The organism is Mycolicibacterium pulveris, from assembly GCF_010725725.1.
GTDB classification, from domain to species: Bacteria; Actinomycetota; Actinomycetes; order Mycobacteriales; family Mycobacteriaceae; genus Mycobacterium; species Mycobacterium pulveris.
The window spans coordinates 2,894,885-2,950,193 of sequence record NZ_AP022599.1; the positions used below are offsets into that span (position 1 = coordinate 2,894,885).

Annotated in this window: 59 protein-coding genes (2 of these 59 cut by a window edge); 24 read left to right on the forward strand and 35 right to left on the reverse strand. The window is 68.6% G+C overall.

Going from position 1 to position 55,309, the window contains the following annotated elements; translation table 11 throughout:
- A protein-coding gene (locus G6N28_RS13980) for a GlxA family transcriptional regulator (RefSeq protein WP_163901176.1) crosses the window boundary here: on the forward strand, positions 1-423 show its end. Its footprint begins 552 nt before the window's first position; only the last 423 of its 975 coding nucleotides appear in the window; its start codon lies off the left edge, out of view; the stop codon is at positions 421-423.
- A 74-nt stretch (positions 424-497) separates the two neighbouring features.
- On the opposite strand, the gene G6N28_RS13985 is transcribed toward G6N28_RS13980, so the two are convergent.
- Positions 498-1,370, reverse strand: coding sequence for an HhH-GPD family protein (locus G6N28_RS13985; RefSeq protein ID WP_163901178.1), 873 nt, complete (start codon positions 1,368-1,370; stop codon positions 498-500).
- Between G6N28_RS13985 and G6N28_RS13990 the strand changes: the two genes are divergently transcribed.
- The gene (locus tag G6N28_RS13990; RefSeq protein ID WP_163901180.1) at positions 1,369-1,989 is read left to right on the forward strand and encodes a carbonic anhydrase; all 621 of its coding nucleotides are present in this window, start codon (positions 1,369-1,371) and stop codon (positions 1,987-1,989) included. The two genes, G6N28_RS13985 and G6N28_RS13990, sit on opposite strands and share 2 nt — an antisense overlap.
- A gap of 59 nt (positions 1,990-2,048) precedes the next feature.
- Complete coding sequence (locus G6N28_RS13995) at positions 2,049-2,813, forward strand: hypothetical protein (protein ID WP_163901182.1); 765 nt, start codon at positions 2,049-2,051, stop codon at positions 2,811-2,813.
- Between the two features lie 97 nt (positions 2,814-2,910).
- On the opposite strand, the gene disA is transcribed toward G6N28_RS13995, so the two are convergent.
- The 3 genes from disA to G6N28_RS14010 all read right to left on the reverse strand — a co-directional run bounded on the left by disA (position 2,911) and on the right by G6N28_RS14010 (position 6,076).
- Positions 2,911-4,029 carry a DNA integrity scanning diadenylate cyclase DisA gene (disA, locus tag G6N28_RS14000; protein WP_163901184.1) on the reverse strand — a complete coding sequence of 373 codons (1,119 nt, stop codon included), beginning with the start codon at positions 4,027-4,029 and terminating at the stop codon, positions 2,911-2,913.
- A 25-nt stretch (positions 4,030-4,054) separates the two neighbouring features.
- Entirely contained in the window at positions 4,055-5,434 is a 1,380-nt protein-coding gene (gene radA / locus G6N28_RS14005; protein ID WP_163901186.1) for a DNA repair protein RadA, read from the reverse strand.
- Between the two features lie 66 nt (positions 5,435-5,500).
- Positions 5,501-6,076, reverse strand: a complete 576-nt coding sequence (locus tag G6N28_RS14010) for a copper chaperone PCu(A)C domain-containing protein (RefSeq protein WP_163901188.1) — start codon at positions 6,074-6,076, stop codon at positions 5,501-5,503.
- 292 nt (positions 6,077-6,368) lie between these two features.
- On the opposite strand from G6N28_RS14010, the gene carD reads away from it, so the two are divergent.
- The 4 genes from carD to rlmB are packed head-to-tail and all read left to right on the forward strand — an operon-like array spanning position 6,369 to position 9,749.
- Positions 6,369-6,857 (forward strand): RNA polymerase-binding transcription factor CarD, encoded by a 489-nt coding sequence (gene carD / locus G6N28_RS14015; RefSeq protein WP_046752935.1) that lies wholly within the window; start codon positions 6,369-6,371, stop codon positions 6,855-6,857.
- Between the two features lie 5 nt (positions 6,858-6,862).
- On the forward strand, positions 6,863-7,378 hold the full coding sequence (gene ispF / locus G6N28_RS14020; RefSeq protein WP_163901190.1) for a 2-C-methyl-D-erythritol 2,4-cyclodiphosphate synthase: 516 nt from the start codon (positions 6,863-6,865) through the stop codon (positions 7,376-7,378).
- A gap of 46 nt (positions 7,379-7,424) precedes the next feature.
- Positions 7,425-8,816, forward strand: a complete 1,392-nt coding sequence (gene cysS, locus G6N28_RS14025) for a cysteine--tRNA ligase (RefSeq protein ID WP_163906246.1) — start codon at positions 7,425-7,427, stop codon at positions 8,814-8,816.
- Complete coding sequence (rlmB, locus tag G6N28_RS14030) at positions 8,817-9,749, forward strand: 23S rRNA (guanosine(2251)-2'-O)-methyltransferase RlmB (protein ID WP_163901192.1); 933 nt, start codon at positions 8,817-8,819, stop codon at positions 9,747-9,749.
- Between the two features lie 16 nt (positions 9,750-9,765).
- On the opposite strand, the gene G6N28_RS14035 is transcribed toward rlmB, so the two are convergent.
- Complete coding sequence (locus G6N28_RS14035) at positions 9,766-11,001, reverse strand: SLC13 family permease (protein WP_163901194.1); 1,236 nt, start codon at positions 10,999-11,001, stop codon at positions 9,766-9,768.
- Positions 10,992-11,912, reverse strand: a complete 921-nt coding sequence (locus G6N28_RS14040; protein WP_163901196.1) for an MBL fold metallo-hydrolase — start codon at positions 11,910-11,912, stop codon at positions 10,992-10,994. The genes G6N28_RS14035 and G6N28_RS14040 overlap by 10 nt, the downstream gene beginning before the upstream one ends.
- Before the next feature lie 83 nt (positions 11,913-11,995).
- Between G6N28_RS14040 and G6N28_RS14045 the strand changes: the two genes are divergently transcribed.
- Entirely contained in the window at positions 11,996-12,283 is a 288-nt protein-coding gene (locus G6N28_RS14045; protein ID WP_163901198.1) for a WhiB family transcriptional regulator, read from the forward strand.
- On the opposite strand, the gene G6N28_RS14050 is transcribed toward G6N28_RS14045, so the two are convergent.
- Together G6N28_RS14050 and bluB are read right to left on the reverse strand one after the other, a co-directional pair.
- Complete coding sequence (locus G6N28_RS14050; RefSeq protein WP_163901200.1) at positions 12,249-13,022, reverse strand: LamB/YcsF family protein; 774 nt, start codon at positions 13,020-13,022, stop codon at positions 12,249-12,251. The two genes, G6N28_RS14045 and G6N28_RS14050, sit on opposite strands and share 35 nt — an antisense overlap.
- Entirely contained in the window at positions 13,015-13,686 is a 672-nt protein-coding gene (gene bluB / locus G6N28_RS14055) for a 5,6-dimethylbenzimidazole synthase (RefSeq protein ID WP_163901202.1), read from the reverse strand. Before bluB ends, G6N28_RS14050 begins: the two co-directional genes overlap by 8 nt.
- 29 nt (positions 13,687-13,715) lie before the next feature.
- Between bluB and G6N28_RS14060 the strand changes: the two genes are divergently transcribed.
- Positions 13,716-14,537: a sulfurtransferase gene (locus G6N28_RS14060; RefSeq protein ID WP_235674567.1), complete on the forward strand. Its 822-nt coding sequence runs from the start codon at positions 13,716-13,718 to the stop codon at positions 14,535-14,537.
- Here G6N28_RS14060 and G6N28_RS14065 read toward each other — a convergent pair.
- The 3 genes from G6N28_RS14065 to G6N28_RS14075 are packed head-to-tail and all read right to left on the reverse strand — an operon-like array spanning position 14,534 to position 17,120.
- Entirely contained in the window at positions 14,534-15,403 is an 870-nt protein-coding gene (locus G6N28_RS14065; protein WP_163901204.1) for a metal ABC transporter permease, read from the reverse strand. The genes G6N28_RS14060 and G6N28_RS14065 overlap by 4 nt on opposite strands.
- Positions 15,396-16,208 carry a metal ABC transporter ATP-binding protein gene (locus G6N28_RS14070; RefSeq protein ID WP_163901206.1) on the reverse strand — a complete coding sequence of 271 codons (813 nt, stop codon included), beginning with the start codon at positions 16,206-16,208 and terminating at the stop codon, positions 15,396-15,398. The genes G6N28_RS14065 and G6N28_RS14070 overlap by 8 nt, the downstream gene beginning before the upstream one ends.
- A 3-nt stretch (positions 16,209-16,211) precedes the next feature.
- Positions 16,212-17,120, reverse strand: a complete 909-nt coding sequence (locus tag G6N28_RS14075) for a metal ABC transporter solute-binding protein, Zn/Mn family (RefSeq protein WP_163901209.1) — start codon at positions 17,118-17,120, stop codon at positions 16,212-16,214.
- A gap of 100 nt (positions 17,121-17,220) precedes the next feature.
- Between G6N28_RS14075 and G6N28_RS14080 the strand changes: the two genes are divergently transcribed.
- Complete coding sequence (locus G6N28_RS14080; RefSeq protein ID WP_163901211.1) at positions 17,221-18,321, forward strand: Rv3575c family transcriptional regulator; 1,101 nt, start codon at positions 17,221-17,223, stop codon at positions 18,319-18,321.
- Here the strand turns inward: G6N28_RS14080 and G6N28_RS14085 are convergent.
- The 3 genes from G6N28_RS14085 to kstR all read right to left on the reverse strand — a co-directional run bounded on the left by G6N28_RS14085 (position 18,318) and on the right by kstR (position 20,836).
- Complete coding sequence (locus G6N28_RS14085; protein WP_163901213.1) at positions 18,318-19,256, reverse strand: aminoglycoside phosphotransferase/kinase family protein; 939 nt, start codon at positions 19,254-19,256, stop codon at positions 18,318-18,320. The genes G6N28_RS14080 and G6N28_RS14085 overlap by 4 nt on opposite strands.
- Before the next feature lie 138 nt (positions 19,257-19,394).
- Positions 19,395-20,153, reverse strand: a complete 759-nt coding sequence (otsB, locus tag G6N28_RS14090) for a trehalose-phosphatase (protein WP_163901215.1) — start codon at positions 20,151-20,153, stop codon at positions 19,395-19,397.
- A gap of 2 nt (positions 20,154-20,155) precedes the next feature.
- Positions 20,156-20,836 carry a cholesterol catabolism transcriptional regulator KstR gene (kstR, locus tag G6N28_RS14095; RefSeq protein ID WP_163901218.1) on the reverse strand — a complete coding sequence of 227 codons (681 nt, stop codon included), beginning with the start codon at positions 20,834-20,836 and terminating at the stop codon, positions 20,156-20,158.
- Between the two features lie 197 nt (positions 20,837-21,033).
- Here kstR and G6N28_RS14100 point away from each other — a divergent pair, with 197 nt between their 5' ends.
- Positions 21,034-23,181: an acyl-CoA dehydrogenase family protein gene (locus G6N28_RS14100; RefSeq protein ID WP_163901220.1), complete on the forward strand. Its 2,148-nt coding sequence runs from the start codon at positions 21,034-21,036 to the stop codon at positions 23,179-23,181.
- Positions 23,182-23,260: 79 nt separating this feature from the next.
- Here G6N28_RS14100 and G6N28_RS14105 read toward each other — a convergent pair whose 3' ends face one another.
- From G6N28_RS14105 to G6N28_RS14115, 3 genes are read right to left on the reverse strand one after another with little or no spacing between them, the layout of a single operon-like run.
- Positions 23,261-23,602 carry a hypothetical protein gene (locus G6N28_RS14105; protein ID WP_163901221.1) on the reverse strand — a complete coding sequence of 114 codons (342 nt, stop codon included), beginning with the start codon at positions 23,600-23,602 and terminating at the stop codon, positions 23,261-23,263.
- 53 nt (positions 23,603-23,655) lie between these two features.
- Entirely contained in the window at positions 23,656-25,023 is a 1,368-nt protein-coding gene (locus G6N28_RS14110; RefSeq protein WP_220097459.1) for a hypothetical protein, read from the reverse strand.
- Positions 25,024-25,028: 5 nt separating this feature from the next.
- Positions 25,029-25,712 carry an OsmC family protein gene (locus tag G6N28_RS14115; RefSeq protein ID WP_163901225.1) on the reverse strand — a complete coding sequence of 228 codons (684 nt, stop codon included), beginning with the start codon at positions 25,710-25,712 and terminating at the stop codon, positions 25,029-25,031.
- 86 nt (positions 25,713-25,798) lie between these two features.
- On the opposite strand from G6N28_RS14115, the gene G6N28_RS14120 reads away from it, so the two are divergent.
- Positions 25,799-26,416 (forward strand): TetR/AcrR family transcriptional regulator, encoded by a 618-nt coding sequence (locus tag G6N28_RS14120; RefSeq protein WP_235674568.1) that lies wholly within the window; start codon positions 25,799-25,801, stop codon positions 26,414-26,416.
- On the opposite strand, the gene G6N28_RS14125 is transcribed toward G6N28_RS14120, so the two are convergent.
- Positions 26,409-26,957: a hypothetical protein gene (locus G6N28_RS14125; RefSeq protein WP_407665014.1), complete on the reverse strand. Its 549-nt coding sequence runs from the start codon at positions 26,955-26,957 to the stop codon at positions 26,409-26,411. The two genes, G6N28_RS14120 and G6N28_RS14125, sit on opposite strands and share 8 nt — an antisense overlap.
- 34 nt (positions 26,958-26,991) lie before the next feature.
- Positions 26,992-28,059, reverse strand: a complete 1,068-nt coding sequence (locus tag G6N28_RS14130) for a ferredoxin--NADP reductase (protein WP_163901229.1) — start codon at positions 28,057-28,059, stop codon at positions 26,992-26,994.
- Positions 28,060-28,247: 188 nt separating this feature from the next.
- On the opposite strand from G6N28_RS14130, the gene hsaA reads away from it, so the two are divergent.
- The 4 genes from hsaA to hsaB are packed head-to-tail and all read left to right on the forward strand — an operon-like array spanning position 28,248 to position 31,796.
- Entirely contained in the window at positions 28,248-29,432 is a 1,185-nt protein-coding gene (hsaA, locus tag G6N28_RS14135) for a 3-hydroxy-9,10-secoandrosta-1,3,5(10)-triene-9,17-dione monooxygenase oxygenase subunit (RefSeq protein WP_163901231.1), read from the forward strand.
- The gene (gene hsaD / locus G6N28_RS14140) at positions 29,432-30,331 is read left to right on the forward strand and encodes a 4,5:9,10-diseco-3-hydroxy-5,9,17-trioxoandrosta-1(10),2-diene-4-oate hydrolase (RefSeq protein WP_163901233.1); all 900 of its coding nucleotides are present in this window, start codon (positions 29,432-29,434) and stop codon (positions 30,329-30,331) included. The genes hsaA and hsaD overlap by 1 nt, the downstream gene beginning before the upstream one ends.
- Complete coding sequence (gene hsaC / locus G6N28_RS14145) at positions 30,328-31,230, forward strand: iron-dependent extradiol dioxygenase HsaC (protein ID WP_163901235.1); 903 nt, start codon at positions 30,328-30,330, stop codon at positions 31,228-31,230. Before hsaD ends, hsaC begins: the two co-directional genes overlap by 4 nt.
- Positions 31,230-31,796, forward strand: coding sequence for a 3-hydroxy-9,10-secoandrosta-1,3,5(10)-triene-9,17-dione monooxygenase reductase subunit (hsaB, locus tag G6N28_RS14150; protein WP_163901237.1), 567 nt, complete (start codon positions 31,230-31,232; stop codon positions 31,794-31,796). The genes hsaC and hsaB overlap by 1 nt, the downstream gene beginning before the upstream one ends.
- On the opposite strand, the gene G6N28_RS14155 is transcribed toward hsaB, so the two are convergent.
- From G6N28_RS14155 to G6N28_RS14165, 3 genes are read right to left on the reverse strand one after another with little or no spacing between them, the layout of a single operon-like run.
- Complete coding sequence (locus G6N28_RS14155) at positions 31,793-32,044, reverse strand: fibronectin-binding protein (RefSeq protein WP_235674569.1); 252 nt, start codon at positions 32,042-32,044, stop codon at positions 31,793-31,795. The genes hsaB and G6N28_RS14155 overlap by 4 nt on opposite strands.
- A gap of 4 nt (positions 32,045-32,048) precedes the next feature.
- A complete protein-coding gene (locus tag G6N28_RS14160) occupies positions 32,049-32,822 on the reverse strand; it encodes an alpha/beta fold hydrolase (protein WP_163901239.1) in 774 nt (257 codons plus the stop codon).
- A 48-nt stretch (positions 32,823-32,870) separates the two neighbouring features.
- Positions 32,871-33,782: a LysR family transcriptional regulator gene (locus G6N28_RS14165; RefSeq protein WP_163901241.1), complete on the reverse strand. Its 912-nt coding sequence runs from the start codon at positions 33,780-33,782 to the stop codon at positions 32,871-32,873.
- 111 nt (positions 33,783-33,893) lie between these two features.
- Between G6N28_RS14165 and G6N28_RS14170 the strand changes: the two genes are divergently transcribed.
- From G6N28_RS14170 to G6N28_RS14180, 3 genes are read left to right on the forward strand one after another with little or no spacing between them, the layout of a single operon-like run.
- A complete protein-coding gene (locus G6N28_RS14170; RefSeq protein ID WP_163901243.1) occupies positions 33,894-35,270 on the forward strand; it encodes an MFS transporter in 1,377 nt (458 codons plus the stop codon).
- Positions 35,267-36,013, forward strand: coding sequence for a 3-hydroxybutyrate dehydrogenase (locus tag G6N28_RS14175; RefSeq protein ID WP_163901244.1), 747 nt, complete (start codon positions 35,267-35,269; stop codon positions 36,011-36,013). The genes G6N28_RS14170 and G6N28_RS14175 overlap by 4 nt, the downstream gene beginning before the upstream one ends.
- The gene (locus G6N28_RS14180) at positions 36,010-37,914 is read left to right on the forward strand and encodes an acetoacetate--CoA ligase (protein ID WP_163901245.1); all 1,905 of its coding nucleotides are present in this window, start codon (positions 36,010-36,012) and stop codon (positions 37,912-37,914) included. The genes G6N28_RS14175 and G6N28_RS14180 overlap by 4 nt, the downstream gene beginning before the upstream one ends.
- Before the next feature lie 617 nt (positions 37,915-38,531).
- Here the strand turns inward: G6N28_RS14180 and G6N28_RS14185 are convergent.
- From G6N28_RS14185 to fadD3, 5 genes are read right to left on the reverse strand one after another with little or no spacing between them, the layout of a single operon-like run.
- On the reverse strand, positions 38,532-39,686 hold the full coding sequence (locus G6N28_RS14185; protein ID WP_163901246.1) for a pyridoxal phosphate-dependent aminotransferase: 1,155 nt from the start codon (positions 39,684-39,686) through the stop codon (positions 38,532-38,534).
- 10 nt (positions 39,687-39,696) lie between these two features.
- A complete protein-coding gene (gene ipdE2 / locus G6N28_RS14190) occupies positions 39,697-40,638 on the reverse strand; it encodes an acyl-CoA dehydrogenase IpdE2 (protein WP_163901247.1) in 942 nt (313 codons plus the stop codon).
- On the reverse strand, positions 40,635-41,588 hold the full coding sequence (locus tag G6N28_RS14195) for an acyl-CoA dehydrogenase family protein (protein ID WP_163901248.1): 954 nt from the start codon (positions 41,586-41,588) through the stop codon (positions 40,635-40,637). The genes ipdE2 and G6N28_RS14195 overlap by 4 nt, the downstream gene beginning before the upstream one ends.
- Positions 41,589-41,592: 4 nt before the next feature.
- Positions 41,593-42,717 carry an acyl-CoA dehydrogenase family protein gene (locus G6N28_RS14200; RefSeq protein WP_163901249.1) on the reverse strand — a complete coding sequence of 375 codons (1,125 nt, stop codon included), beginning with the start codon at positions 42,715-42,717 and terminating at the stop codon, positions 41,593-41,595.
- Positions 42,717-44,255: a 3-((3aS,4S,7aS)-7a-methyl-1,5-dioxo-octahydro-1H-inden-4-yl)propanoate--CoA ligase FadD3 gene (gene fadD3 / locus G6N28_RS14205; protein ID WP_163901250.1), complete on the reverse strand. Its 1,539-nt coding sequence runs from the start codon at positions 44,253-44,255 to the stop codon at positions 42,717-42,719. Before fadD3 ends, G6N28_RS14200 begins: the two co-directional genes overlap by 1 nt.
- Before the next feature lie 47 nt (positions 44,256-44,302).
- Between fadD3 and ipdE1 the strand changes: the two genes are divergently transcribed.
- The 4 genes from ipdE1 to fadA6 are packed head-to-tail and all read left to right on the forward strand — an operon-like array spanning position 44,303 to position 47,995.
- Positions 44,303-45,451 carry an acyl-CoA dehydrogenase IpdE1 gene (gene ipdE1, locus G6N28_RS14210; protein WP_163901251.1) on the forward strand — a complete coding sequence of 383 codons (1,149 nt, stop codon included), beginning with the start codon at positions 44,303-44,305 and terminating at the stop codon, positions 45,449-45,451.
- Positions 45,448-46,242: a (5R,7aS)-5-hydroxy-7a-methyl-1-oxo-2,3,5,6,7,7a-hexahydro-1H-indene-carboxyl-CoA reductase gene (ipdF, locus tag G6N28_RS14215; RefSeq protein ID WP_163901252.1), complete on the forward strand. Its 795-nt coding sequence runs from the start codon at positions 45,448-45,450 to the stop codon at positions 46,240-46,242. Before ipdE1 ends, ipdF begins: the two co-directional genes overlap by 4 nt.
- The gene (gene kstR2 / locus G6N28_RS14220) at positions 46,239-46,844 is read left to right on the forward strand and encodes a TetR family transcriptional regulator KstR2 (protein WP_163901253.1); all 606 of its coding nucleotides are present in this window, start codon (positions 46,239-46,241) and stop codon (positions 46,842-46,844) included. The genes ipdF and kstR2 overlap by 4 nt, the downstream gene beginning before the upstream one ends.
- Positions 46,845-46,846: 2 nt before the next feature.
- Entirely contained in the window at positions 46,847-47,995 is a 1,149-nt protein-coding gene (gene fadA6 / locus G6N28_RS14225; protein ID WP_163901254.1) for a steroid 3-ketoacyl-CoA thiolase FadA6, read from the forward strand.
- Here the strand turns inward: fadA6 and G6N28_RS14230 are convergent.
- Genes G6N28_RS14230 through echA20 form a run of 8 tightly spaced genes read right to left on the reverse strand, consistent with a single transcriptional unit; the run spans position 47,979 to position 54,948 of the window.
- The gene (locus G6N28_RS14230) at positions 47,979-48,899 is read right to left on the reverse strand and encodes a hypothetical protein (RefSeq protein WP_163901255.1); all 921 of its coding nucleotides are present in this window, start codon (positions 48,897-48,899) and stop codon (positions 47,979-47,981) included. The genes fadA6 and G6N28_RS14230 overlap by 17 nt on opposite strands.
- On the reverse strand, positions 48,896-50,011 hold the full coding sequence (locus tag G6N28_RS14235) for an NDMA-dependent alcohol dehydrogenase (protein ID WP_163901256.1): 1,116 nt from the start codon (positions 50,009-50,011) through the stop codon (positions 48,896-48,898). The genes G6N28_RS14230 and G6N28_RS14235 overlap by 4 nt, the downstream gene beginning before the upstream one ends.
- Before the next feature lie 45 nt (positions 50,012-50,056).
- Positions 50,057-50,806: a hypothetical protein gene (locus tag G6N28_RS14240; protein ID WP_163901257.1), complete on the reverse strand. Its 750-nt coding sequence runs from the start codon at positions 50,804-50,806 to the stop codon at positions 50,057-50,059.
- Positions 50,803-51,453 carry a SatD family protein gene (locus tag G6N28_RS14245; RefSeq protein WP_163901258.1) on the reverse strand — a complete coding sequence of 217 codons (651 nt, stop codon included), beginning with the start codon at positions 51,451-51,453 and terminating at the stop codon, positions 50,803-50,805. Before G6N28_RS14245 ends, G6N28_RS14240 begins: the two co-directional genes overlap by 4 nt.
- 54 nt (positions 51,454-51,507) lie before the next feature.
- A complete protein-coding gene (gene ipdC, locus G6N28_RS14250; RefSeq protein WP_163901259.1) occupies positions 51,508-52,581 on the reverse strand; it encodes a (3aS,4S,5R,7aS)-5-hydroxy-7a-methyl-1-oxo-octahydro-1H-indene-4-carboxyl-CoA dehydrogenase in 1,074 nt (357 codons plus the stop codon).
- A complete protein-coding gene (ipdB, locus tag G6N28_RS14255; protein WP_276001139.1) occupies positions 52,578-53,321 on the reverse strand; it encodes a cholesterol ring-cleaving hydrolase subunit IpdB in 744 nt (247 codons plus the stop codon). The genes ipdC and ipdB overlap by 4 nt, the downstream gene beginning before the upstream one ends.
- The gene (gene ipdA, locus G6N28_RS14260; protein WP_163901261.1) at positions 53,321-54,196 is read right to left on the reverse strand and encodes a cholesterol ring-cleaving hydrolase subunit IpdA; all 876 of its coding nucleotides are present in this window, start codon (positions 54,194-54,196) and stop codon (positions 53,321-53,323) included. The genes ipdB and ipdA overlap by 1 nt, the downstream gene beginning before the upstream one ends.
- On the reverse strand, positions 54,193-54,948 hold the full coding sequence (echA20, locus tag G6N28_RS14265; protein WP_163901262.1) for a (7aS)-7a-methyl-1,5-dioxo-2,3,5,6,7,7a-hexahydro-1H-indene-carboxyl-CoA hydrolase: 756 nt from the start codon (positions 54,946-54,948) through the stop codon (positions 54,193-54,195). The genes ipdA and echA20 overlap by 4 nt, the downstream gene beginning before the upstream one ends.
- Before the next feature lie 70 nt (positions 54,949-55,018).
- Between echA20 and G6N28_RS14270 the strand changes: the two genes are divergently transcribed.
- On the forward strand, positions 55,019-55,309 hold the beginning of the coding sequence (locus G6N28_RS14270) for an SDR family oxidoreductase (RefSeq protein WP_179962200.1). Its footprint extends 468 nt past the window's final position; 291 of the gene's 759 nt are visible here — the first part of the coding sequence; it begins with the start codon at positions 55,019-55,021; its stop codon lies off the right edge, out of view.

Sequence of the window (55,309 nt, forward strand, 5' to 3'; positions counted from 1 at the left end):
CGCCGCATGGTGGTGGCGCCCCAGCGCGACGGTGGTCAGCGGCAGTACATCGACCAGCCGATCCCGGTGCGGTGTTCGGAACGCTTCGCGCCGCACCTTGATTGGATTCTGGGCAACCTCGACCAGCCACACACGGTCGCCACGTTGGCGGCCCGCGCGCACATGTCCGTTCGCACGTTCGCCCGCCGCTTCGTCGAGGAGACCGGGCGCACCCCCATGCAGTGGGTGACCGACCAGCGGGTGTTGTATGCGCGCCGCCTGCTCGAGGAGACCGACCTCGACGTCGACCGGATCGCCGAGCGTTCGGGTTTCGGCACCGCGACGCTGCTGCGCCATCACTTCCGCCGGATCATCGGCGTGACGCCGTCGGACTACCGGCGCCGGTTCGCCTGCGCCTCAGACGGGGCCGCGGCCACCGCCTGAACTCTCCGGGCGCGAACGTGGGTTACCCGCACGCCCAGACGCGGATCCGCGTGACGCAACCCCACACTCGGCGGTCACGGGTTGCCCTCACCGGCGAGCGCGTAACGACCGTCGTCGGTCTGCTCCACCAGCCCGTCGACCAGAAGCGAATCCAGGGCGCGGTCGCGCTGTGCGGTGTCGGTCTGCCACGCGACGTCGAGCTCCGCCCGGGTGACGGGAGAGTCTTTGCCGCGCAACACATCCAGCAGCCGGCCACGGGCCTGCCGGTCGGTTCCCGCGTAGCGCTGCGGCCGTCGCGCAGGGGTGGCCGAGGCCGGATATCCGCGTGCACGCCATGCGCACACGCTGAGCGGGCACCCGCCGCAGCGTGGCGCACGGGCGGTGCACACCGTGGCGCCGAGCTCCATGAGCGCAACCGAAAACCTCGGCGCGTCATCGCTTTCCGGAAGCAACGCTGCCACGTCGGTGAGATCGCGTGCCGAGGGGGCGGCGTCCGCGCGGCCGTGGACCACCCTCGCCACGACGCGGCGGACGTTGGTGTCGACGACGGGAACCCGCTGCTGGAAGGCGAAGCAGGCCACGGCACGCGCGGTGTAGGCCCCGATTCCGGGCAGTGTCAACAGCGTGTCGACATCGGCGGGCACCACGTCGTCGTACCGGGTGGCGATCACCGTCGCGCACTCGTGCAGCCGTTTGGCGCGACGCGGATAGCCGAGCTTGCCCCAGGCGCGCAGCACGTCGGCGGCGCCGGCCGCGGCGGTGGCAGACGGCGTCGGCCAGCGCGCCACCCACGCTTCCCATATCGGCTGCACCCGCGCGACAGGCGTCTGTTGCAGCATGAACTCGCTGACCACGACCTGCCACGGCGTCACACCGGGGCGCCGCCACGGCAGGTCGCGGCGTGCGCCGTCGTACCAGTCGAGCAGCTGGGGCACAATGTCAGTCATGCCGCATACCAGCCCGGTAACCGCTTGGAAAGCACTCAAAGAAGGTAACGAGCGGTTCGTCGCGGGCAAACCGCTGCATCCAAGCCAGGGAGTCGAGCACCGGGCCGGCCTCGCCGAGTCCCAGACGCCGACGGCGGTGGTGTTCGGATGTGGCGACAGCCGGGTGGCCGCCGAGTTGATCTTCGACCAGGGGCTCGGCGACATGTTCGTGGTGCGCACCGCCGGACACGTCATCGACGCCGCGGTGCTCGGCTCGGTCGAGTACGCCGTCGCGGTGCTCGACGTGCCGCTGATCGTGGTGCTGGGCCACGACAGTTGCGGGGCGGTCAAGGCGACGCTGTCGGCGCTCGACGAGGGCGTGGTGCCCGGCGGCTATGTGCGCGACATCGTCGAACGGGTCATCCCGTCGATCCTGCTGGGTCGCCGCGACGGCCTGACCAGGGTCGACGAGTTCGAGGCCCGCCACGTCATCGAGACCGGCGTGCAACTGATGGCGCGCTCGACGACCATCTCCGACGGGGTGGAGGCGGGCACGCTGGCGATCGTCGGCGCCACCTACCACCTGGCCGACGGCCGCGTAGGGTTGCGGGCCCACCTGGGCGACATCGGCGAAGCCTGACACGCGACACGCCGAGGCGCCTCGGACAACTGGGCGTGACCTGGGCTTATCGTGGCCCTGTGCTGGATCTGGAACCGCAAGGCCCGCTACCTCCGCAGATTTACTGGCGGCGCAGGGCACTGGCGCTGGGCTTGGCGGTACTGGTCATCGGCGTGATTTCGGCGATCGTGGTCGCGATCGTGGCCAACACCGGGTCGGCCGAAACCACCAACGCCGAGCAGGCGGTCCCGAGCCCGGAAGCCGCGCCGACACCACTGCCCGGAGAAAACCCCGAGGTCAAGTCGCCCGTCATGCCGCCGCCGGAGGCGGCCCCGCCGGCGACGCCGACCCCGACCGCGGCGGTCACCCCGCCGCCGGTGCTCAAGGAGGGCGACGACTGCCCGGACTCGACGCTCGCGGTCAAGGGCATCACCAACCAACCGCAGTACGTGGTGGGCGATCAGCCGAAGTTCACCATGGTGGTCACCAACATCGGCCTGGTCTCGTGCAAGCGTGACGTCGGAGCCGCCGTGCTGGCCGCCTACGTGTACGGGTTGGACAACAACCGGTTGTGGTCGAACCTGGACTGCGCACCGTCGAACGAGACGCTGGTCAAGACGTTCCAGCCGGGCGAGCAGGTGACCACGGAGGTGACCTGGACGGGGATGGGTTCGGCGCCGGGATGTCCGCTGCCGCGTGAGCCCATCGGTCCCGGTACGTACAACCTCGTGGTGCAGCTGGGCAATCTACGTTCGGCGACGGTGCCGTTCATCCTGGCCGAGCAGGCGCAGGTGCCCCATGCCGAGGGGGCGCCGCTGCCGGGTCCCGCCCCCGCCGCGGGCTGACACCCCGCTCTCGAACTTCGCCCAAAGGGACATTTGGGCGGGAAAGTGCGAGTAAATCCCGCCAAAACGTCGATCTCGACGGGGTGCGAAAACGCGGTCAGGCCAGCCGGTCGGCGATCGTGGATTCGGCCAGCTGCGAGAGGCCCTCACGGATATGGCGCGCCCACATCGAACCGATGCCTTCCACCGACTGCAGATCGCCCGCGCTGGCCGCCAGCAACCCCTGCAGCGACCCGAACGAGCGCACCAACAGGTCGACGTGGGCGAACTGCAGCCGCGGAATGCCGGCCATCGCGCGGTAGCCACGCGAACTCATCGCCGAATCCTGCGCCTCCATCGTGGACGGATACCCGAAAACCCTTGCCAGCGCGGTGAAGTCGAGCAGCTCGTTGTCAGACAGCGCATCGAGCTCGTCAAGCGTGGTCCTCACCTGTTCAGCGGTGGGCGGATCAGGGTTGGCGTGATAGTCGCGCACGATCAGCTCGCGGGCGGTGTCGTTGTCGCCGACCAGTTCCTCGACCTGAAGCTTGAGCTGCCGTCCGTCCGTACCCAGTTCGACCACGTCGGCGTCGATCTCCAGACTGATCCGGCGCACCATCTCGAGTCGCTGCACCACGGTCATCACGTCGCGCAACGTCACGAAGTCCTCGATCTCGGCCGTCGACAGCTGCCTGCTCACCTCGTCGAGGCGGGTCTTGTAGCGCTCAAGGGTGTCGATGGTCTGGTTGGCCCGCGACAGGATGGTCGCCGAATCGGGAACCACGTGGCGCTCGCCGGCGACATAGACCGTCACGATGCTCATCGAATGGCTCACCGAGATCACCGGATAACCGGTCTGGATCGCGGTGCGCTCGGCTGACCGGTGCCGGGTACCGGATTCCTCGGTCGGGATCGACGGGTCGGGCACCAGCTGCACATTGGCCCGCAGGATGCGGCTGCCGTCGCTGGAGAGCACCACCGCGCCGTCCATCTTCGAAAGTTCGCGCAGCCGGGTCGGCGCGTAGCGGATGTCGAGTTCGAAACCACCGTCGCAGATGGCTTCGACGCTGTCGTCGTACCCGATCACGATCAGCGCCCCGGTGCGGCCGCGCAGGATGCGCTCCAGACCGTCGCGCAAGGCGGTGCCCGGGGCGAGGCGTGCAAGCGTCTCGCGCATCGTGGGCCGGGCCAACTGCACCACTTTGCGCCCGGCTCGGCCGCCCGCCTTCACGGCCATCGCCCCCTCCTAAGATCGGTCGGAGTTATCGGTCATCTTTGCTGATCTCTTGCAGAACCCGCAATGCCGCGCCGATGTTGTCGGCCGCGATCGCGCGCAGACCCGCAGGCACCGATGCCACGCCCGGCGGCACCACGGCACGGCTGAAGCCCAGCCGCGCGGCCTCGGCGAGACGCCGATCCATCCCGGTGACGCGCCGCAGATCACCGGCCAGCCCGACCTCCCCGATCGCGACGACGGCGGCCGGTACCGGCAGGTTCATCCGGGACGACGCGATGGCGACCGCCACCGCCAAGTCCGCCGACGGGTCGGTCAACCGCATGCCGCCGACGGTGGACAAGTAGATGTCGTGACCGCTGATGCCAAGCTGCGCGTGCTTGTCGAGCACGGCCGTGATCATCGCGGCCCGGGCCGAGTCGATGCCGCTGACCGCGCGCCGCGCCGGACCGTTTGCTGCCGGGCCGATGAGCGCCTGCACTTCGCCGATCAGCGGTCGCTTGCCGTCCAGCGTCACGGTGATCGCGGTGCCCGCCACCGGTTTGGGCCGCAGGTCGCGGAACAATCCCGACGGATCGGCGACGCCTTCGATTCCGTTGTCGTGCAACAGGAAACAACCGACCTCGTCGGCCGCGCCGAACCGGTTCTTGACGCCGCGGACCATCCGCAGCGACGACGCGCGGTCACCCTCGAAGTGCAAGACGACGTCGACCAGATGCTCCAGTGACCGCGGACCCGCGATGGCGCCGTCCTTGGTGACGTGGCCGACGAGGATCAGCGCGACGCCCGAGGTCTTGGCGGCCATCGTGAGGGCGGTGGTGACCGCGCGCACCTGGGTGACGCCGCCGGTGACGCCGTCGGCCTCGGAGGTCGACATGGTCTGCACGGAGTCGACGACCACGAGGCTGGGCTGCACTTCCTCGATGTGGCCGAGCGCCGTGGACAGATCCGATTCGGCGGCGAGGTACACCTCGTCGTGCGTGCATCCGGTGCGTTCGGCCCGCATCCGGATCTGGCCCGCCGACTCTTCGCCCGACAGGTACAGCGCCCGCTTACCCGCCTTGGCCCACTGGTGCGCGACCTCGAGCAGCAGCGTCGACTTGCCGACGCCGGGATCGCCCGCCAACAACGTCACCGAGCCCGGCACCAGCCCGCCGCCGAGCACCCGGTCGAGCTCGTCGACGCCGGTGCGGAAGTGCTTGGTGCGGCCTGGGTCGATCGAGCTGATGGGCACGGCCGGCGATGCGGGTGCGACGGCGCGCCTTGCGGGTGCGCCGTGGACGGCGGCCAGCATCGTCACCTCGTCGACGGTGCCCCAGGTTCCGCAGTCCGGGCAGCGGCCGACCCACTTGGGGGTGAGGTGGTGGCATTCCGAGCAGCGGTACTGCGAACGCTGAGCTTTGGCCACGCTGTGACCGTAGTCCCGTAGACCGACAGAACCGCCGCGGCGAGCTGCCGTGTCGCCGATCAGCGGTCAGTGACCGCCCGAGTGACCGCCCGCCCCGCCGGTGTTCTGCACGGCTTCGCGGCGCGGGGCCTCACCGGCCGACAGCGGCACCTGCACCTTGCCTTCGCCGGCCTTCTCGAAGGTGAAGGTGAACTCGTAGGTCAGGCCGTTGGTGATCGGCTTGGTCAGCGAAACCTTGGCCTCGGCGGCCTCGGCGGCCTCCACGCTCTCCAGCGGCGTGATCTGGCCGTCGGGAGCGCCGACGATCAGGACCCCACCGGCGGGCAGCGTGGTGTCACCGGTCAGGGTCACCGAGCCGACCTCGGAGTCGATCGACACCAGCTTGTCGTCGTTCTCCCGCGACTGGTTGGACGCCTGGAACATCAGCTCGACGTCGGTGCCGGGCTGGACGAAGTCCGATGACTGGATGACCTGCAGGTGGATGTTGCGCAGGGCAACGTCGCCGATGTTTGCGCTGGTGCCGTTGACTCCGGGCTCCTGCATCGCGGTCTGGGACACCTGCCCCGCTCCGCAGCCACTCAACGCTCCACCGACTAGGACGGCGGCGGCCAGCCCGCAAGCGGCCATTTTGAAGCGGTCCACACGTGCCTCCTGCTCGACCGTCAGCGACCGGACGCGGTCGCGGGATTTCGACTATGCACAGTAGTAGGTGCGTCGCGCAGGCGGTAGCAGAGGTGGCACCCAAACCTGCCCAGCCACTGCAAAGCCCGCGCCGAGAAGGTCTGTCGGGCAGCTGTTCCGGGTCCGCGCCTTGCACGTATTCATCGCTCTGTCAAGCCCCGTTCATCTGCTGCGGTGCCCCTGACCTGCACAGTTGGTGCCCGCGTGTCTTGGCCCCGTGCTAACATTGGGATGTGAAAGGGGCTCGAAACTGATGATTTTTAAGGTCGGAGACACCGTTGTTTACCCCCACCACGGTGCTGCGTTGATCGAGGCGATTGAAACCCGAACCATCAAAGGCGAACAGAAGGAATATCTCGTCTTGAAGGTTGCCCAAGGGGACCTCACGGTTCGAGTGCCTGCCGAGAACGCAGAGTATGTCGGGGTGCGCGACGTGGTCGGCCAGGAGGGTCTGGACAAAGTCTTCCAGGTGCTCCGTGCTCCGCATACCGAGGAACCGACCAACTGGTCGCGCCGGTACAAGGCCAATCTCGAGAAGCTGGCCTCCGGTGACGTCAACAAGGTCGCCGAGGTGGTTCGCGACCTGTGGCGTCGGGACCAGGAACGCGGTCTGTCTGCAGGCGAGAAGCGGATGCTGGCCAAGGCTCGGCAGATTCTGGTCGGTGAGCTCGCGCTGGCCGAGAACACCGACGACGCCAAGGCTTCGAGCATCCTCGACGAGGTGCTGGCCGCCGCCTCCTGACGGCCATGACGGGCCTGCCACGGATCGGGCTCGGCACCGACGTTCACCCCATTGAGGCCGGACGGCCGTGCTGGCTGCTGTGCCTGTTGTTCGACGACGCCGACGGCTGCGCAGGCCACTCCGACGGGGATGTGGCTGCGCATGCATTGTGCGACGCGCTGCTGTCGGCCGCCGGACTCGGCGATCTCGGTGAGGTGTTCGGCACCGGCAGGCCCGAATGGCGCGACGCGAGCGGCGCGGACATGCTGCGCCATGTGCGCGAGCTGGTTGAGGCCGCGGGCTTGCGGATCGGCAATGCGGCGGTCCAGGTGATCGGAAACCAACCCAGGGTTGGGCCGCGGCGCACGGAGGCCCAGAAGCTGCTCTCGGAGCTGCTGGACGCCCCGGTTTCGGTGTCGGCGACGACGACCGACGGCCTCGGGCTCACCGGCCGCGGTGAGGGCTTGGCCGCGATCGCCACCGCCCTGGTTGTCGCCGCCGCCGACGGGCCGGCGCAGCCGGTGCGGGATATGCACAAATAGGCCGGTAAGCTGGCGCGTCGTGACCAATCGCGACGGAGCTCCCGCCATGCGGCTCCACGACACCATGAGCGGTGCCGTACGCGATTTCGTGCCGGTCAAACCCGGGCATGTGTCGATCTACCTGTGCGGGGCGACCGTTCAGGGGCTGCCGCACATCGGCCATGTCCGCAGCGGGGTGGCGTTCGACGTGCTGCGGCGGTGGCTGATGGCCAAGGGCTACGACGTCGCGTTCATCCGCAACGTCACCGACATCGACGACAAGATCCTCGCCAAGGCCGCCGACGCCGGCCGGCCATGGTGGGAGTGGGCCGCCACCTACGAACGCGCGTTCACGGACGCCTACAACGCGCTGGGCGTGCTTCCGCCGTCCGCTGAGCCGCGGGCCACCGGCCACATCACCCAGATGGTCGAGCTGATCGAGCGGCTGATCGAACGCGGCCACGCCTACGCCAGCGGCGGCGACGTGTACTTCGACGTGCTCAGCCTGCCCGGCTACGGCAAGTTGTCCGGCCACAAGATCGCCGACGTGCACCAGGGCGAGGGAGTGGCCACCGGCAAGCGCGACCAGCGCGACTTCACGCTGTGGAAAGGCGCCAAACCCGGCGAACCGTCCTGGCCGACGCCGTGGGGGCGGGGCAGGCCCGGCTGGCACACCGAGTGCGTGGCGATGTGCGAGGGCTACCTCGGCGCCGAGTTCGACATCCACGCCGGCGGCATGGATCTGGTGTTCCCGCATCACGAGAACGAGATCGCGCAGGCCGAGGGCGCAGGCGACCGCTTCGCGCGGTTCTGGCTGCACAACGGCTGGGTCACCATGGGCGGCGAGAAGATGAGCAAATCGCTGGGCAATGTGTTGGCGATTCCGGCTGTGCTGCAACGGGTCCGGGCGGCCGAGCTGCGGTACTACCTGGGCAGCGCCCATTACCGCTCGATGCTCGAGTTCACCGAGACCGCGTTGGCCGACGCCGCGCGGGCCTACAGCGGTATCGAGGACTTCCTGCACCGGGTGCGCAGCCGCGTCGGCGCGGTCGTGCCCGGACAGTGGACACCGAAGTTCGCCGCGGCGCTCGATGACGATCTGGCGGTGCCCGCGGCGTTGGCCGAAGTGCACGCCGCGCGCGCCGAAGGTAACCGGGCGCTGGACGCGGGCGATCACGAAACCGCCCTCGCGCAGGCGATGTCGATCCGGGCGATGATGGGCATCCTCGGCGCCGACCCGCTCGACGAGCGCTGGGAGTCCAGGGACGAGACGCGGGCCGCGCTGCGGGCCGTCGAGGTGTTGGTCACCGCCGAGCTGCAGCGCCGGGAGGACGCCAGGGCCCGGCGGGACTGGGCGGAGGCCGACGCGATCCGTGATCGGCTCAAGGAGGCCGGAATCGAGGTCACCGACACCGCCGACGGGCCACAGTGGACGCTGCTCGACGGGTATACGAAGTAGATGGCTGGCAATTCACGACGCCGGGGCGCGGTGCGCAAGCCGGGGACCAAGAAGGGCCCGAAGGTCGGCTCGGGTGGGGTGCGCAGGCGCGGCCTGGAAGGCCGCGGCCCGACCCCGCCCGCACACATGCGACCGAACCATCCCGCCGCCAAGCGCGCCGCCAAGGGTCAGCGGCGCCCTGCCCGCAAGACCGACGACACCGAGATCGTGCTGGGTCGCAACCCGGTGCTGGAGTGCCTGCGCGCCGGGGTCCCGGCCACCGCGTTGTACGTGGCGCTCGGCGCGGAGGCCGACGAGCGGTTGACCGAATCCGTTCGCATTGCGGCAGATTCGGGCATCTCCATCCTCGAGGTGCCCCGTCACGACCTCGACCGCATCGCCGCCAACGGCCTGCATCAGGGTGTGGCGCTGCAGGTGCCGCCCTACACCTACGCGCACCCCGACGATCTGCTGGCGGCCGCCACCGCCTCGGGCTCGCCGGCGCTGCTGGTGGCGTTGGACAACATCTCCGATCCCCGCAACCTCGGTGCGATCGTGCGTTCGGTCGCCGCGTTCGGCGGCCACGGCGTGCTGATCCCGCAGCGACGGTCGGCCTCGGTGACCGCGGTGGCGTGGCGCACCAGCGCCGGGGCCGCCGCCCGCCTGCCGGTGGCCAGGGCGACGAATCTGACGCGGACGCTGAAGAGTTGGGCCGACGCCGGGCTCCAGGTGGTCGGTCTGGACGCGGGGGGAGACACCCCGCTCGACGAGCTCGACGGCTCCGGGCCGATCGTCGTCGTGGTCGGCTCCGAGGGCAAGGGGTTGTCGCGGCTGGTGCGGGAGAACTGCGACATGGTGGTGTCCATTCCGATGGCGGGGCCGACCGAGTCGCTGAACGCGTCGGTGGCCGCGGGCGTGGTGCTGGCCGAGATCGCCCGTCAGCGCCGCGGCTGAGTCTGCTGAGCGGCGATCAGACGCCGAACAGCTTCATGCTCAGCCACAAGGCGAGCACCGCGACCACGAGGGTGAGTGGAACCGTGCACAGCCCGACGCGGCTGAACTCCCCGGCGCGCACCGAGATCTCGCGACGGACCACCCCTCGCCACAACAAGTTGGCCAGCGATCCGATGTAGGTGAGGTTGGGGCCGATGTTCACGCCGATCAACACGGCCAGCACGGCCCCGGGCGACGACACCAGCGGCAGCAGCACGAGCACGGCAGGCAGGTTGTTGACCACGTTGGACAACACGGCTGCCACCACGGCAAGCCCCAACAGGGCAGCCAGGCCGTGACCGGTGGGCAGCACATCGCGCACCGCGGCACCGAGGCCGTTGGTGATCACGGCGGCGACCACCACCCCAAGGCACAGCACAAACACCAGGAACGGAACATCCGCGGCCGCCACCATGCCGCGCACGCTGCTGGTGCGCCGCACCAGTCCGCGGGCCCCGAGCACGACCACCCCGGCGAGCGCTGCCCACGCCGGGGAGAACCCCAGCATCGACACCACACCGAAGCCAAGCAGCGTCAGCCCCAACACCACCAGTGGCACCACAGGTATGTGCACGGGTTCGCCGGACGGTCGAGGTGGCGCAGCGGCCGAAAGCTCGCCGGCGAAAACCCAACGCAACACCACGAATTCGACGGCGATCGCGGCCATCCAGGGCAAGGCCATGACGGCGGTGAAGTGGAAAAACGAGATTCCGGCCGCGGTGAAGGCCAAGAGGTTCGTCAGATTCGACACCGGAAGAAGCAGTGAGGCGCTGTTGGCCAGGTGCACCGTGGCGTAGGCGTGTGCCTTGGGTGGAACGGCAAGCATCCTTGCCGTCGCCAACACCACCGGCGTGAGCAGGACCACGGTCGCGTCCAGGCTCAATACCGCGGTTGTCACGGCTGCTGCGAGGAAAACCCTTGAGTAGAACCTACTTTGACTACCGACACTCGTGCGGGCCATGGCCGCCCCGACGGCGCGGAACACCCCTTCGTCGTCGCACAACCGGGCAAGTACCAGGACTGCCGCGAGAAAGCCGACCACCGGTGACAACCGGTTGACCTCGGCCATGGCGTCGGGCACGGAGATCACCCCGAAACCGATGAGCATGCCCGCGGCCGGCACCGCGACGACGGCCTCTGGCCACCGGTGGGGGCGAACGGCGGCGAAGAACACCACGACGGCCAGCGCGACCAGCGCCAGCGTCAGGCCCACGGATCGGTGCGCTGCCAGAGCGTGGGCAGATGCAACGCCACGCCGTCTTCGACGGCCAGCCGGGACAGCACCCGCATCGAGACGTCCAGATCGTCGGTCGCGTACGGCAGGGCCCGCAGCGGCTTGTGCAGCGGGCGGAAGAAGTCGTCCCAGTGGATGAGCAGCACGCGTCGGGCGCCGACCGCACGCACGGTCTCGGTCCAGTACTCGACGAGGTAGCTCTCCGGCTGCAGGCCCAGTTGTCCGACGCCCAGGCACGCCACCTCGGCCCGCTGTCCCGCCAGCGCTCCCCGTACGTAGCCGGCGCTGCCCTGGATCAGCAGGCGTCGTCCCGAGGCACGGTGGTGCAGCAGCGTCGACCACGCTTCGCCGCACCGGTACGCCGACACCCTCGCCGGCGGCACGACCGGTTCGGAGATGACGCCGGGGAACCGGTCGGGCGGGCTGTGTCGGCTCTCGATCAGGGTGACGTCGTAGCCGCCGGCGGTCACCGTCTGACCGGAATTCACCACCATCAGGCGGTCCTCCGGTAGGCCGCCACCGCGGCCGACGTGGGCCGCCGACGTGCCGCCGACCAGCCTGGCGCCGGTGCGCTCGGCCACCACCGCGCTGTCCATGGCGTGGTCGTAGTGGGTGTGCACGGGCAGGACGGCGTCGAGCCGGTCGACACCCAGGCGCGCCAGGTACCCGGCGATGCGCGACGTCGACGGCGACAACGTACGCAGGCCCAACTCGACCAGCCCGGGCCGGGAGAAGAAGCCGTCGGTCATCACCGCGGACCGGCCGTCGTCGACGAGCAGGGTGGCGACTCCCGCCCAGGTGACGGTCAACGCGGAGTCGGCGCACGCGACCGGCGCGTCGAAGTAGGACTGGTAGTCCGCCAATTTCGGGCGTCCGGGCTTCAACCGCACGAGTGCACTCTATGCGCCGCCCACGGATCACGCGGCCATGCTTTAATGAAAACGATAATCATTTGCATCACCGAAGGAGGCGGATGGCCGCGCGCTCTCATGTATGCACAGCGCAGGATCTTCAGTGGCAGCTTCGTGCCCGCTGTCGCGGGATGCCCACCGAGATCTTCTTCGTCGGCGACGGCGAGCGGGGTAAGCGCAAGACCGCACGCGAGGAATACGCGAAGCGCATCTGCCGGGCATGCCTGGTTCGTCGGGACTGTCTGCGATATGCCGTGGCTGCCGAGGAACCCCACGGTGTCTGGGGTGCGACGACCCCCACGGAGCGGGACCGGTTCACACGAACGGTCGAAGCTCGACACCCTCTTTGAGCAACCGGGTCCGGACCGCGTTCGCGATGTGCACCGCGCCCGGCGAATCGCCGTGGATACACACCGATTCCACCGTGACCGGGATCCTCGACCCGTCGACGGCGTGCACCCGGCCCGTCGCCACCATCGTCACCACCCGCTCGGCGATCTCGTCCACGTCGTGCAGCACCGCGTTGCGTTCCCGCCGCGAGACGAGTTGTCCGTCAGGGCGATACGCGCGGTCGGCGAACGCCTCGGACACCGTTCGCAGTCCCAGCTGCTGCGCCTCGGCGAAGAACGCCGAACCGGCCAGCCCGAGCACCGGCAGCTCACGGTCCACGGTGTAGACGGCCTGCGCGACCGCCCGCGCCTGGGCCCGGTTGGTGACGATCGCGTTGTACAGGGCGCCGTGCGGCTTGACGTAGCGGACCGTCGATCCCGCGGCCTGTGCCAGCGCCTGCAGGGCGCCGATCTGGTAGATGATGTCGGCGGTCAGCTCATCGGGTGGCACGTCGATGAAGCGGCGACCGAACCCCGCGAGGTCCTGGTAGCCGACTTGCGCGCCGATGGCCACGCCGCGCTCCACGGCCGCCCGGCAGGTGCGCGCCAGCGTCGCCGCGTCCCCGGCATGAAAGCCGCACGCGACGTTGGCGCTGGTGACCGTGTCGAGCATGGCGGTGTCGTCACCGAACTGCCACGGGCCGAAACTCTCGCCCAGGTCGGCGTTCAGATCGATGTGCGAAGCACCGGCGTCAGCCATGCCCCCAGCCTAGTGCGACTGGTCGCCACCGGTTCTCGGAGACGAACTCGGCCAGCGGCCGAGCATGCGCCCAGTCATCGAGTTCGAGCGCGGGCCGGTCCGGAAACTCCGGGACCGGGCCCAGGCACAGGATCGCCACCGGTTCGGCGCCTTCCGGGATGCCGAGCAGTTCGGCCAGCGACGCGGGCTCGAAGATCGACACCCAGCCCATGCCGAGCCCTTCGGCGCGCGCCGCCAGCCACATGTTCTGGATCGCGCACGACACCGAAGCCAGGTCCATCTGCGGCAGCGTGCGCCTGCCGAACACGTGCGCCTCGCGGCCGTCGCCGAGGGCCACCACGAAAAGCTCGGCGCATTCCAGGATTCCCTCGACCTTGAGGGCCAGGAATTCCTCGCCGCGCGGCCCCAACGCACGCGCGGTGCGCAACCTCTCCTCGTCGACCAGGCTGTGAATCTGCTTGCGCAGCCGCGGATCGGTGATGCGGATGAACCGCCACGGCTGCATGAGGCCGACGCTGGGCGCGGCGTGCGCGGCCCGCAGCAGCCGGGCCAGCACGTCCTCGCCGACGGTGCTGTTGGGCACGAAGCGGCGCATGTCGCGGCGCTCGGCGATGGCGCGGTAGACAGCGCGCCGCTCGGCGGAACTGAACGCGTGTCTGCTCACCGGCCCAGCTTAAGTGGCACGATCGTCGGGTGACCCGTGACCATGTGCTGATCAGCGCGCGCACGCTCGCCCGCCGCCTCGACGCGGGTGAGCGGCCGACGATCCTCGACGTCCGTTGGCAGCTGGGCGAACCCGACGGGCGCGGCGCATACGAGCGCGGCCACATTCCCGGCGCCGTCTACGTGTCGCTGGAAGACGAACTGTCCGATCACGCGGTGACCGGGCAGGGCCGACATCCGCTGCCTTCGGGCCGTTCCGTGGAGGCCGCGGCGCGACGCTGGGGCGTGCGGGCGGCGACGCCGGTGGTGGTGTACGACGACTGGAACCGGGCGGGCTCGGCGCGGGCGTGGTGGGTGCTGACCGCGGCGGGCATCGCCGACGTGCGCATTCTCGACGGCGGTCTCGCGGCGTGGACGGCGGCAGGCGGGGCGCTGGAAACCGGCGTCGTCGCACCCGAACCGGGCGACGTCGCCGTCGCACATGACGACCTGTACTCCGGTGCCCGCCGCACGCTGACCGCCGAGCAGGCAGCGCGCGTGCCGCTGCTGGACGCGCGGGCACCCGAACGGTTCCGCGGCGACGTCGAACCGATCGACCCTGTCGCAGGGCATATTCCGGGGGCACGAAACCTGCCCAGCACCAGCCTGCTGGCCGACGACGGCACGTTTCTGCCCGACGCGCAACTCGTGCGGCTGGCTGGTGACGACGTCGCCGGCGCGTACTGCGGATCCGGCATCACCGCGTCGGTGGTCGTCGCCGCGCTTGCCGCGGCAGGCCGCGACATCGCGCTGTATCCAGGCTCGTGGTCGCAATGGTGTTGTGACCCGGCACGTCCCGTCGAACGCGGCTAGCCGGCCGACGACGGACGGGTCCGGCGGCGGCCCGCCACCCAGCACACCAGGAAGATGGCGAACGAGATCGTGGTGACGAACACCGACACCGGCACACCTGGGGCGAGGGACAGCAGAATGCCGCCCACCGCGGAGATCTCGGCGAAGACCACCGACGCCGCGATGGTCGCGCCGGGGGAGACGAACACCCGCGCGGCGGCGGCCGCCGGGGTGATCAACAACGACATCACCAGCAGGGCGCCGACGATCTGTACACCTTGCGCGGCCGTCACTCCGACCAGCGCGGCGAATACAATCCCCAACGCGCGCACCGGAACTCCGCGCCCAGCGGCTACTTCGGGATCGACGGTGGCGAACAGCAGCGGCCGGTAGGACACCACGAGCACCGCGACTACGGCCACCGAAACCGCGGCCAGCAGCGTCAGTCCCGAGTACCCGACGCCGACGATCTGGCCGGTCAGCAGCGCGAAGCTGGTGCCGGTGCGGCCCGGATACAGGTGGATGAACAGCACCGCCAGGCCGAGTCCGAACGCCAGCACCACCCCGATCGCCGAATCCCGTTCGCGGGCACGCTGACCCAAGAAGCCGAACAGCACGGCGGCCAGCGCGCACCCGACCAGCGCCCCCACTCCGACGTTGAATCCCGCCAGCAGCGCGAAAGCCGCTCCGGTGAGCGACAACTCGCTGGAGCCGTGCACCGCGAACGACATCTGCCGCATCACGATGAACGGTCCGATCAGCCCCGACACCAGTGCCAGCAACGCGGCGGCGAGCAGCGCCTGCTGAACGAAGTCGCGGTGCAGCAGGTCCGCGGTCACCTCGAAGGACAGCAGGTTGTTGAGCAGATCGCGGAGCCGGTCAGTCATGGACGTGTCCGCTCGCATGGCCGGAGTGGTCGATGTGCTCGCCGAGCACGACGTAGCGGTTACGCACCTTCACCACGTCGATGTCGGCCCGGTACAACTCCGACAGCGTGGCCGAGGTCATCACCTCTTCCACGGTGCCGATGCGAAATCTGCCGCCGACCAGGTAGAGCACCCTGTCCACATACGGCACAACGGGATTGACTTCGTGGGTGACGAAAAGTACGGCGGTGTCGGCTTCACGTCGCCTGGTGTCGATCAGCCTCGACACCAACCGGGCGTTGGCCGGGTCCAGGTTGAGCAACGGCTCGTCGCACAGCAGCAGTTCCGGATCGGTCGTCAGCGCCTGGGCGATCCGCAGCCGCTGTAGCTCGCCGCCGGACATCACCCCGACCGGCGCCCGGGCCAGCGCCTGCCCGTTGACCTGTCCGAGGGCTTTTTCGACGGCCGCGCGTTTGGCGGCGCGGTGCCGCAGTGTCGTGATCCCCCAGCGGTGCCCGTCGTATCCGAGCCCGACCAGATCGTAGCCTCGTAACGTGAGCCCCTGGTCGACCGATCGGTGTTGGGGCACGTAACCGATTCGGGCGCTGCCCTTTTCGACCGCGCTTCCGCAGACCTTCACCGATCCGGCGGTCAGCGGCAGCTGCCCCAGCAACACCTTGAGCAGCGATGTCTTCCCGGTGCCGTTGGGTCCGAGGACGGCGAGGAATTCACCGGCGCGCACGGTGAGATCGAGCTGATCCCACAGCACGCGGTCGCCGAACGCCAGGCGTGCGCCGGTGAGTTCGGCGACGACGTCCACGGCCACGGGCTATCGGCCCGCCTTTGCGGCGGTATCCAGTTGGGCGGCGAGCTGTTCGGCGGTCTGACGCTGCCAGCTCAGGTAGTCGGTGCCCTCGGGGAGGGTTTCGGTGACCGTGACGACAGGAACCCCGGCGCGGGTCGCCGCCTCGCGCAGCTGCCTGGTCACCCCGGTCTCGGTCTGCGGATTGAACAGCACCGCCGAGACTTCGCGGTCCTCGATCAGGTCGAGCATCATCGCCAGGTCGGCCGGTGACGGGTCGGCGTCCTCCTCGACCGCGTTGGTGAACCCCCCGGGGGTGTTGTCGGTGATGCCCGCGTTGGCGAGCAGGTAATGCGCGACGGGCTCGGTGGCCACCACTGCCGCTCCCGGGTGGGCCTGGGCGATGGCTCGCTCGATCGCAAGGACTTCGTCGGCGCCGGCGCCGAACGTGGCGGCGTTGGCGCGGTAGGCATCGGCGTGGTCGGGGTCGGCCTCGGCCAACCGGTCGGCGATCTCCGCGGCGACGGCCTTGGCGGTGGCGGGATCGTAGAAGACGTGTTCGTTCGCCGAGCCCTGCGGATCGGGGCGCAGCGAGTACGCGTCGACGGCCGCCACGTCGGGATGGTTGGCCAGCACGTCCTGCACCCACTGGTCGTAGTGGCCGCCGTTGTAGACCACCAGCGATGCATCGGTGATCGCGGCGGCGTCGGCGGGGGTGGCCTGAAACGAGTGCGGGTCGGCGACGGTGCCGTTGACGATGGAGGTGACCGACGCGTGGTCGCCGACGACGGCGTCGGCGACGCTGCCCCACACGTCGGTGGAGGCCACGACGGTCACGGCGCCGTCGTGCTCATGGGGAGATGCGCTTTGCTGGCTGCATCCGACCAGCCCGGCCGTCGCCGCCACCGCCACGACGGCGGCCCAACCTGCACGCATGCGCACTCCCCTTGCAGCTAGATAACAATGAAAACCGTTTCCAAAAACTCTAATGCACGGTAGCCCGGTACGCGCAAGTCGATGGGCTAACGTCCAGAAGATGTCGAGGAGTCCCACGCCCAGGCGGCGTGCGACCCTGGCCTCGCTGGCCGCCGAGCTCAAGGTCTCGCGCACCACGATCTCCAACGCCTACAACCGCCCTGACCAGCTGTCGGCGGACCTGCGCGAGCGGGTGCTCGCCACGGCCAAGCGGATGGGCTATCCCGGCCCGGACCCGGTGGCGCGGTCCTTGCGGACCCGCAAGGCCGGCGCCGTCGGCCTGATGATCACCGAGCCGCTCAACTACTCGTTCAGCGATCCCGCCGCGCTGGACTTCGTCGCGGGGCTCGCGGAGTCCTGCGAGGAGGCCGGGCAGGGTTTGCTGTTGGTGGCGATCGGACCGAATCGCACCGTCAGCGAAGGGTCGGCGGGGGTGCTGGCCGCGGGCGTCGACGGCTTCGTGGTGTACTCGGCGTCCGACGACGACCCGTACTTGCCCGTCGTGCAGCAACGGCACCTGCCGGTGGTGGTGGTGGATCAGCCCAAGGATGTGCCCGGCTTGTCGCGGGTCGGTATCGACGACCGCGACGCAATGCGTCGGCTCGCCGAATACATTGTGGGCCTTGGCCATACCGAGATCGCGTTGTTGACGATGCGGCTGGACCGGGACTGGCCGTATGCCGGCCCACGGCCGACGGTGGCCGACCCGGCGCGGCTGGGGATGCCGCACTTCCACGTCCAGCGGGAGCGCATCCAGGGGGTGTACGACGCGATGGCCGCGGCCGGGCTGGACCCGGCGTCGCTGACGGTGGTGGAGAGCTATGAGCACCTGCCGACGTCGGGCGGGGCGGCCGCGGAGGTGGCGCTGGAGGCCAACCCGCGGGTGACCGCGCTGATGTGCACGGCCGATGTGCTGGCGCTTTCGGCGATGGACTACTTGCGGGCCAACGGCGTCTACGTGCCGGGCCAGATGACCGTGACCGGTTTCGACGGGGTGCCGGAGGCGCTGCGGCGGGGCCTGACGACCGTGGTGCAGCCCAGCCTCGAGAAGGGCCGGCGTGCCGGGCAGCTGCTACACCGTCCGCCGCGGTCGGGGCTGCCGGTCGTCGAGCTGCTCGACACCGAGGTGGTGCGGGGCCGCACCAGCGGACCGCCCGCCTAAAGTTCGTGCAGTTCCGGGGTGGTGCGCAGCGTCTCGATCATCGGCGCCACGGCGTCCTGCAGCGGCGGCAGTTCCGGCGCCATCGCCAGGGCGGCGACGACGGCCAACCGCGCTCCCGCCTCGGTGACCCGAAACACCCGCTGGTCGACCGGGCGCAAGCCGAGCGCGGTGACGGCCTCGTTGTAGGTGGCGACGTCGTCGGGTCCGAGCAGCGCCAGATCGGATTCGACGGCGCCCACCGTGACCATCTCGAAGTCCGACCACAGCTCGCCGCGGCTGGTGGTGAGCATGTTGTAGTAGGGCGCGTCACCGTGGATGACCTGTAGCTCGACGTCGGGAAAATGGGCTTCGAATGCCCCGCGTGACGTGAGCACCGGCGCGATCACCGTCCATTCCCGTTGGGCGCGAGCCAGATCCGACGCCGGCAGCAGGTCGTCGCGGCCCTGCAGCGCCGCCAGCCCGTCGGGGATGTTGGCGAAGGGGGCCCAGAATCGGAGGTCGCTGCTGTCGTAGTCGCGCAGCGCCGCGTGCAGCCGGGCGGTCTGTTCGAGGCGTTCGGACATGCTCGGTTCGGCGTCGGACACCGTTTCGACGAACTGCCAGAACGTCATCGAAAAGCCGTCGCGGCGAACGGGTTCGGCGGGCAGGAGCGGGCTGGGCGGGACCACCGGATGACCTTGTTCGGCGAGCCGGCTCGCCACCGCGAGTTCGGCGCGCTGCTGGGCCGCCTGGACGTCCGGTGTGTTCTGGTACGACGGCGGCAGCACGGTCGGCACCCGTGCCACCACCGGCGCCGGCGCCAGGTGCACGACGACGGAGAACATGTCGTGCAGCACGCGGGCGTCGTCGACTTGCAGTCCCAACTCGGCGCCGGCCGCTGTGGCGGCCGACACCGCCCGAGCGGTGCGTGCGGAGAGGTCGTCGGGGGTGAGCATTCGCGTCAGTATTGCGGCGGCGCGGGCCGGCGTCGACCCCTTTTCTCGGTGCCGAGATCGACGGTGCCGAGCGCCGAGGTCGACGAAATGGCGAGTTTTACTCGAACTTTCCCGCCCGTTTGTCCCTTTGGGCGAAAATTACGCGGCGCGGCGGGCGTCGAGGAGGTACTGCAGCGCTTCGGCGACATCCTCCGGCGTATCGACGCGATACTCCGCGAGCGACTCCCCGGGCCCGACCTTCACGGTCACATCAGAGCCGCCCCGCAGCCGCCGAAACACCTTCTCGTCGGTCACGTCATCGCCGAAAAATACCACCGCCGAAGCGTTTTCCTGCTGACGCAGGATGTCGAGGGCCAGCCCCTTGTCGGTCTGGATCACCGCGAACTCCAGCACCGCCTTACCCTCGGTAAGCTGCGCGTCCCACGAGTCGGCGGCCGCGCGCGCCTCCGCCAACGCCGCCTCCCCGTCCGCCGCTGAGGCGTTGCGGACATGCAGCGCGACGCTGGCCGGTTTGGTTTCCACGGTGACACCGGGCCGATCGGCGGCGATCGCCCGCAGTTCGGCGGTGATGCGCTCCAACAGATCGCGGTCGATGTCGTGGGCGAAGCCGGACGTGAACTCCGCGCCGTGGCTGCCGACCAGATGCAATCGCGGCGGCGCCTGCGAAAACCCCGACAATGAACGCAGCACCTCCAGCGCACGGCCGGAGATCACCGCCGCGGCGGTGTCGGGCAGGTCGGCGAGTTGGGCCAGGGCGTCGGTGGCCGCGGCCAGCGGGCGGGCGTCGGCCGGATTGGCCACGATCGGTGCCATGGTGCCGTCGAAGTCGGATGCGACCAGCAGTCGCGGCACCGCGGCGACCGAGGTGAGCGCACGCTGCAGATCGGCCGGAAGCACCCCTAGATCTTAGGGTGCTCGCCGTCGCCGATGAGCAGTCGCACGGCGAGGTCCAGACGCTTGCTGACGTCGGTGGCCGACGCCCGCCGGGTCAGCCAGGCCAACAGGTTCGACAGCCACACATCCGAGATCACCCGCGCGATGTGGTACTGGTCCTCGGTTGGTTCGCCGTCGGCCATGGCACGCGCGAACATCGAATCCATCAGCTTGCCGACGTGATCGACCTCACCGGCTGCCGACGCGTCGGCGAACACGAAGGCCCGTGTCATCGCCTCGGTCAGCAGCGGGTTGCGCTGCATCGCGCGGTTGAGCTTGCTCACCATGAAATTCAGCCGCTGATACGGCGTGCCCCCGGACATCGCTGCGCGGTCGGTCTTGGCGTCGATGCGCTCGAACTCGCGGCCAAGCGCCGACACCAGCAGATGCACCTTCGACGGGAAGTAGCGGTAGAGGGTTCCGACCGCGACGTCGGCGCGTTCGGCGACCGCACGCATCTGAACCGCCTCGTAGCCGCCCTTGGACGCGATGGCCAGGGTGGCGTCGAGGATGCGCTTGCGGCGCTCCCGTTGGGCTTCGGAACCGAGTTCGGACTCGGTGAGCACGGCCACGTTCATCACCTGCCGCGGCCGCGAACCCGACCCTGTATCCGGACTGGTTCGTGCGGGCTGCGGCGGGCCGGACATGCGGTGGTCAGCTCCTTCATCTTTCGCGCTCGCCAAAAACGATACGCATGCCGATCCTCATTTTCTCACCTCGGCACCGGAGTGACACCGACGTGGTCCTGCTGTAATGGCGGTCGACTTGACGGTCGACCGCTGGCACTATTAGAACACGTTCTAGTGAGGAGCACCGCCTTCTCGCCCAAACGCTAGGAGTCTCGGTGTCGGTGTCGTCCAAACAGCCCGTTGCTGACGAGCAGCTTGCCGTGCGTGAACTGGTCCAGAGCTGGGCTGCGGGGTCGGGTGCCATCCAGGCCGCGCGCGACGTCGAACGCGGCAACGCCGACGCCTGGCGACCCGTGTACGACGGCGTGGCCCAGCTAGGGATATTCGGCGTGGCGCTCCCGGAGGAACACGGAGGCGCCGACGGAACGGTCGAGGACTTGTGCGCGATGGTCGACGAGGCCGCCGCCGCGCTGGTGCCCGGCCCGCTCGCCACCACCGCGTTGGCCACCCTGGTGGCCGAACACCCGGATGTGTTGCAGGCGCTTGCCTCCGGTGAGCAGGTCGCCGGGGTCGCGTTGACGGCCGACCTGAGGATCGACGACGGCCGAGTGTCGGGCACCGCCGAGTACGTGTTGGGCGCCGACGCCTCCGGCGCGCTGGTGCTGCCGGCGGGGGAGGCGTTCGTTCTGGTCGACGCCACCGCCCAGGGGGTGTCGGTCGAACCGCTGAAGGCCACCGACTTCTCCCGGCCGCTGGCACGCGTCGTGCTGGACTCGGCCCCGGCCGAGGCGCTCTCCGCGTCCCGGCAACGCGTCACGGATCTGGCCGCGACGGTGCTGGCCGCCGAGGCCGCCGGGATCGCGCGCTGGACGCTGCAGACCGCGACCGAGTACGCGAAGGTGCGTGAGCAGTTCGGCAAGCCGATCGGCAGCTTCCAGGCCGTCAAGCACATGTGCGCTGAGATGCTGCTACGTTCCGAGCAGGCATCGGTGGCGGCGCGCGACGCCGCGCGGGCCGCCGCAGCCGACTCCGAGGGGCAACAGCTGTCGATCGCCGCCGCAGTCGCCGCGGCCGCAGGCATCGACGCGGCCAAGGCCAACGCCAAGGACTGCATCCAGGTGCTCGGCGGCATCGGCATCACCTGGGAGCACGACGCGCACCTGTATCTGCGCCGCGCCTACGGCATCGAACATTTCCTCGGCGGCGCGCAGCGCTGGTTGCGGCGCATCACCGAGCTCACCCAGTCGGGCGTGCGCCGCGAGCTGGACATCGACCTGGATTCGGTGGCCCATCTGCGGCCCGAAATCGCTTCCGCGGTCGCCGAAATCGCGAAGCTTCCCGTCGAGAAGCGTCAGGTGGCGCTGGCCGAGGCGGGCCTGCAGGCGCCGCACTGGCCACGCCCCTACGGGCGGGAGGCCGGTCCCGCCGAGCAGCTGCTGATCGACCGGGAGCTCGCGGCGGCCGGCGTCGCGCGGCCCGATCTGGTGATCGGATGGTGGGCCGTGCCAACCATTCTCGAGTACGGCAGCCCGGAGCAGATCGAACGGTTCGTGCCTCCCACGCTGCGCGGAGAACTGATCTGGTGCCAGCTGTTCAGCGAGCCGGGCGCCGGCTCCGACCTGGCTGCGTTGCGCACCAAGGCCGTTCGGGCCGACGGCGCGACCGCGAGCGGCGCAAAAGGCTCCGGGTGGAAGTTGACCGGCCAGAAGGTGTGGACCTCGGCGGCGCAGAAGGCGCACTGGGGAGTCTGCCTGGCCCGCACCGACCCGGACGCGCCAAAACACAAGGGCATCACCTACTTCCTTGTCGACATGACATCGCCGGGCATCGTCATCCGGCCGCTGCGCGAGATCACCGGCGACGAGCTGTTCAACGAGGTGTTCTTCGACGAGGTCTTCGTGCCCGACGAGATGGTCGTCGGCCAGGTGAACGACGGTTGGCGGTTGGCCCGCACGACGCTGGCCAACGAGCGGGTCGCGATGGCGGCCGGCACCGCGTTGGACAACCCGATGGAGGAACTGCTCGAGACGGTGGCCACGCTGAATCTCGATGTCGCCGAACAGGATCGGCTCGGGGCGTTGATCGTGGCCGCGCAGGTGGGCGCGCTGCTGGACCAGCGGATCGCCGAGCTCGCGGTGAGCGGTCAGGACCAGGGCCCCCAGGCCAGCACACGCAAGCTGATCGGTGTGCGCTACCGCCAGGCGCTGGCCGAGCTGCGGATGGAGCTGTCCGACGGCGGCGGCGTCGTCGAGAACAACACCGTGCACGACTTCCTCAACACACGCTGCCTGACCATCGCCGGGGGCACCGAGCAGATCCTGCTCACCTTGGCAGGGGAGCGGCTGCTGGGCCTACCCCGCTAGTTCGTTACGCCGAGCAGACGCGAACTCCCCTGATTCCCCGCCGAATTGGGCGATTTCGCGTCTGCTCGCGGGGCTGGGTTCAACGGGTTTGCACAGGCGGCGGAACGTTCGGAAGCTGAGCGACCGGTCCGCTCGGGCCGGTGGCGGCGCCCTCCCTCTTGCACAGGTACTGGTCGGGGCCATGGGGTCCGTGTGCGACGCATGTCCAGACCGAGCCGTCCGGCAGCGTGCAGGAGAACCCGGCGCTGCCGCTCGCCACACCCTCTTGGCAGAGGGAACGGAGAATGAAGCCCGAGAAGACGCGCGTCTCGGTCACATCGTCGTCCTGCCTGGGTTCCGCGGAACCCGGCGCAGGCGTCACGACGAGGCCTGCCACCAGCAGGGCCGCGACGGACGAGCCGACCGCGAATGGTGCGTTCATGATCTACGACCTTTCGGTTGAAGGTGGATAGGAGGCAGACGATGGCTGCTTGGCTACGGACCGCCGATTCCGCCGGCGCCGTCGGAGCCGCCCTGACCGCCCTGGCCGCCCGCGCCGCCCGCACCGTTGTCGGTGGCGGCGTTACCGGAGGCGCTGCCCCCGTTACCGCCGTTGCCGCCGTCGCCGCCGAACGTGCCGCCGTTACCACCGTCGCCGCCGTCGCCGCCGGTGGCGGCTCCGAAGAACCCTCTCGCGTCGCCGCCGTTACCGCCCCCGCCGCCCGTGCCTCCGAACGTGCCACCGCTGCCGCCCGCACCGCCGTCGCCGCCGGTGACATTTCCCCGGTCGGCAACCGCCTCGCCGCCATTGCGGCCCCGGCCGCCGGTGCCTCCGAAAACACCACCGGTGCCGCCGTCGCCGCCGTTACCGCCGGTGGCACCTCCGTCCCCGATGGCGCCCGTGTCGCCGCCGAAACCGCCGTTACCGCCATTCCCGTCGAGGAAGCCGGTGCCGCCGTCGCCGCCGTCACCGCCGGTGGCATCTCCGTCGCCGTAAGTGACCGCGTTGCCGCCGGTGCCGCCCTGGCGCGCGACCACACCGGCGCCGCCGACCCCGCCGTCGCCGCCTAAGGCGTCGCGTTCCTGCGACACTGCGAGACCGCCGGCACCGCCGAAGCCGCCGGCGCCGTCCAGGAAGCCACCTCGGCCACCATTGCCGCCGTCGCCGCCGACGGCGTCAGCGTCGATCGCGACGGGCAGATCCTGGCGGTCCGCTCCGCCGGCGCCGCCGTTGCCGCCGGTGCCGATCAGGCCGGCGTCGCCGCCGTCGCCTCCTTCGCCGGCGCGGTTGATGATGTCGCCGGCCGTGTTGTAGAAGGTCTCCTTGCCGTCGCCGCCGCTACCGCCATCGCCGAAAAGACCGGCGTTGCCGCCGTTTCCGCCGTCGAGGGCGTCCTCGGCTATCCCGCCACCAGCCAGAAAGACGAGTTCACCGTCGCCGCCGTCGCCACCGTTGCCGAAGAAGAAACCGGCGTTGCCGCCGTCACCGCCGAGCGCCCCGTCGCCGCCGTCGCCCCACAGCAGGCCACCGTCGCCGCCGCGGCAGTCGGCCGTGCACGTCGGGTCGATCGCCAGCGCATCCAGCCCGTTGCCGATCAACCACCCGCCGGGCCCGATGAGCGGGCGGAACTGCTGCGGCGCCGTGGGGAGGGCGGCGGGTGCAGCGCCGCTCGGCCCGACCAGTGTGTCGGTCAGCCACCACGGCCACAGGTCTTCCGTCGGCGACAGCGGAACCGTCGACGTGGCCGAGGTCAGCCGCACCTCGGCCACGACCGAGGCCGAGCTGAACAGCGCGCCGAGCCCGCAGATCGCGACTGCCGTTGCGCCGCTGGCGATATAGCGCGTCCTGGTGTGGTAAGCCATGGCGGTCACGGTATGAACTCCGTCCGCGCGGCCGCTTCGACCGGACTGACCAACTCTGCGTCCGCGCCGTGGTGCGTTTTGACCACGGTGCCCGCGGACTGCAGGGATTGTTCCGTGGTGATCGTGACCGTGAGCCCGCCGCGGAGGGTGTCGAGGTTGACACAGGCGCGCTCGGCGGCGGCGACCAGGGCGTCGAGCCGCTTCTGATCGGTCGCTTCATCCGCCGCCAGATGTACTGTGCACGTTAGCGACTCGAAGCCGACCCGGACGCTGCGGTCGATGTTGAGACATCCCCGAACGTCGAGTTCACCACTGACCTCCACCTCGAGCGCGGTGAGCCTGACCCCGAGTAGGTCGGCGACCATCCGGATCGATCCGTCCGCGCATGCTGCGAGCGCTGCGCACAGGAGGTCGCCCGGGTTGGGCGCGTCGTGCAGCCCTCCCACGTGGCGGTCGAGCCCGAAGCGCAGCGATACGCCATAGCCCGTCCCGATCTCGACCTCGCCGTGGAACGGGTCGCTCGGCGGGATTCGCGCGGCCGAGGTTCGTGCTGCCTTACGGGTGAGCGCCTCGAGTGGGCTGTCCGCATAGAGTCGCCGCACGGGCTCCTGCCGCTCGCCGACGATCGAGTTCCTGGTTTGCGCTGTCATTTGCTCGTCTCCCTTGACGATGCCGTCCGGTGTGGCCATCCGCTGACCAGCGCCTTTACCAAAAAAGCACGGTCGTGCTTTTAGCCAGATGACTATAGCACGATCGTTCTTTTATGCTCAAGGGCGTGGCGAATACCGACATGCGGGGGCCGAAGGGACAGCGGACGCGGGCGGCGATCCTGGCCGAGGCGGCGCGCCTGGCCACGGTCGAGGGGCTGGAGGGCCTTTCGATCGGTGGGCTGGCGGACGCGATCGGCATGAGCAAGAGCGGCCTGTACGCGCACTTCGGCTCGAAGGTGGACCTGCAGCTGGCGACCATCGAATCCGCGCGGGAAACTTTCATCGCCGAGGTGCTGCTCCCGGCCCTCGAAGCGCCGGCGGGGGTCCAGCGATTGCGCGCCGCCTGCGAGGCGTTTCTCTCACACATCGAACGTCGGGTGTTTCCCGGCGGATGCTTCTTCGCCGCCGCGGCGGCCGAGTTCGGCACCCGGCCCGGCGCGGTGCGCGATGCGGTCGCCACCCAGCACCGTGACTGGATCGAGCTACTGGTGCGGCTCGCCCGCAAGGCGGTCGACCTCGGCGAACTCCCACCGGACGTGGACCCGGTTCAACTGAGCTTCGAGCTCAACGCGGTGCTCGTCGCGGCCAATACGGCGTTCATCCTCCACGGCGACGCGGCCGCCTTCGAGCGGGCTCGGACCGCGGTTCGAAACCGCCTGGGTCCTGGGGGTGACGTCAGCTGAAAGCGGCCTGCGCGCAGGCGTCCGGCGAGGTGAGGTTCACGCCCGCGTAGACCACCTGGATGTGCGCGCAGACGATCAGCGGCACGTCGGTGCGCGGTGTGCCGGTGCGCGCGTCCACCGGCCAGGTCTGCCCGTGGAAGCGGAACTTCTCCGGTGGTCCACCGCCGAAGTAGATGGTGGTGAACTCCATGTCGGTCAGCGACTTGAACATCCGGGTGTTGGGCGCATCGGATTTCGCGTCCACGTAAACGTTGCGATCCATGGTGCGCAGCGTGGTGGTCTGGCGCGCCCACAGGTCGCCGGGGAAACCGATGATGCCTTGCGGCGTGCGTAGATGGGCGCGGGTGTCGAAGAAGCATGTGCCTTCGGCCGCAATGCAATTGGCGCTGACTTCCATCTCCAGCGAGGTCGCCGCATCGACGGGTATCGATGCGGTGGCGGTGTCGACCGCTGCCGTCGACGTCGGGACGGGTGCGACGAGCGCGAGCGCCAACCATGCCGCCGGGAACGCCCCGAGTAAGCCGCGCAACCGCTTCACGATTCTCCCTTCGGTGCGGCGAATGCTAGCCCGCCGGCTACTCGTCGTAGGTGAGTTCCACCGAATCCGACCGCGGCTTGGCCTGGCAGCCCAGGATCAGGCCCTCGTCGAGGTCGGACTGCTCGAGCACGTCGTTGACCTCCATTTCGACCTCACCGCTCTTCTTGAGCACCGCGCAGGCGCCGCAATGACCTTCGCGGCAGGAGAACGGTGCGTCAAGGCCCTTGTCCAGCAGCACGTCGAGCAGCTTGGCGTTGCGTGGCCAGGTGATCTCGTGCTTCTCACCGTCGAGCGTGACGATCGCGGTGGCCGGACCCTCGGCGCTGTCGTCGTCCTCTGAGTAGTCGACGACTACCGCTTTGAACGGGTCGGACTCCAACGACTTGAACACCTCGATGTGGATCCGATTGTCGTCGGCGCCGACGTTCTTGAGCGCTTCCTCGGCCGCGGCCATGAACGGTGCGGGCCCGCAGATGTAGGTGTCGTGGGCTTTGTACGGGGCGACCAGGCCTGCGAGCGCCGACGCGGTCGGCAGCCCCTGCACGCTGACCAGCCAGTGCACGACGGTGAGCCGGTCGGGATACTTGGCCACCAACTCGCGCAGCACCTTGCCGAAGATGACCGAGTTCTCGTCCTCGTTCGCATAGATCAGGACCACCCGGCCACCGCCCTCGGCCAACGCGGACTTACAGATGGACAGCATCGGGGTGATCCCGCTGCCCGCGGCCAGCAGCAGGAAGTCGCTGTCGAGTGTCTTGGGCACGAAGGTGCCCGAGGGGGCGAGCACGTGGATCTTCATGCCGGCGTGGGCGTGGTCGCACAACCAGTTGGACGCATAGCCGTCCGCGGTGCGTTTGACGGTCACCGTCATCGGGTCACCGGTGAAAGGCGAGCTGCACAGCGAGTAGCAGCGCGCCACCGAGCCGGTGCGCTCGCTCGGCACCCGCAGCGTCAGGAACTGCCCGGGCGCGTAGCGCAACCGCTCGGCGGGAATCTCGGATCCGTCGGGAACCCGGAACACCAGCGACCGCGCGTCGGCGGTCTCCTCGACCACCTCGCCCACTTCGAGCTCGAGCACGTGGCTACCGAGCGGCTCATCGGTCACGACGCTCTACCCTTCTCAGGCTCAAAACTGCCCATAACTAGAACAGGTTACAGAAATGCATGTGTGCAGGTCCAGCCTGCTGATAACCCCCCGTACTCGACATGAATCGTAACGTGTTCTAATCTCTTTCTAGCGGTCTGGTCTCGCGCAAACGCCCAACGCCAGGTCCTTACCTCGGGAGGTAACCAGTGACATCCATTGAACAGCGTGACGTGGAGGCCGTCCTAGCCGGCATCGACGACCTGCTGCCGTTGATCACCAAGCGCGCTCAGCAGACCGAAGACCTGCGTCGGCTACCCGACGAGACGGTCGACGAGCTCGACGAGCTCGGCTTCTTCAAGCTGCTGCAGCCCGAGCAGTGGGGCGGCACGCAGTGCGACCCGACGCTGTTCTTCGAGGCGGTGCGCCGGCTGGCCAGCGCCTGCGGCTCCACCGGCTGGGTCGCATCGATCATCGGCGTGCACAACTGGCACCTCTCGTTGTTCGACCAGAAGGCCCAGGAGGATGTCTGGGGCGACGACCCCAGCGTCCGGGTCTCATCGTCGTACGCGCCGATGGGGGCGGGCACCGTGGTCGACGGCGGCTACATCGTCAACGGGTCGTGGAACTGGTCCTCTGGCTGTGACCACGCGACGTGGACCTTCGTCGGCGGCCCGGTGATCAAGGACGGCAAGCCCGTCGACTTCGGCAGCTTCCTGATCCCGCGCACCGAGTACGAGATCGACGACGTGTGGCATGTCGTCGGGCTCAAGGGCACCGGCAGCAACACGCTCAAGATCAAAGACGTGTTCGTGCCGCGGCACCGCTTCCTGTCCTACAAGGCGATGAACGACCACACCGCGGGCGGCCTGCAGACCAACACCGCGCCGGTGTACAAGATGCCCTGGGGCACAATGCATCCGACCACCATCTCGGCACCGATCGTCGGCATGGCCTACGGTGCCTACGCCGCGCACGTCGAGCATCAGGGCAAGCGGGTGCGCGCGGCGTTCGCCGGGGAGAAGGCCAAGGACGATCCGTTCGCCAAGATCCGCATCGCGGAGGCGGCCAGCGACATCGACGCCGCGTGGCGCCAGTTGATCGGCAACGTCGGCGAGGAGTACGAGCTGCTGAAGGCGGGCCGGGCGATCCCGTTCGAGTTGCGCGCCCGCGCCCGCCGCGACCAGGTGCGGGCGACCGGGCGCGCGATCGCCTCGATCGACCGGCTCTTCGAGGCCTCCGGTGCTACCGCGCTGAACCTCGACGCCCCGGTGCAGCGGTTCTGGCGAGACGCGCACGCCGGCCGGGTGCACGCGGCCAACGACCCGGAACGGGCGTACCTGATTTTCGGAAACAACGAGTTCGGTCTGCCGCCGCAGGACACGATGGTCTGATGACTTCGTTCGCGGCCGAAGCTGCCCAACAGCAGGAGATCACGTTCGAGTCGACGTCGCGGTTCGCCGACGTGAGTGGCAAGGGCCGGCCCATGCGGCTGCACTACCACGAAGCCGGCGTCGGTAACGACCAGACGGTCGTGATGCTGCACGGCGGTGGGCCCGGCGCGTCGAGTTGGTCGAACTTCGGACGGAACATCGCCGTGCTCGCCAAGCACTTCCACGTGCTGGCCGTCGATCAGCCCGGCTACGGTCACTCCGACAAGCACACCGAACACGAGCAGTACAACCGCTACAGCGCCACCGCGCTGTTAGATCTGTTCGACCACCTCGGCATCGAACGTGCTGCGCTGGTGGGTAATTCGCTCGGCGGTGGCACCGCGGTGCGGTTCGCGCTCGACAACCCCAAGCGGGCGGGCCGGCTGGTGCTGATGGGTCCCGGCGGGTTGAGCGTGAACCTGTTCGCACCCGACCCCACCGAGGGAGTCAAACTGCTCGGCAAGTTCACCGCGGAGCCCACGCGCGAGAACATGGAGAAGTTTCTTCGCATCATGGTCTACGACCAGAGCCTCATCACCCCGGAACTGGTCGACGAACGGTTCGCCATCGCCAGCCAGCCGGAGTCGCTGGCCGCCGCGCGCGCGATGGGTAAGTCCTTTGCCGGAGCTGATTTCGAGCTCGGCATGATGTGGCGCGAGGTGTACAAGCTGCGTCAGCGGGTACTGCTGATCTGGGGTCGTGAGGACCGGGTCAACCCGCTGGACGGCGCGTTGGTCGCCCTCAAACAGATTCCGCGGGTGCAGTTGCACGTCTTCGGGCAGTGCGGACACTGGGCCCAGCTGGAGAAGTTCGACGAGTTCAACAAGCTCACAGTGGATTTTCTAGGAGGCGGGTCGTGAGCATCCGGTCACTGGGCTATCTGCGAATCGAGGCCACCGACGTCGCCGCGTGGCGCGAGTACGGGCTGAAGGTGCTCGGCATGGTCGAGGGCAGCGGCCAGGTAGAGGGCGCGCTTTACCTGCGGATGGACGACTTCCCGGCGCGGCTGGTCATCATCCCCGGCGAACACGACCGGTTACAGAGCTCGGGCTGGGAAACCGCGAACGCCGCAGGGCTGCAGGAGATCCGCAACCGCCTCGACCTCGAAGGCACCCCGTACAAGGAGGCCACCGCCGCCCAGTTGGCGGATCGCCGCGTCGACGAGATGATCATCTTCGACGACCCGTCCGGCAACACGCTGGAGGTGTTCCACGGGGCCGCGCTCGAGCACCGCCGGGTCGTGAGCCCCTACGGCCACAGGTTCGTCACCAAGGAACAGGGCCTCGGCCACGTGGTGCTGACCACCCGCGACGACGCGGAGTCGCTGCACTTCTACCGCGACGTGCTCGGGTTCAAGCTGCGCGACTCGATGCGGTTGCCGCCGCAGCTGGTCGGACGGCCGGCCGACGGGCCACCGGCCTGGCTGCGGTTCTTCGGTGTCAACCCGCGCCATCACAGCCTTGCCTTCATGCCTGGCGAAACACCAAGCGGCATCGTGCATCTGATGGTCGAGGTGGAAAACAGCGACGACGTCGGGCTGTGCCTGGACCGGGCGCTGCGGCGTAAGGTGCCGATGTCGGCGACGCTAGGTCGGCATGTCAACGACAAGATGCTGTCGTTCTACATGAAGACTCCGGGCGGATTCGACGTCGAATTCGGTTGTGAAGGACTGCAAGTCGACGACCAAGACTGGATCGCACGGGAGAGCACCGCGGTCAGCCTGTGGGGTCACGACTTCAGCGTCGGCTTCAAGAACTAGTGTCCGCAGAGTCGTTGGACCCGCGCACCTTCCGCAGTGTGCTCGGTCAGTTCTGCACGGGCATCACCGTGATCACCACCATGCACGAGGACACCCCGGTAGGCTTCGCCTGCCAGTCGTTCGCGGCGTTGTCGCTCGACCCGCCGCTGGTGCTGTTCTGTCCGACCAAGATGTCGCGGTCGTGGCAGGCGATCGAGGCCAGCGGTCACTTCTGCGTGAACGTGCTGCACGAGAACCAGAAGGAAGTCTCGGCGACGTTCGGCTCCAAAGAACCCGACAAGTTCGCCGGATTCGACTGGCATCTCTCCGAACTCGGCTCACCGATGATCAAGGGCTCGCTGGCCCACATCGACTGTTCGGTGCACTCGGTGCACGACGGCGGCGACCACTACGTCGTGTTCGGAGCCGTGCACTCGCTGTCGGACGCGCAGCACCGCACGCCGCGGCCGCTGCTGTTCTACCGGGGCCAATACACCGGCATCGAGCCCGACAAGACCACGCCGGCACAGTGGCGCGACGACCTGGAGGCGTTTCTCACCGCCACCACCGACGACACCTGGCTCTAAATACAGCCCGCGGCACAGGGGTCCGCAACGGGCAACGACTCGGGCGGTGGCGCGCTCGGGTCTGCCGGCGGCAGCTGCTCGGTGAGGTCGACGTCGTGGTCGAGGTTCGGCGCCATCGGAATCACGTTGCACAGGAAGCTCAGCGCCAATTCGCACGGCGGAGGCCCGGGCTGCGCACCGGCCGGAGCCGCCGACAGCGCTGCCGCGGCCGCCATCGCCGCCGCGGTGATCAACGCCTTGGTGAACACCGGGTCACTCTAGCGCCTGTTCGCCGATGAAGTCGATGACCGTCGCGGCCACCTCGGCGTGCATGGTTTCGTTGAGGACGTCGTGGCGGGCGCCCACGAACTCCGCGATCCGCAGCGCCTCGATCTGCTCGGCGTAGGCGCGCACCGGCTCGATCGGGGCGATCGGATCGTTGACACCGTGCAGCGCCAGCGTCGGCACCGCGAGTTTCGGCAGTTCGGAACCGAACCGATCCCATGCCCAGTCGAGCTCCCGGGTCAGCGTCGCGCCGTCGGCGTCGACGAACGCCAGCGGATCGTTCTCCAACGCATCGAGATAGAAGGGGTCCGAGGACAGCCAGGCCGGATCGAGCTCGACGGAGGTGTCGCTGTCCAGCATCTCGGGGATCGGCACCAGCGGCGCACCGGAGACGACGCCGGCCCGATAGCGGTCGGGCTGGTTCAGCAGGCGGAACAACGTGACGACCGACCCGAACGAGTGGCCCTGCGCGATCAACGGCAGCCCAGGTCGGCGGTTCTCGGCCAGCCCGCTCAACGCGTCGGCCAGCGCCGAGCTGTCCTCGATCGAGCCGAAGTCACCGCGCTCGCCGGGGCTGAGGCCGTGGCCGAATTGGTCGACCGCCCACAGGTCGATTCCCGCCGCGTTCAGGGCGAAACCGTACCGGTGGTAGAGCCCGGTGTGTTCGCCGAACCCGTGCAGAAAGATCACGACGGCACGAGGCGCGGCCGCGTCCCAATGACGGTAGTAGGCCCGGCCCTTCGGATGGTCGATGAACGGCATGGATTGACTGCAGCAAGTCGCGCCGCGAAGCGCAAGCCCCTCGGCTGGTCAACCTCGGCCGAGCAGCACGTCGCGGCTCGTGGCCATCTGCAAGCGGATGGCGTCGACGACGGCCGCGACCTCGGGTCTGCGCAACGTCTCGGCACGGGCGACCAGCCAGTACGTCAACCGGACGGCCACCGCGTCGGGCAACACCCGGATCAGGTCGTCGTGGCGGTCGGCCATGAAGCACGGCAACAATCCCAGCCCGGCTGAGGCTCTCGTCGCCTCGACGTGCACGAAAACGTTTGTCGACGTGACGGATTCGCGCATATCGGGGGCGAAGCTGGTGGCGACGTCGAGGTCGTCGACCTGCAGCATGGCGTCGATGAAGTACACCAGCGGAAAACGGGACATGTCGGCGATGCTCGTCGGGGTGCCGTGCTCACGCAGGTAGTCCCGTGCCCCGTACAGGCCGAGGCAGTAGTCGCCGAGTTGAATCGCCTTGGCGCGGTGCACCTTCGGTTCCCCGACCACCACCTCGACGTCCAGCCCGGAGCGCTGCTGGGTGGCCGGCCGGGTGGTGGCGACGATCTCGACGGCGATCTTGGGGTGCTCACGCTGCACGCGGGCCGCAGCGGGCGCGGCGATGTACGCCGAAAATCCGTCGGTCGCCGAGATCCGCACGACGCCCTCCAGCGCGCGCTCGCCGCCGCTGTCGACGCTCAGCGACCGCACGGCGGATTCGACCGCCTCGGCCGCCGCCAGCGCCTCGCGGCCGAGGTCGGTCAGCTCCCAGCCGCCCGCGCCGCGGGTCAGCACCCGCCCGCCGATTGCCTGCTCGAGCGCGGCGATGCGCCGAGAAATGGTCGTGTGGTTGAGCCCGAGTTCCTCGGCCGCGGTGGTGTAGCGGCCCGAGCGGCCGACCGCCAGCAAGACCAGCAAATCGTCGGCGCTGGGACGTCCCGTCGACACCGTCATGATCTGCATTTTTGCAGATCGGCACTGCAGGTTTGGCTATTGCGGGGGAACGAACCTGCATGAATACTCACAGCGGGCCTGTGCCCATGGCCACAATCAGAGGAGCGCCGGATGAGCATCACGGACGAACCGAAGCCGCAACCCGGCGGGGCCGGTCCGATACCGACCGGGCTGAAACGGGTCGTGGTCGCCTCGATGGCGGGCACCGTCGTCGAGTGGTACGAGTTCTTCCTGTATGCCACCGCGGCCACGCTGGTCTTCAACAAGGTGTTCTTCGCCGAGGGCACCAGCGAGGCCAGCGGGCTCATCGCCGCGCTGCTGACCTACGCCGTCGGGTTCGTCGCGCGACCCCTCGGCGGCGTGGTGTTCGGGCACTTCGGCGACAAGTACGGCCGCAAGAAGCTGCTCCAGTTCGCGATCCTGCTCGTCGGTGCGGTCACCTTCCTGATGGGGTCCCTGCCGACCTACGAGCAGATCGGGGTGTGGGCGCCGATCCTTCTCGTCGTCCTGCGGTTCCTTCAGGGCTTCGCGGTCGGCGGCGAGTGGGGCGGCGCGGTGCTGCTGGTCGCCGAGCACAGCCCCAACGACAAGCGCGCGTTCTGGGCCAGCTGGCCGCAGGCCGCGGTGCCCGTCGGCAACATGCTGGCCACCGTCGTGCTGCTGATCCTGACGCAGGCACTGTCGGAGGCGTCCTTCTTGTCGTGGGGCTGGCGGATCGCGTTCTGGCTGTCGGCGGTCGTCGTGGGGATCGGCTACTACATTCGCACCAAGGTCTCCGACGCCCCGATCTTCGTGGCCGCACAACAGGAGGTCGAGCGCGCCAAAGCGGTGTCCTACGGCGTGGTCGAGGTGTTGAAGCGTTATCCCCGTGGGGTTTTCACCGCGATGGGGCTGCGCTTCGCCGAGAACATCATGTACTACCTCGTCGTCACGTTCTCGATCGTCTACCTCAAGACCCACGTCCACGCCGACACCAGCGACATCCTGTGGTGGCTGTTGGCCGCCCACGCGGTGCACTTCGTGGTCATCCCGCAAGTGGGGCGGTTGGCCGACCGCTTCGGGCGCCGACCGGTGTACATCGTCGGCGCCGTCGCCGCGGGCTGCTGGGGCTTCTTCGCATTCCCGATGATGAACAGCGCCAACTACCTGCTGATCATGGGCGCCATCATCGCCGGGCTGGTGATCCACGCGTTGATGTACTCACCGCAGCCGGCGCTGATGGCCGAAATGTTCCCCACCCGCATGCGGTACTCCGGCGTCTCCCTGGGATATCAGGTCACCGCGATCGTCGCCGGTTCACTGGCGCCCGCGATCGCGACGTGGCTGCTGGACAGGTTCGACTCCGCGGTACCGATCGCCCTGTATCTGGCGGGCGCGGCGGTGATCACCCTGGTGGCCGCGCTGGTCACCAGGGAAACCAACGGCATCGATCTCGAGGCCCTCGATCAGGCCGACCGTGACGCCCTCGCGAAAGCGGGTCGGCTGTGACCGACCTGGCCGGGCGCACCGCGCTGGTCACCGGCGGCGCGAGCGGCATCGGCGCCGCCTGCGCACGTGAGCTCGCCGCGCGCGGCGCGCAGGTCACCGTCGCCGACGTCGACGCCGACGGCGCGCGGAGCGTCGCGGACGAAATCAGCGGAAAACCCTGGGCCGTCGACCTTTCCGACGTCGCCGCCCTCGAGGGGCTGCGGCTGCAAACCGACATCCTGGTCAACAACGCCGGAGTGCAGCACGTCAGCCCGATCGAGGACTTTCCGCCCGAACGTTTCCGGTTCATCCTGGCGCTCATGGTCGAGGCGCCGTTCCTGTTGATCCGCGCCGCGCTGCCGCACATGTACGGCCAGCAGTTCGGGCGGATCATCAACATCTCGTCGGTGCACGGACTGCGGGCCTCGGAGTACAAGAGCGGTTACGTCACCGCCAAACACGGGCTCGAGGGCCTTTCGAAAGTAACTGCCCTGGAAGGCGGCTCGCGAAATGTCACAAGCAACTGTGTCGATCCCGGCTACGTGCGCACGCCGCTGGTCACCAAACAGATCGCCGACCAGGCGCGTCGACACGAGGTCCCTGAAGATAAGGTGGTGGAGGAGATTCTTCTCAAGGAGAGCGCGATCAAACGGCTGGTCGAACCGGAAGACGTTGCGTCGCTGGTGGGTTGGCTTGCCTCGCCGGACGCGGCGATGGTGACGGGCGCGTCCTACACGATGGACGGGGGGTGGAGCGCCCGATGACCGACACCGTTACGGCGCAGTGGACGCCGACCGAGGACGACATCGCCGCGGCGCGGGTCACCGACTTCGCCCGGTTCGTGAAGACCCGCACCGGAACGCTCCATGAGGACTACCGGTCGCTGTGGCAGTGGTCGGTCGACGACCCGGCCGCGTTCTGGGCGGCATTGTGGGACTACTTCGAGCTCGGCGACCGACCCGAGGTGGTTCTCGCCGCCGAAACGATGCCTGGGGCGCAGTGGTTTCCCGGCGCCAAGCTGAACTATGTCGACCAGGTGATCCGCAGCGCGCGCACCGATCGACCGGCCATTCTTCATGTGACCGAGGACGGCTCGACCACCGAAGTGAGCTGGGCCGAACTCCTCGGCCGCACTGCGGCTTTCGCGCAGCGGCTGCGCGAGCTGGGAGTCAACAGCGGCGACCGGGTCGTCGGATACCTGCCGAACATCCCCGAGGCGATCATCGCGTTTCTGGCCACCGCCAGCATCGGCGCGGTCTGGAGTGCGTGCGGGCAGGACTACTCGGCCAAGGCCGCGCTGGACCGGCTCGGCCAGCTCGAACCCATCGTGCTGGTGACCGCCGACGGATATCACTACGGCGGGAAGTTTCACGACAAGAGCGCCGACATCGCGACCATGCAGGCGGGCCTGCCCTCGCTGCGGGCCACCGTGATGGCCGGCGAGTTGGACCGCTCGGCCGACGCGAACGCACTGGCCACCACGGCTGTGGACTTCGATCACCCGCTGTGGATCCTGTTCTCGTCGGGGACGACCGGGCTGCCGAAGGGCATTGTGCACGGTCACGGCGGGGTCGTGCTGGAGCATTTGAAAGCCGTTGCACTGCAGTGTGATCTGGGAGCAGAAGACACCTTCTTCTGGTACACCAGCCCAAGCTGGATGATGTGGAACTTCCTGGTCGCCGGGCTGCTGGTGGGTACGACGACCGTCTGCTACGCCGGCAGCCCCAACTCGCCGCGCCCGGATCGGCTGTGGGAGATCGCCGCGCAGGTGCGGGCCACCCTATTGGGCACCAGCCCCGGCTACGTGCTCGGCTGCGCGAAGGCGGGTGCGGTGCCGCGCACGGACCACGACCTCTCGGCGCTGCGCACCGTCGGGATCACGGGGTCGTCACTGCCGCCGTCGACGTCGTTGTGGTTGCGCGACAACGTCGGTGAGCGCGTCCAGGTGTCCTCGATAAGCGGCGGCACCGACGTGGTCTCGGCGTTCATCGGCGGGGTGCCCACCGTGCCGGTCTGGCCGGGGGAGTTGTCCGCGCCGTACCTCGGGTGTGCGCTGGACGCCTGGGACGAGTCGGGCAACCCGGTGCGCGGCGAGGTCGGCGAGCTGGTGATCACCAAACCGATGCCGTCGATGCCGGTCGGGTTCTGGAACGATCCCGACGGATCGCGGTACCGCAGCGCGTATTTCGACATGTTCCCCGGTGTGTGGCGGCACGGCGACTGGATCACCATCACCGAGCGCGGCAGCATCATCGTGCACGGCCGGTCGGACTCCACGCTGAACCGGCATGGCATCAGGATGGGCAGTGCCGACATCTACCAGGTGGTCGAGCGGATTCCGGAGGTCGCCGAGGCGTTGGTGATCGGGGTCGAGCAATCCGACGGCGGGTACTGGATGCCGTTGTTCGTGGTGCTGGCCGACGGCGCGGAACTCACCGACGAGTTGCGTGACCGGATCAACACCGCGATCCGCACCGAGGTGTCGCCGCGGCATGTCCCCGACGAGATCATCGCCGCCCCCGGGGTGCCGCACACCCGCACCGGCAAGAAGCTCGAGGTGCCGATCAAGAAGCTGTTCGGCGGGGCCGACCCGGCGAAGGTGGTCGAGCGCAGCGCCGTCGACGACCCCGCACTGCTGGACTGGTACGCGGGCATCAAGCGCTAACGCTCCTACGCCGCGCACGGGCGTTCGTGTCGGCCTGTTGCCTGATGTCAAGATGCGCGCGCAGGGGTATTTGTTGCCTTACGTAAGCGTGCGCGCTTGTTGACCGAATTGTGGTGCCGGGTGCAGCCTTGCTGGTGGTGATGGTGACCAACTGGGCGCTTAGGGCTCGGATCTGGCGCTGGGTGGCGGCGGGATTGATCAACAAGTAGGTCCGGGTCATCGCGACGATGCGTTCAACGGCCACGGTGGGGTGATCGATCACACGATGAAACGGGGTCCTGGCCGGTCGTGTTGCTTGGAGACTCTGGCGCCCGTGCGGACTTTGCAAGCGAGTTTCTGCTGGGGATAGAAATAGTTGGTCAGCTTCGACTGTAGGGCCTCTCCTGAATTGGGCTGTCCTATGAATGCCGTTACGCGACTCCAGCAAGCCGCCATAACGGCTATGCATCGGCGCGGTCATAAGTTGTGCACGTGGCTAAACGACGCACTCACAGCCCCGGCGACGAGGTAGCTCATCCCAGCGCGAAGTCTGAGTTCGGAGGATTTCTAACGCTCGGCCATGTGCTTCAGGGGATCGGCGCGGAGCAGAATCCACCGATTGACCTGGGGGCGGGGTGCTACTTCAGCCAAGCGCCGATGCGCCGCAATGCCTCTTCGATATCACTCGTCGGGCCGGCGAACGACAGCCGGACGAACGAGCCGCCGCGTGCCGGGTCGAAGTCAATTCCTGGAGCGATGGCAACACCGGTGTCGTTCAACAACTTCGAGCAGAACGACAGCGAGTCGGTGGTCAGATGCGAGACGTCGGCGTATACATAGAACGCGCCGTCGGTCGGGGCCAGCCGGTCGATACCGAGGCTTCGTAGCCCGTCGAGCAGCAGGCGCCGGTTGGCGGCGTAGTGGTCCAGCAGCGCATCGGCTTCGGCGATCGACTCCGGCGTGAACGCCGCGACGGCGGCCACCTGAGCCAGCGCCGGCGGGCAGATGGTGAAGTTGCCGGTCAAACAGTCGACCGCGCGCTGCAGTTCCTTGGGCACCAGCAGCCAGCCGAGCCGCCATCCGGTCATCGCGAAGTACTTCGAAAAGCTGTTCACCACGACGGCATCCCGTGACGTCTCCCAGGCGCAGCTGGTCGCGGGCGCGCCCTCGTAGACCAACCCGTGGTACACCTCGTCGCTGATGAGCCGCACCCCAGACGACGCACACCACGACGCGATCGCGGCGAGCTCTTCGGGCGGGATCACCGTTCCGGTCGGGTTGGCGGGGCTGGCGACGATGACGCCCTGCACCGGTGGATCCAGCGCGGCGAGCATCTGCGCGGTGGGCTGGAACCGGGTCTCCGGTCCGCACGCCAGCTCGACGACTTCACAGCCCAACGCCGAAAGGATGTTGCGATAGCAGGGATAACCCGGGCTCGCGATCGCCACCCGGTCACCGACGTCGAAGCAGGCCAGGAAGGCCAACAGGAAGCCGCCCGACGAACCGGTGGTGATCACCACGTCGTCGGGATCCACGGTGAGCCCGTACCGGCTGCGGTAGGCGCCCGCGATGGCTTCCCGCAGCTCCGGGATGCCAAGGGCCACAGTGTATCCCAGCACGGTGTTGTCCAGCGCGTCCTTGGCAGCTGCCCGAACCGCCGCGGGTGCCCCCGCGCTCGGCTGGCCGGCCGACAGGTTGACCAGGTCGCCATGGCCGCGCTGACGCTCAGCGGCCGCCAGCCACACGTCCATCACGTAAAACGGCGGAATTCCCGCACGCAGCGAGACGTTCATCAGCGTAACGTTAGAGCACTTCGGCTTCGAGCCGCCGTAGATGCTCCCGCGGCGACCCGAGCAGCTGCGCGCTGCCGTGCGCACGCTTGAAGTACAGCTGGATGTCGTGCTCCCAGGTGATCGCGATGCCGCCGTGCATCTGTACCGCCTCCGCGGCGACCTTGGCGAACGCCTCGCTCGCCGACACCCGGGCCAGTGCCGCCGAGGTGGGTGACGGCGCGCTGATCGCGTCATCGACCACGGCCCTCGCGGACTGGACAAGCACGTACAGGTCGGCCATCCGGTGCTTGAGCGCCTGAAAGCTGCCGATCGGGCGGCCGAACTGCACCCGGTCCTTGGTGTACTGCACCGTCAAATCCAGGCAGCGTGACGCGGCCCCGATCTGCTCGGCGGCCAGCAGGATCGCCGCGCTGTCGGCAAGGCCGGGGTCGGCGCCGATGTCGGTGGTCTCCTGCGGGTCGACCCGTGCCAGCGGGCGCGTCGGATCCATGGTGTCGACGCGGGTCGCGGTGAAGCTGGTCCAGCGGGTCAGCCGGGCACCGTCGGCGGCGATCACGACATCGGCGACGTCGCCGTTGACCACATAGCCGGGGTCGAACACGACCGCGCCCAGCCGCGCGCCTTCGGCCAGGCCCCCGACGGCGTCGGCGTCGGGCTCATCGGCGGCCAGCAGCGCCAGTTCGGCGAGCGTGGTGCCGAGCAGCGGCGTGGGCACCAACGCCTTGCCGAGTTCCTCGAGGACGACGGCCGCGTCGGCCAGTTCACCGCCCGCCCCGCCCATCTCCTCGGGCACCACCAGCGCCGCGGCCCCGACCTGCTCGCACAACAGCTGCCACAGCGCCTCGTCGTAACCGCGCTCGGAATCCATCGCCGCACGCACGGCCGCCGGCGGGGCGTGCTTGTCGATCAGCGCCGCAACGGTGTCGCGCAGTAGCTGACGTTCCTCGGTCACAACGCCTCCAATACCCGTCGCCTGTGCACGGTCGGGTCACCCCACGCCGAGCGCAGCGCCTGTACCCGCAGCAGCCACAGCGACAGATCGTGTTCCTGGGTGAAGCCGATCGCGCCGTGGGTCTGCAGCGCCGAACGCGCCGCCAGCAGCGCGGCATCGGAGGCGGCGGCCTTGGCGGCGCTGACGTCACGCGCGGTGTCCGGTGATCCGTCGGCCAGAGATAGCGCCGCGCCGTACACCAGCGGCCGGGCCAGCTCGACGGCGATGTGCACGTCGGCCAGCTTGTGCTTGATGGCCTGATAGGTGCCGATCACCTTGCCGAACTGACTGCGCTGCTTGGCGTACTCGACCGACATGTCCAGCATCGCCTGCCCCGCTCCGACCAGTTGCGCGGCCGTGGCCAGCGCCCCGAACTCGTAGGCCTGCGCCACGTCGGCCGGCTGGGCTTCCCCGGTTGCTGTGACGTCGAACAACTTTCGGCTGGGGTCGACGGACTCGTGGTGCGCACCGGCGGTGCCGTCGCGCACCTCGCCGTCGGTGGCTACCAAGATGGCGTCGGCGACATTCCCATCCAGGGCACGCGGGACCTGTGGGGGCATGGCGACGGTCACGATCAGCTCACCGGACGCGAGGGCACCGCTGCGTTCGTCGTCGGCGAGCAGAACCGGTGCCACCGCGATGGATTCGGTGACCGGGCCGGGCACGCACCAGCGGCCCAACCGTTCGGCGGCGACCACCAGGTCGACGGGATGCGCTTCGATTCCGTCGTACTTCTCGGCCACGTTCAGCGCCGTGATCCCGAGGTCGGCCAGCTGCGACCAGATCTTGCGGCCCGGTGTGGTGTCACCGGCCGCCCACGCCCGCACCGCACCGGGTAGGTCGGCAGCACCGAGCGCGGCGTCGATGCTCGCGGCGAAATCGCGCTGCTGTTCGTCTAGATCGAATTTCATCTGTCTACTTTCGGGGGAGACCCAGAAGCCGCTCGGCGATGATGTTGCGCTGAATCTCGTTGGTACCGGCGTAAATCGGCCCACCAAGGGCGAACAGCAACCCGTCGGTCCATGCGTCGGCGAGCTCGGCGTCCGGGCCGCGCATGTCCAGCGCGGTCTGATGCAGTGCGACGTCGAGGTCGGACCAGAACACCTTGGTCACGCTGGACTCGGCGCCCAACTCGCCGCCCGCGGCCAGCCTGGTGACCGTGCCGAAGGTGTGCAGCCGGTACGCCTGCGCCTTGATCCAGGCGTCGGCCACCCGGTCGGCGTATGCCGGGTCGGGGTTGTCTTTCCACTGCGCCACAAGCCGTTCCGCCGGGGCCAGAAAGCGTGCGGGGCTGCGCAGGGACATTCCGCGTTCGTTACTCGACGTGCTCATCGCCGCGCGCCATCCGTCGTGGACGCCGCCGATGACGTCGTTGTCGGGGACGAACACGTCATCGAGGAAGATCTCCCCGAACCCGGTGTCACCACCGAGTTGGGCGATGGGCCGGACAGTGATGCCCTCGGCCTTCAGGTCGAACATGAAGTACGTGAGACCCCGGTGGCGTTCGGCCTCCGGATCGGAGCGGAAGAGCCCGAACGCGCGGTCCCCGAACGGAGCCCGCGAACTCCAGATCTTCTGACCGTTGAGCAGCCAGCCGCCGTCGGTGCGCGTCGCCGTCGAACGCAGCGACGCCAGATCGCTCCCGGACTCCGGCTCCGACCAAGCCTGGGCCCAGATCTCCTCACCGGTGGCCATTTTCGGCAGCACCCGGTCCAGCTGCTCCTCGGTGCCGTGCGCGAACAACGTCGGCGCCAACATCGACGTGCCGTTCGCGCTGGCCCGCCCCGGTGCGCCGGCACGGAAGTACTCCTCCTCGTACACCACCCACTGCAGCAGGGAAGCGTCGCGGCCGCCGTACTTCTCGGGCCAGGTGATCACCGACAGGCCGGCGTCGTACAGCACCCGGTCCCACCGGCGGTGCTGCTCGAATCCCTCTGCGGTGTCGTAGGACTTCGTCGGGAACGAATCGCGGTTCGCCGCGAGGAACTCGCGCACCTCGGCCTGGAACTCGAGGGTGGCGTCGTCGAAACTCAGATCCATCAGGCTCTTTCCCTCAGCAGTGGCTTGACGACCTTGCCGCCAGGATTGCGCGGCAGCGCGTCGAGGAACTCCACCGATCGCGGCACCTTGAAGTTCGCCAAATGCTCTCGCGTGTAAGCGATCACGGTCTCCTCGTCCAGCTCGACCCCGGGTTTGGTGACCAGAAACGCCTTGCCGACCTCGCCGAGTCGCTCGTCGGGCACACCGATCACCGCAGATTCGGCGACCCCGTCGAGTCGGGCCAGCACCTGCTCGACCTCGGCCGGATACACGTTGAACCCGCCGCAGATGTACATGTCTTTGAGGCGGTCGGTGATCTGCAGGTTGCCCCTGTCGTCGACGCGGCCCACGTCGCCGGTGTGCAGCCAACCGTCGGCGTCGATGGCCTCCGCAGTGGCCTCGGGGTCGTCGAGGTAGCCGAGCATCACATTGGGGCCGCGCAGCAGCACCTCGCCGGCGCCGTCGTCGTCGGGGTTGTCGATGCGCAGTTCGAAGCCGGCGATCGGGCGCCCGCATGTGGTCGCGACGGTCACCGCGTCGTCGTCCGGCCGGCACATGGTGCCGAAGCCGCTGGCCTCGGTCAGCCCGTACGCGGTCAGCACGATGTCGATATCCAACTCGTTCTGCATGCGCTCGATCAGCACCACCGGGATCGTCGCGGCGCCGGTGACCGCGAACCGCAGCGACGACAGGTCGTAATCGCCGCGGCGGGGGTGATCCAGCAGCGTCTGGTAAATCGTTGGGGGACCGGGCAACACGGTGATGCGGTGCTCGGCCACGGCCTGCATCGCCTTCTCGGGGTCGAAGGTGAGCTGAGGGAACAGCGTCGCGCCGGTCTGCAGGCAGGCGAGGATGCCTGCCTTGTAGCCGAAGTTGTGGAAGAACGGGTTGATGCACAGGTAGCGGTCGGCGCTGGTGAGCCGCCCGCATTCCGCCCACGCGGCGGGCGCGTCCAGCGACTGCCGGTGTGCGCACAGCGCGCCCTTGCTACGGCCGGTGGTTCCCGAGGTGAACAAGATGTCGGACACGTCGTCGGGCTTCACCGCGGCGGCGCGGGCGTCCACGTCGCCGGTCCGGCCGGCCCCGCGCGCGATGAACTCGTCCCAGGTGCCGTCGTCCTTCTCGATCGGCACGCGCACGACGTGGCGCAGTTGCGCCAGCGCGTCCCGGTCGATCGAGGCGGCCTTGTCCGCGCCGAGGAACTCCCCGGAGGCGAACAGCAGCGGTGCCCCGGTGCGGGCGATCACGTCGGCTGCCTCACCGGCGGTGTAGCGGGTGTTCAACGGCACCACGACCCCGCCCGCGTAGTGGGTGGCCAGGCAGGCCACCACCCAGTGCCAGGTGTTGGGCGACCAGATCGCGACCCGGTCGCCGGCCTCGATGCCCAGGTCGATCATCGCCGCGGCGGCCGTGCGGACCTCGTCGCGCAGTTCGGCGAACGTGAACGTGCGGACGTCGGTGACCAGGGCGGGGTGGTCCCGGAATCGGTCGGCGGTGAGGTCCAAGACCTGGGGAATGGTCCTTGGATCCGAACTCATCGACGCTCCCTCAACAAAGCAAGTGCTTGGTAGGTTAGCCTACAGGGGTGATTGGGGTCGAGGAGTTCCGGGCCGAGGTCCGCGACTGGCTGGCCGAGAACCTGGTCGGCGAGTTCGCCGCGCTCAAGGGCCTCGGCGGCCCGGGGCGCGAGCACGAGGCCTTCGAGGAGCGCCGGGCGTGGAACCAGCACCTGGCCGCCGCCGGGCTGACCTGTCTGGGCTGGCCGGAGGAGCACGGCGGGCGCGGGCTGTCGGTGGCGCACCGGGTGGCGTTCTACGAGGAGTACGCGATCGCCAATGCGCCCGCGAAGGTCAACCACTTCGGTGAGGAGCTGCTCGGGCCGACGCTGATCGCCTACGGCACCCCCGAGCAGCAGCAGCGGTTTCTGCCGGAGATTCTCGACGTGACCGAGCTGTGGTGCCAGGGCTATTCGGAGCCGGGTGCTGGCAGTGACCTCGCCAACGTGTCGACGACCGCCGAGCTCGACGGCGACCAGTGGGTGATCAACGGGCAGAAGGTGTGGACGTCGCTGGCGCACTGGGCGCAGTGGTGCTTCGTCGTCGCCCGCACCGAGAAGGGCTCCAAGCGGCATGCGGGCCTGTCGTATCTGCTGGTACCACTGGACCAGCCCGGCGTGCAGATCCGCCCGATCGTGCAACTCACCGGCGACTCGGAGTTCAACGAGGTGTTCTTCGACGACGCCCGCACGGACGCCTCGTTGGTGGTCGGCGAACCCGGCGACGGCTGGCGGGTGGCGATGGGCACGCTGACGTTCGAGCGCGGAGTGTCGACACTCGGTCAACAGATCGAGTACGCCCGCGAGCTGTCCGGAGTCGCGGAACTGGCCAAACGCACTGGCGCAGCCGATGATCCGCTGATCCGGGAGCGGCTGACCCGATCATGGGTCGGCCTGCGCACGATGCGGTCGTACGCGCTGGCGACCATGGATGTGGAGCAGCCCGGTCAAGACAACGTGTCGAAGTTGTTGTGGGCCAACTGGCATCGCGAGCTCGGTGAGATCGCGATGGACGTGCTCGGCCGCGAAGGGCTGACGCTGAGCGACGGCGATTTCGACGAATGGCAGCGGCTGTACCTGTTCTCGCGCGCCGACACCATCTACGGCGGCTCCAACGAAATCCAGCGCAACATCATCGCCGAGCGGGTGCTCGGACTACCGAGGGAACCAAAAGGGTGACGAAGAATCTTTCTGTAGCTCCGAACGAGATTGAGGGACACGGTCTTCTCGCCGGCAAAGTGGTCGTCGTGACGGCGGCCGCGGGCACCGGCATCGGGTCGGCGGTGGCGCGGCGGGCGTTGGCCGAAGGTGCGGACGTCGTCATCTCCGACCACCACGAACGCCGGCTCGGCGAAACCCGCGATCAGCTGACGGAACTCAACCTCGGCCGGGTGGAGAGCGTGGTGTGTGACGTCACCTCCACCGCCCAGGTCGACGCGCTGATCGCCTCGACGACCGCGCGGATGGGCCGGTTGGACGTGCTGGTCAACAACGCCGGTCTCGGCGGGCAGACGCCGGTGGTCGACATGACCGACGAGGAGTGGGACCGCGTCCTCGACGTGACCCTGACGTCGGTGATGCGCGCGACCCGCGCGGCGCTGCGTTACTTCCGCGACGCCGACCACGGCGGCGTGATCGTCAACAATGCCAGCGTATTGGGTTGGCGCGCCCAGCATTCGCAGTCGCACTATGCGGCGGCCAAGGCCGGTGTCATGGCGCTGACACGGTGCAGCGCGATCGAGGCCGTCGAACACGGCGTGCGGATCAACGCGGTGTCGCCGAGCATCGCGCGGCACAAGTTCCTGGAGAAGACCAGCAGCGCCGACCTGTTGGACCGGTTGTCGGAAGGTGAAGCGTTCGGCCGTGCCGCCGAGCCGTGGGAGGTCGCCGCGACGATCGCGTTCCTGGCCAGCGACTACTCCAGTTACCTCACTGGAGAAGTGATCGCGGTGTCGAGCCAGCACCCATGAATAGCCAGCCGGTCGGTCAGCCACCCACCCGCCGCGACGAGCTTCTCGAGCTCGCCGCGACGATGTTCGCCGAGCGCGGTCTCAAGGCGACGACGGTCCGCGACATCGCCGACAGCGCGGGCATCTTGTCCGGCAGCTTGTATCACCACTTCTCCTCCAAGGAGGAGATGGTCGACGAGGTGCTACGCAACTTCCTGGACTGGCTGTTCGCCCGCTACCAGGAGATCGTCGACACCGAGCCCAACCCGCTCGAGCGGCTCAAAGGTCTGTTCATGGCGTCGTTCGAGGCGATCGAGCACCGGCATGCCCAAGTCGTCATCTACCAGGACGAGGCCAAACGGCTCTCGGCGCAGGACCGGTTCGCCTACGTCGAGCAGCGCAATCAAGAGCAGCGCAAGATGTGGCTGGACCTGCTCAACCAGGGCGTCGAGGAGGGCTACTTCCGGCCCGACATCGACGTCGACCTGGTGTACCGGTTCATCCGGGACACCACCTGGGTCTCGGTCCGCTGGTATCAGCCCGGTGGACCGCTCACGGCCGAGGAAGTCGGCCGTCAATATCTCGCTATCGTTCTTGGTGGCATCACAAGAGAGAAGGACTGACAATGCCTGAGGCCTATGTCATCGACGCTGTCCGCACCGCGGCCGGCAAGCGCAACGGATCACTGGCCGGAGTGCACCCGGTCGACCTCGGCGCGATCGGGTGGCGCGGGCTGTTCGACCGCAATGACGTCGATCCCGGCGCCGTCGACGACGTCATCGCCGGCTGCGTCGACGCGATCGGTCCGCAGGCCGGCAACATCGGCCGGCTGTCGTGGCTGGCCGCCGGCTTCCCCGAGGAAGTGCCCGGCGTCACCGTCGACCGCCAGTGCGGATCCAGCCAACAGGCGATTTCCTTTGGCGCGCAGGCGATCATGTCCGGAACGGCCGACCTCATCGTCGCCGGCGGCATGCAGAACATGAGCCAGATCCCGATCTCGTCGGCGATGACCGTCGCCGAGCAGTTCGGATTCACCTCGCCCACAAACGAATCCAAGAGCTGGCTACATCGCTACGGCGACCAGGAGATCTCCCAGTTCCGCGGTGCCGAGCTGATCGCGGAGAAGTGGGAACTCTCGCGCGAGGAGATGGAGCAGTTCGCGCTGACCAGCCACCAGCGCGCGCAGGAGGCGATCCGCGCGGGCCATTTCGAGAACGAGATCATCCCCGTCGACGGTTTCGTCACCGACGAGGGTCCCCGCGATACCTCGCTGGAGAAGATGGCCGGGCTCAAGACCCTGGTGGAGGGCGGCCGGTTGACCGCCGCGATGGCCAGCCAGATCTCCGACGGCGCCAGCGCGGTGCTGCTGGCCTCGGAGCAGGCCGTCAAGGATCACGGGCTCAAGCCCCGCGCCCGCATCCACCACATCAGCGCCCGCGGCGCCGACCCGGTGTTCATGTTGACCGGGCCGATCCCCGCCACCGAGTACGCGCTGAAGAAGACCGGCCTGTCGATCGACGACATCGACACCGTCGAGATCAACGAGGCGTTCGCGCCGGTCGTGATGGCGTGGCTGAAGGAGACCGGCGCCGACCCGGCAAAGGTCAATCCCAGTGGTGGCGCGATCGCGCTCGGTCATCCGCTCGGTGCCACCGGCGCCAAGTTGTTCGCCACGATGCTGAACACGTTGGAGCGCACCGGCGGTCGCTACGGTCTGCAGACCATGTGCGAGGGCGGCGGCACCGCGAACGTCACCATCATCGAGCGCCTCTGAGGCAATCTTCTCCCCGGCTCGCGTGAACGGCACCTCGCAGGTGTGCGAACGCGTTGTGCCGGTGGGCCTCCAGCGCCCAGATCACGGCGATCACCGGTAGCGGTGCCAGCGCGGCCCACCAGTTCGCGCTGGCCGGAACCAGGTCGGCGATCACCTCTGCGCGCGGAGCGCCGTCCACCGTGGCGGGTAGCCAGTCGTTGAGCAGCGTCTTCAGCAGCCGGGTGGTCTCGAACGGGCCGATGGTGGTCGCGATGATCCAACTGGACCACGCGATCGCCAGCGACCACGGCCAGGCCAGCAGCAGCGACTGCTTGTCCACCACATCGGCTGCGCAGCGCGTCGTCTCGGTCAGAAAGGCAAAACCCAACGCGGCCAACAGCATCCCGAGCTGCGCGGCGAGCAGGTCATCGAGCACCGAATGCGCAGAATCCGTGTCACGACGCGCGGGCAGCCCGATCGCCAACGCGACCACACCCGCCAGCAGCGCAAGCGTCGCCAGCCTGGCGGTGACGTCGCTGACGCGCTCGAACGACGTGACGACGGTGCGCACCACCAGCCGCGACGTTTTCGCCGGGCTGGCCCGGTAGAACACCACCAGCACCAGGCCCGACACGGCGGTGGCGATCACCCAGGCGACCACCGCCGTGGCCACCGCCGTCAGCGCCACCGATCCCAGCAGCGGAACGAGCGCGTCGTCGGCCTCCACCCCGCTGCGGACGACCACCAGCGGTACGGCACCGAACGCGAGCACCCCCACCAGCCGCAGCAGCAGCGGAAAGGTGAACCGCGTCAGGTCGGCCGGGTTGAGGTCCAGCTCGCCACGGCGGACCGTGTCGATCTCGAGGCGCAGCGCCGATCGCACATGCGACAGCCAGCGCCAGCGCCCCGTCCCCGAACCGCTCAAGGATGATCGTGGATGACGACGCCCCGGATGTTGCGGCCGTCGAGCATGTCAGCGTACGCCTGGTTGACGTCGTCGAGTTTGTACTCGGCGGTCACGGTCTCGTCGAGCAGCAACTGGCCGTCGCGGTAGAGGTTGAGCAGCCGCGGAATGTCGGCGCGGGGGTTGGCCTCGCCGTAGAGGCTGCCCAGCAGCCGCTTCTGGAACAGCGTGAACATCATCATCGGCAGCGTCGGTGTCACATCGGTCATCGCCGCGATCGCGGTCATCACCACCGCGCCGCCCTTGCGGACGAGGTTGAGCGCCTCCTCGATCATCGGGCCTTCCAGCAGGCCCACGGTCAGCAGCACCGAGTCGGCCATCACCCCGCGGGTGAGGTCGCCGACGAGCTCCATCGCTTCGGCTGCCGACGTCACGAAATGGGTGGCGCCGAACTGGATTGCCTTGTCCCGCTTGGTTTCCACGGGCTCGACGACGACGATCTTCTCCGCGCCGGCAAGCCGCGCGCCCTGGATCGCGCCGCTGCCGATGCCGCCGCATCCGATGACCACGACGGTGTCGCCGGGCCGCACCTCGGCGGTGTTGACCGCCGACCCCCAGCCGGTGGTGACCCCGCAGCCCAGCAGGCAGGCCCGCGACAACGGAATGTCGTCGTCGATCTTGACCACCGAGGCCTCCGGCACCGTTCCGTACTGGGAGAAGGTGCCGACCAGCGCCATCGCACCGATGTCCTTGCCGTCGAGATGACGACGGTACGTGCCGTCCAACTGGGTGCCGGTCATGATCATCGCGCCGAGGTCGCAGAGGTTCTGCTGGCCCGTCGAACACCACCGGCAGCGACCGCAGGCCGGCAGGAACGACGCCACCACGTGGTCGCCCGGCGCCAAGCCCGGCACGTTCGGCCCGACCTCCTGCACGACGCCGGCGCCCTCGTGGCCGCCGATGAGCGGAAGCGGCGCGGGCAGATCGCCCCGATGCACGTGCTCGTCGGAATGGCACAGCCCCGTGGCTTCCCACGACACCAGTACCTCGCCCGCCTGTGGCGGATCCAGGTCGATCTCCTCGACGCTCCAGTCGGCGCCGAACTCCCACAAAACCGCTGCCTTGGTCTTCATGCGCCGAGTCTAGGAACGGGTGGCGGCAGAAACCGGGGAATCGCGCTACTGCGCGAGCGCCAGCCCGCCCAGGGCGACGATCCAGCTGGCGAAGCTGCCCACGAGAAAGTACTCGACGACATCCCCGATGCCGATGTCGATGCTCATGTGCCCGTTCTCCCGGGCCTTCTGGGCGCTGATCTCAGGGAACCGGATGATGCTCTTGGCGGCGATGACGGCCGTGACCGCCATGATCTGACCGGCCAGCCCGAGCCCGAGGATCAGCAGCCGCTCCATCGGGCCGAGCAGTCGGCCACCCTTCAACCGGTCCGACGGTTGCGGCTCGCCGACCGGTTTCACCGCGCCGACCGCGCCGAGGACCAGACGCACCAGCTGGTTTCCGGTGACCACCTGCAGCAGCACCACGCCGATGATCATCAGCAGCCGGTCGGCGTCCACACCATCGATGCCGTCCAGGCCGACCCACGTGAACCAGCGCTGCGCCAACCCGCCCACGTCGGAACCCAAGCCCGACAACACCAGCAGCAGCGCGACGGCCACCCCGAACACCACGAGCGGGGTCAGCTCATGCTCGCCGGTCCGCTCGGCGCGGGCACCCAGCACCACCCAGGCCACGCTGGCCGCCGCCGCGATGGCCAACAGCATGAGGTCGCCGAAACGGGACAGTGCGGCCAGCGCCGCGCAGCCGACGATGACCGTCGGCGCGGTCACCACCGACAACCAGAGCCGCTGAGTCAGTCGCCGGGTGATGTCGGCGACGCCCATTGCGATGAACATGATCGCCAGCGCGCTCACGGGATGTTCCTCAGGTATCGGGAAGCCACCACGATCAAGTCGAGCCCGTCGCGGCCGGCGCGCTGCGACACCGCCGAGGCGCTGATGCCCTCGGCTGCCGCGATGTCCTTCTTGGTGTGGTCGCTCAACAGTCCTTTGACAATCCGTAGTGATCGGTCATCGAGTGATCCAAGCAGGTGGTCCCGACAGATCAGGGCGGCGTTGACCGCGTCGGTGTCGCTGCGGGCCTCCCCGGCGCGGAACGAGGTGCGCACCAGCGCCAAACCCGGTTGCCGCTGGGCGGCGGCGGTCCAGGTGATGGCCTCACGGGCGGTCCACCATCCCGGTCCGTCCTGGATGCCCGTGGTGGCGTCGAGCACCGTGACGGCGCCCCAGCCGATGCCGAACCGCACGTCGATGTCGGGTGCGACGGCCATCCGGATGGCCAGCGCCGCTTCGATCGCCGCGCCGACGGTCCGGTAGCTGCCCTGGAACTCGTCGCCGACGGTGAAGGCGGGCGCATCGATCGCATCGGTCACCGCGCCGGCCAACGCGCTGTCGAGGGCGCGGTGCGCGGCCGCGCGGTCGGCCACGCCGCGGGAGCCGACGACGTCGCCGATCAGGGTCGCGCGAACGCCTGTTGAAGCGCCAGGCTTCAGCCTCGTCATATGAAGACTATAGCTTCATTTTTGAGGTATGAAGGTATTTACTTCATCCAGCTGCTATTCGACGAAGGCCGCCGCGGCCCGAAGGTGCTTGACCGCGTCGTCGACGATCGTCTCGATCAGCTCGGCGCACGAGGGTAGATCGTCGAGGATGCCTGCGACCTGGCCCGAGGCCAACACGCCCGCATCGGTGTTGCCTTCGACCAGGCCGGCCTTCAGCAGCATCGGCGTGTTGGCGGCCATCACGACCTGCGACCACGTCAACTCCTTGCCGCGGCGCATCTCCAGCCCGTCTTTGATCATCGACCGCCACGTCATGCCGGACATCTTCTTGAACTTCTGGGCGTTGAGCACCGCCGCGGAGAAGCCCCGAAGCCGGGAGCCGCTTTCGAGCTTTTCGACCAGCCCGGTGCGCAGCACGCGGTGCGGCATGCCGTCGACGCGGGTCGAGACGACGGTGCCGTCCAGCCCGGCCTCCAGATAGCGCCGCTTGACTGCATCGGGCACCGTCGAGTCCGACGTCAGCAGGAACCGGGTGCCCATTGCCACGCCCGCCGCACCGTAGGACAGCGCCGCCGCGAGGCCGCGACCGTCGAAGAACCCGCCGGCCGCGACGACCGGAATATCGACCGCGTCGAGCACGGACGGCAGCAGCAGCGTCGTCGCGATCGGGCCGGTATGACCGCCGCCTTCGCCGCCCTGCACGATCACCGCGTCGGCGCCCCAGCCGGCGACCTTCTTGGCGTGCTTGGCCAGGCCGACCGACGGAATCACCACCACGCCGGCCTCTTTGAGCTTGGCGATCAGGTCCGGTTTCGGTGCCAGCGCGAACGACGCGACCTTGACGCCCTCGCGGATCAGCAGGTCGATGCGCTCGTTGGCGTCGCCCGCGTCGGCGCGGATGTTGATGCCGAACGGCTTGTCGGTGGCGCTCTTGACCTTGGTGACGGCGGTCTGCAGCTCCTCCAGCGTCATGGTCGCCGATGCCAGAATGCCGAGGCCGCCCGCATTGGAGGTCGCCGACACCAGCCGCGCACCGGCGACCCAGCCCATGCCGGTCTGAACCACCGGGTGCTCGATGCCGATGAGCTCGGTCAGCGGCGTACGCAGCCTGCTCGATGGTGTGCTCACCTTATCTCCTTGTCCCGCAGGCCTTTCGGATCGATCACCGTGCGGAGAAGCTCGAGTTCGCGTTCGGTCGGCAGCCGGGTGTGCTCGGCTTTGTCCAGGTCGTGCACCTCGAAAGAGGTGTTCTCGGCCACCTCGTCGGGAGCGATACCGGGATGCAGCGACACCGCCCGCATCTGATGGTCGGGTCCGTTGAAGTCGAACACGCCGAGGTTGGTCACCACGCGGTACACGTCGACGAACCGGAATGCCGGGTTGTCCGGATCCACCTTGTCCCAACCGATGCCCGACACCACGTCGACCGATTCGCAGAACACCCGCTTGGAGTGGTTGCCCACCCAGTAGCTGGTGGCGTGGTTGATGGTGTTGCCGGGGGCGCCACGCACGCCGAACATCTGCCGGGTCGGCTGCTGCAGCGGCCCGAACGCCGACAGGTTCTGGTTACCGTAGCGGTCGATCTGATTGGCGCCCATGACCACATGTCGACGACCCCAGGCCAGGGTCTCGAAGACGCGGGCGAACGGCATCCAGCCTTCGATGGCGCCGACGCCGCCGATTGCCGGGGTGTCGGCCAGCAGGCGGGCCTCGCCGTCGGTGAGCAGAATATCGGGGGAGAACGTCAGCCTCGCCAGTCGCGCGCCGATCGACACCATCGTGGTCATCGGGCTCACCATGATCTCGCCGGCGTCGCGGAACAGTTCCGCGCACGCCACCGCACACACTTCGGGACGGCTCACCGACATCACTGCTGCTCTCCAAACTTGCGAACGGCCGCTTGATAATCCGCCTCTGTGCCGGCCAGGTACGTCTGCCTGAACCGTTGCCACGACTCGTCGTCCGCGGCGGCCTCGGCGTAGTGACGCTGAAACTTCTCGTCGCGGCGGTAATCGGGTTCGGCGGTGGTGAAGTGTGCCCCGTTGGGGGCTTCGACGACGGTGTCTACCATCATCCGGTTGACCAGCAGCGCCTGGGGTGGCACGGCTTTGACCAGTTCCTCGGTGGACACCACCCGTTCGACCGAGAGGAACCGCTTTTCGGCGGCCATCAGGTACAGGTCGTCGAAATACGGGTCGATGCCGGTGTAGGCGGCATTGCCTTGTGCATCACCGAGATTCATGTGCACGAACGCGGCGTCCAGCGTAAGCGCCGGCATCGCGATGAGCTCTTCGTAGCCGTCACCGGTGGGGTAGGGCGATTTCACGGTCTTGAGCTCGTCACCCCAGAACGCGCGGACGTCACTGCCCAGGCCCGCCCGGATCGGCAGGAACGGCAGGCGTTGCGCGGCCGCCTGCAGACCGCACCGCAGCATGCCCTCGTCCATCTCGCGCGCCTGGATCGCACCGGCCTTACGGGCCTTGGCGAACCATGGGTCGTAGAATGGCGGCGAATCCAGCGACACGAAGCCGTAGTAGGCGCGCCGCACCTTGCCCGCGGAGCACAGCAGCCCCAGATCGGGGCCGCCGTAGGTCACCACGCTCAGGTCGGTGACGTCGGTGCGTAGCAGTGCCCGCACGAACGCCATCGGTTTGCGCCGGGATCCCCAGCCGCCGATACCGATGGTCATGCCGCTTTCGATCGAGGACACCGCCTCGTCGAGAGTTGTTCTCTTGTCGGTCATTGCGATCCTTTGTCGGTGCCGGCGAACGCGTCACGGTGTTCGTCGGACACACCGGAGAGGTTGAGCTCGAAGGTGAATCCCTGCTCCATGCGGTAACTGGAGTTGACGCGCTGCACGTCGATGAAGTTCAGCGCCTCCTTGGCCGCGCGGATCACCCGGGTGTCCTTGGCCGCGATGTCGCGGGCCACCCGCAGCGCGGCCTCGTCGAGTTCGGCGCGGGGGACCACCTCGTGCACCGAGCCGAAATGCTGCAGGGTCGCGGCGTCGACGGTGGCGGCGGTGAAGAACAGGCGGCGCATCATGTGCTGGGGCACCAGCCGCGACAGGTGCGTGGCGGCGCCCAACGCGCCCCGCTCCACCTCGGGCAGCCCGAACGTCGCGTCGTCGGAGGCGACGATGACGTCGGCGTTGCCGACCAGTCCGATGCCGCCGCCGACGCAGAAGCCGTTGACCGCGGCCACGACGGGCACCGCACATTCGTAGACGGCCTTGAACGCCTCGAAACAGCCGCGGTTGGCGTCGATCAGCGCGGTGAACCCTTCGGTGCGCTGCATCTCCTTGATGTCCACACCGGCGTTGAACCCGCGGCCCTCGGCGCGCAGGATCACCACGTGGGTCGCCGGGTCCCTGCCGGCCTTCGTGATCGCGTCGGCGAGCTCGAACCAGCCTTGCGACGGGATCGCGTTGACCGGCGGATAGTCGACGGTGACCGAGACGATGCCGGGTTCGGTGGTCGTGGAGGTGATGGTCATGGCACTTCCTGGTCAAGTAGGAAAGCAAGCACTTGCTTGGTACGCTAGCACAGTGACCGACCGCCCAGAGATGAACCTCGGACTCGACGACAGGGTTGTGCTGGTGACCGGCGGCGTCCGCGGCGTTGGCGCGGGGATCAGCGCGGTCTTCGCCGCCCAGGGCGCCACGGTCGTCACCTGCGCGCGTAGGCCCGTCGAGGGTTCGCCCTACGAGTTCCACAGCTGCGATGTGCGCGACGACGACTCGGTGGCCACCATGATCAAGGCGATCACCGACCGTCACGGCCGCCTCGATGTGGTGGTCAACAACGCGGGTGGGTCGCCTTACGTGCCCGCCGCCGAGGCGTCGGCGAAGTTCAGC

Excerpts from the sequence above, each read along its gene's own strand:
- fadD3 (WP_163901250.1), bottom strand. The coding sequence starts at position 44,255 with ATGAGTTCGGATCCAAGGACCATTCCCCAGGTCTTGGACCTCACCGCC.
- G6N28_RS14105 (WP_163901221.1), bottom strand. The coding sequence starts at position 23,602 with ATGAACGCACCATTCGCGGTCGGCTCGTCCGTCGCGGCCCTGCTGGTG.
- G6N28_RS14080 (WP_163901211.1), top strand. The coding sequence starts at position 17,221 with ATGTCGAGGAGTCCCACGCCCAGGCGGCGTGCGACCCTGGCCTCGCTG.
- G6N28_RS14180 (WP_163901245.1), top strand. The coding sequence starts at position 36,010 with ATGACCGACACCGTTACGGCGCAGTGGACGCCGACCGAGGACGACATC.
- G6N28_RS14065 (WP_163901204.1), bottom strand. The coding sequence starts at position 15,403 with ATGACTGACCGGCTCCGCGATCTGCTCAACAACCTGCTGTCCTTCGAG.
- G6N28_RS14050 (WP_163901200.1), bottom strand. The coding sequence starts at position 13,022 with ATGGCTGACGCCGGTGCTTCGCACATCGATCTGAACGCCGACCTGGGC.
- carD (WP_046752935.1), top strand. The coding sequence starts at position 6,369 with ATGATTTTTAAGGTCGGAGACACCGTTGTTTACCCCCACCACGGTGCT.
- G6N28_RS14200 (WP_163901249.1), bottom strand. The coding sequence starts at position 42,717 with ATGGATCTGAGTTTCGACGACGCCACCCTCGAGTTCCAGGCCGAGGTG.
- G6N28_RS14185 (WP_163901246.1), bottom strand. The coding sequence starts at position 39,686 with ATGAACGTCTCGCTGCGTGCGGGAATTCCGCCGTTTTACGTGATGGAC.
- G6N28_RS14245 (WP_163901258.1), bottom strand. The coding sequence starts at position 51,453 with ATGACGAGGCTGAAGCCTGGCGCTTCAACAGGCGTTCGCGCGACCCTG.
- G6N28_RS14115 (WP_163901225.1), bottom strand. The coding sequence starts at position 25,712 with ATGGCCACACCGGACGGCATCGTCAAGGGAGACGAGCAAATGACAGCG.
- G6N28_RS14235 (WP_163901256.1), bottom strand. The coding sequence starts at position 50,011 with ATGAAGACCAAGGCAGCGGTTTTGTGGGAGTTCGGCGCCGACTGGAGC.
- G6N28_RS13985 (WP_163901178.1), bottom strand. The coding sequence starts at position 1,370 with ATGACTGACATTGTGCCCCAGCTGCTCGACTGGTACGACGGCGCACGC.
- G6N28_RS14085 (WP_163901213.1), bottom strand. The coding sequence starts at position 19,256 with ATGCTCACCCCCGACGACCTCTCCGCACGCACCGCTCGGGCGGTGTCG.
- hsaD (WP_163901233.1), top strand. The coding sequence starts at position 29,432 with ATGACTTCGTTCGCGGCCGAAGCTGCCCAACAGCAGGAGATCACGTTC.
- G6N28_RS14075 (WP_163901209.1), bottom strand. The coding sequence starts at position 17,120 with ATGCGTGCAGGTTGGGCCGCCGTCGTGGCGGTGGCGGCGACGGCCGGG.
- ipdA (WP_163901261.1), bottom strand. The coding sequence starts at position 54,196 with ATGACCGACAAGAGAACAACTCTCGACGAGGCGGTGTCCTCGATCGAA.
- fadA6 (WP_163901254.1), top strand. The coding sequence starts at position 46,847 with ATGCCTGAGGCCTATGTCATCGACGCTGTCCGCACCGCGGCCGGCAAG.
- ipdB (WP_276001139.1), bottom strand. The coding sequence starts at position 53,321 with ATGTCGGTGAGCCGTCCCGAAGTGTGTGCGGTGGCGTGCGCGGAACTG.
- echA20 (WP_163901262.1), bottom strand. The coding sequence starts at position 54,948 with ATGACCATCACCTCCACGACCACCGAACCCGGCATCGTCTCGGTCACC.
- G6N28_RS14160 (WP_163901239.1), bottom strand. The coding sequence starts at position 32,822 with ATGCCGTTCATCGACCATCCGAAGGGCCGGGCCTACTACCGTCATTGG.
- G6N28_RS14170 (WP_163901243.1), top strand. The coding sequence starts at position 33,894 with ATGAGCATCACGGACGAACCGAAGCCGCAACCCGGCGGGGCCGGTCCG.
- cysS (WP_163906246.1), top strand. The coding sequence starts at position 7,425 with ATGCGGCTCCACGACACCATGAGCGGTGCCGTACGCGATTTCGTGCCG.
- ispF (WP_163901190.1), top strand. The coding sequence starts at position 6,863 with ATGACGGGCCTGCCACGGATCGGGCTCGGCACCGACGTTCACCCCATT.
- kstR (WP_163901218.1), bottom strand. The coding sequence starts at position 20,836 with ATGTCCGGCCCGCCGCAGCCCGCACGAACCAGTCCGGATACAGGGTCG.
- G6N28_RS14195 (WP_163901248.1), bottom strand. The coding sequence starts at position 41,588 with ATGAAATTCGATCTAGACGAACAGCAGCGCGATTTCGCCGCGAGCATC.
- G6N28_RS14165 (WP_163901241.1), bottom strand. The coding sequence starts at position 33,782 with ATGACGGTGTCGACGGGACGTCCCAGCGCCGACGATTTGCTGGTCTTG.
- G6N28_RS13990 (WP_163901180.1), top strand. The coding sequence starts at position 1,369 with ATGCCGCATACCAGCCCGGTAACCGCTTGGAAAGCACTCAAAGAAGGT.
- G6N28_RS14045 (WP_163901198.1), top strand. The coding sequence starts at position 11,996 with ATGGCCGCGCGCTCTCATGTATGCACAGCGCAGGATCTTCAGTGGCAG.
- kstR2 (WP_163901253.1), top strand. The coding sequence starts at position 46,239 with ATGAATAGCCAGCCGGTCGGTCAGCCACCCACCCGCCGCGACGAGCTT.
- G6N28_RS14110 (WP_220097459.1), bottom strand. The coding sequence starts at position 25,023 with ATGGCTTACCACACCAGGACGCGCTATATCGCCAGCGGCGCAACGGCA.
- rlmB (WP_163901192.1), top strand. The coding sequence starts at position 8,817 with ATGGCTGGCAATTCACGACGCCGGGGCGCGGTGCGCAAGCCGGGGACC.
- disA (WP_163901184.1), bottom strand. The coding sequence starts at position 4,029 with ATGGCCGTGAAGGCGGGCGGCCGAGCCGGGCGCAAAGTGGTGCAGTTG.